This window comes from Paenibacillus xerothermodurans, from assembly GCF_002220865.2.
GTDB lineage: Bacteria > Bacillota > Bacilli > Paenibacillales > NBRC-103111 > Paenibacillus_S > Paenibacillus_S xerothermodurans.
Genome location: NZ_NHRJ02000001.1, coordinates 115,343 through 173,013 on the forward strand (window position 1 = coordinate 115,343; position 57,671 = coordinate 173,013).

A 57,671-nucleotide genomic window follows, 5' to 3' on the forward strand; every position below is an offset into this window, starting at 1 on the left:
AGCCGCAATCGCCCTCCGAGCCGCGTCTTGGAATTTCTTGACCATGTCCTTCACCTCGGAGGTGCTCAGTGGACGAGGTGTCTTGAATCGCACACCTGCGGGAATATCGGAAGGACCGACTGGCGGGTCTGCATCCTCCGCCTTGCGGCCGGCGTGGGCGATCTGAATCCCGATCTTGGCACCATGTTTATGTACTTCCGAAATAATTCTGCGGAAGGCCGGAACCTGATCATCCGACCACAGGCCGAGGTCAAAATCGGTAATACGGCCGTCCGGTTCCACGTCCGTCATTTCTATAATGATAAGGCCGCTTCCACCTATTGCTCTCGACACATAGTGAACATAATGCCATTCATTAGGCGTACCATCTCTGGCTTCGACCGAATATTGGCACATAGGAGGCATAACAATCCGGTTTTTCAATTCCATTCCTTTAATCTTAAAAGGGGCGGATAAATGGCTCATAATTGATCTCTCCTTTTCCATGTACGTATTTTTTTCTAGATACTATTGTTTGCACAATAGCTTTTAATTATATACCGAACGTGAACCCTAACTCAAATGCCGTGGTAGTAATGAATACCAGCCCCGCCGGGCGAGGGCAAACTGCTATCGCCGCTGATAGCAGTTCGCGTGGCGCTGCGGTCCCACTGCAGCCATGGCGGACCCACGTGTAGCACTTGCGTATTGTGCTTTATTCAATTCGGAGCAGTCGGTAGTCATTTGGCTGTGCAGTGAATGTGCGAAGCGGCTGTGGAGGAACGTCGGCGGGCGATGGACCGGGCGGCTCTACAGGCGAGTCAGACGGGAGGTGGCCGAGCGGCCGCCAACAACGAAAAAGACTATGTCCGCTCATCAAGCGGCATAGTCTTCCTTATCATTCCAGCATCTTACCACTCGGCGACAGAACCATCGCGGTGTCTCCACGTCGGATTCCGCCATTGATGGCCTTCAGCAGCTAACTTTTTCACGTGCTCTTCATTGATTTCGATACCCAGGCCCGGTGCTTTCGGAATGTCGACGAAACCGTCCTTGTAGGCGAACACGTTACCGTCAACTAAATAATCCAACAAGTCGCTGCCTTCGTTGTAATGGATGCCTAAGCTTTGCTCCTGAATAATGGCATTGTGAGCGGTTGCATCAACCTGCAGACAAGCAGCCAAAGCGATAGGTCCAAGCGGACAATGCGGGGCGAGCGCGACATCATACGCCTCCGCCATCGATGCGATTTTCTTACATTCCGTAATGCCGCCGGCATGAGATAGATCAGGCTGGATAATGTCAGCGTAGCCTTCGGCAAACAGCTGTTTAAAATCCCATCTTGAGAACATGCGCTCGCCAGTAGCGATAGGAATGGACGTATGATTGGCGATTTCGCGCAATGCTTCATTGTTTTCCGGCAGCACCGGTTCCTCGATGAACATGGGCCGATAGGGCTCGAGCTCTTTAGCCAACATTTTTGCCATAGGTTTATGTACCCGACCGTGAAAATCGATGCCGATCCCGATACTTCCGCCGACAGCCTCTCGCACCGCAGCGATACGGGCAACCGCCTGATCCACTTTCTCGTAGGAATCGATGTACTGCAATTCTTCGGTTGCGTTCATTTTCACTGCTGTGAAGCCCGCCGCTACCACGGCCTTGGCGGCCAAGCCCACTTCCGTCGGCCGGTCTCCGCCGATCCAGGAGTATACACGCATGCGGTCGCGGCACGCACCTCCTAACAGTTCGTGAATCGGAGCATTGTAATACTTCCCTTTAATGTCCCATAACGCCTGATCGATGCCGGCAATGGCGCTCATAATGATCGGCCCGCCCCGGTAAAAGCCGCCCCGATACATCGTATTCCAATGGTCTTCGATGCGCAGCGGGTTTTTGCCGATAAGCGCTTCCATTAACTCGTTTACGCAAGTCTGCACAGTGTCGGCCTTGCCCTCTATCACCGGCTCTCCCCAACCGCTGATGCCTTCATCCGTTTCAATTTTTAAAAATAACCATCTTGGCGCTACTTTGTAGCACGTGTAACCTGTGATCTTCACCGTGTACATCTCCCCACATTATGCAATCGTTTCCCACATTCGCTCGGTAACCTCGAAGCAGGTAGTTTCTTCCTCCAAACATCTTACCATATCGCGAACTACCTCTTCCATCAAAGATAAATGGCCCTCCACCGTAGCTCCGGCGACATGCGGGGTCAGAATGACATTGTTCAGCGCTAAAAAAGGGCTATCGCTGTGAACCGGCTCGCGTGAAAACACATCGAGAGCTGCGAAAAAGCGGCCTGATTGCAGCTGTTCCAGCAAGGCTTCCTCATCAAGCACATCCGTGCGCGAGGAGTTGATAAAAAGCGCCCCGTCGGGGATTCTCTCTATTAGTTCGCGTGTGATCATCCGGTAAGTGGCGGGCAGCTTTGGTGCGTGTATGGAAACAATGGGACAGCTCATCACTTCTTCAAGACTCGCCCGTGTCACCCCAAGTGTGGCAGCTGCCTCGTCAGATAAATGAGGATCGAATACCTTAATGGTGACGCGAAACGGCGCAAGCAGCTGAATGAACGCTCTGGCCGTGGAACTCGCTGACACAATGCCAATCGTTTGCCCCGCCAGCTCCCGGCCTTTCCGCCCGCTTGCGCGCCACTGTCCAGCCCGCATTTCGTCATGAAAAGCGGGAATATGCCGAAGCGAAGCCAGCAGCACGGACAAGCAGTATTCTCCTACACTATGGGCGATCCTTGGAGCGGCGGAAAAAACCTTGATCCTCTTGGCAAACACAGTGCTTGGTATTCTGCCTTTCACCGTGCCCGCTGCGTGGCCGATCATACGGAGCTTCGGCGACTTTTCCAACATTTGCTCTGTGATTTTTGGCGAGCCCCAGCTGGTGAGCACCACTTCGACGGAACCGATCATCCCCGCCAGTTCCTCCTCGGTGAAATCCCGTCCCGTCTGATTCCAAACAGGCTCGAAATGCTTATTTAACAGGCGAACGCATTCTGATGAGCACACTTCATCCAGCCGCGATTGAGGCGGCAGTACAAGTGCTGTTGGTTTCCCCATATTTACTCTCCTTCGTCTAGCGCAACTGTTCTGCGCCACGGTTTGCGATCAGATTGAGCCAAATGGCTCACGTCATGATCGCCAGCTGTTCTTCCTTGACCTCGAAACGCAGCGGCGCACCTTGCAAAGCCCGCTCCAGCTCTTCCACCATTAGGGTGCCGATGCGGAGCCTTGAATCCGGATTTACACCGGCTAAGTGCGGACGCACAATAACATTGTCCATGCGGCGAAGTTCACTGTCAGTAGCCAGCGGCTCCAGCGCAAACACATCCAGCGCTGCGTTGAACCTGCCGAGCCGCAGCTCCTCGATCAGCGCGCTTTCATCGATCAAATCCCCGCGAGCCGTATTAATGAGCAGAGCGCCATCCCGGATGAACGACAACTCGTGCCGTCCAATCATTTGATACGTCTCCGGCACTTTTGGCGCGTGCAAAGAAATGACGTCCGATTCGGCCAGCAGTTCATGCAATTGTCGCAGTTCAACACCTAGCTCCTCGGCTTTCGCTTTCGAAATGAACGGATCATAGCCCAAAATGCGCACTTGAAACGGCTGGAGCAGCCGGATCACCTCACGCGCCACCATGCCCAAGCCGACCAAGCCAACCGTCCTGCCGCGGAGCTCGCAGGTTTCATAGGTCGAGCTCTTGGCGTTGCCGCCCGCGCGCATAACCTTATCCACCGGCACGATCTTGTGTCCCAGTGCCAAAATCAACGCCAATACCGATTCGCTCACGGACACCGCGATGGCATAGTTGCTGTTCAACACCCGAATGCCCCGCTGGTATACCTCCGTGGTCGGCAGAATCGGTTTTACTGATCCTGCCATATGGGCGATCCACTGCAGCCGGTCCGCATGGTGCAGCACAGCATCTGTGAATGGCGCGCTCTTCCACGACGTAATCACCGTATCCACGCCGCGAATCCGCTCTGCCAGCTCCTGTTCGGTGAACGGGCGGTCGTATGGATTCCAGACGACCTCTCCGAGTCTATTCAACTTATCCAAGCTCCCAGGCGTAAAGAACAAATGAACCAAATTTCGCGGAATCTGTACCAAAAATTTATGCATTGCCGTTAAGCTCCTTCCTGCAGCAGACGTAGGTCTTCCTACTTCTTGGCATCCACGGCTTTTTGATAGATTTCGATGTATTTTTTCAGATTCATTTTGTCCAGCGTTTGAACGTAATTGTCCCATTCCTTGTCGATGTCCAAATCACCGGTAACAAAACGGGCAATGCTCGTTTTTACATAGTCGTTGATTGTTTTATCCAAATCGGCGAGCTGCTGGGCATCGACAGGCGGGAAGAACAGCGGAGGCACGATCTCGTCAATGCTCGGCTTATAAGGCTCGTAGTTTTTCTTGGTGACGTCATAATACATTTTTTCTTTGTCCGGTTGTTTCAGAACCGCCTGGCCGGCATAATACTCTTTATCGGTCCGGTAGTTGACGCCATACTGAGCCCAGTTTTCGTTTTGAACGCGTCCATATGGCACCAGCAATCTGTACGTGGCGGGATTGCCGTCACGACCCAAATCGCCCGGCTTCGCCTTTTCCCAAGAGGAGCCTTCCACGCCGAAGTTGGAATACAGCTGAGCCTCAAAATCGTACATCGCATCCGCCCATCTCATGGTCGCCTCAGGATATTTGTTGGCGCTCGTCATGATAAATTCGCCCTGTCTGATTTTGTCATAAGCGAGCCAGGTCGTCTTTTGCACGCCGTTCGGCCCTTTCACCGGAGCGATTGGCTGATATTCGAGCCACCTTCCGCTTTCCCCCTCGACAATCGTAATATCTGACGGGGAGTGGGCTGGAATCGCACCCGCGATGACTGTGTTCGGGTTCTCCGCGATTTTTTTCAGGCCCGCTTTATCTAACGTAAACGTCTGCCGGTCCAGCAGCCCCTCTTTATACAGCCTGTTCAGGTACTTAAGTCCCTCTTTCCATTCCGGCTTATTGTAAGCTGCATCGATTTTTCCGTCCTTCAAAAGCATCCGCTTGTACCCGTCGTCATAAATAAATGAATTCATCAAAAAGACGTCAATTTCGGACTTGGACGGTCTGGAACCTGTCGCAACACCGCCGACCAGCGGGATTTCGTCTTGTTTTCCGTTGCCGTTCGGGTCTTTTTCTTTGAATGCCTTAAGCATTTGATAAAATTCTTCCGTTGTGGTCGGCTCTTTCAAACCGAGCTTATCCAACCACGGCTTGTAAACGTACATTTTGTAGTCCAGCGAACAGTGATAGCAGTCGTTGACGTAGGGTAAGCTGTAAATTTTGCCGCCTGGTGCGGAGATCGCGCTTTTTACTTCAGGCATTTCCTTGAATATTTTTTTCGTGTTTTCCCCATACTTCTCGATTAAATCGGTGAATGACACAAATATGCCTTGTTCGCCGTAAATCATTTGCTGCTCCGGTGACACGTCGAGGTTCATGATCACATCGGGCAAATCGCCGCCGGCCAGCAGCAGATTCAGCTGCTCTTGGAAGTTCTTCTCATCGAGCACCGTCCAGTCCACATGGATGTTCGTTTTGTTTTCCAGCCATTTGGTATATCCGTTCGTGTTCAAATCTTCGACCAGGCTGCTGCCCTTCACGGCCACCTTCAAAGTGATCTTTTCATTCACAATCGGAAATTGACCGGGCGGATTGACATTTGCCGCGGTGGCGCTTGCCTCCGTTCCCTGCGTTTCCTCCATGCTTGTGCCGGCTTGCTCCTTCGAGCACGCGGACATCACAGCTGACAGTGCAAAAACCGTAGATAGCAGGAGTGCAGCCGATTTTTTCAAAGCTTTCAACCTCCCTTTCTTTTTCAACGGTGCAGAGCTGACTCACTGTATTGCCTGACTAAGCCTGAAGACTCACTAACCTTTGATCGAACCGATCATCACCCCTTTGACAAAATGTCTTTGCACAAACGGGTAAATGAGCAGCATTGGCGTGGTCGCCACGACGATCAGGGAGTATTTCAGCAGATCCGCGAGCCCCTGGCGGGCAATGAGATCTTCTTCGCTTGTCACCATGCTGGGATCGATCTGGTTCTGGATCAAAATCGTTCGGAGCACCAGCTGCAGCGGATACAGCTCGCGGTCTTTCAGATACATGAGAGCATTGAAATAAGAGTTCCAATGACCCACGGCGTAAAACAAAGCCAGCACGGCAATAATCGGACCGGACAGCGGGATGACCATTTTGAGCAGAAACTTCCAGTCCGTACAGCCGTCCACTTGAGCCGCTTCGAGCATCTCGTGCGGAATCGTGGTTTGAAAATACGTCCTTGCCACGATCACGTTGAATACACTGATGGCGGAGGGCAGCAGCATCGCCCAAGCGGTGTCGAGCAAGCCCAAATCTTTTACCAGCAAATAGTTGGGGATGATACCGCCTGAAAACATGATGGTGAACACGAAAATGAACATAATCGCATTGCGCCCGATAAAATCTTTTCGCGACAGCGGATACGCGGCGATCACAGTCAAAATGACATTGATGGCCGTGCCTGCCACAGTGTAGAACAATGAATTGGCAAAACCCGTCCAGATCGCCTTGTATTCAAACACCGCATTATAGCCTTTAAGCCCCGGCTCCACCGGCCACAGCCAGACCCTGCCGGACGTAACCGCCTCCGTGGAGCTAAAAGAAGCGCTTACAATGTAAACCAGCGGATATAGCACAGCGAGAAAAAACAACGATAGCACCGTGTAGTTTACGATGTTAAACACTCTGTCCACCGTGACCTCTTTGACTGAGGAATTCACCTGTCACCCTCCTGTCTACCACAAACTGCTTTGTCCCAATCTTTTGGCAAGACGGTTCACGGCAAGAAGTAAAATGAGATTGATCACGTTTTTGAAAAGACCGATAGCGGAAGAGTAGGAAAAGTTGACGACGGTTGATGCCAGCCCCACTTTGTATACGTAGGTGTCGACGATCTCGGAGGTTTGAAGATTGAGCGGATTTTGCATGAGAAATGTTTTTTCAAAGCCGATTTCGAGCATGCGGCCCACTTCCATAATAAGGAGGATGACCGCAATAGGCATGATGCCCGGCAGGTCGATGTGCCACATTCTGCGCAGTTTGGTTGCACCGTCAACGACAGCGGCTTCGTGTAGCGCAGGGTCGATGCTCGATAACGCAGCCAGGTAGATAATGCAGCTAAAACCAACATTTTGCCATACCCCCGACCATACGTAGATACTCTTGAAGTATTCCGGAACTCCGAGCAAATTCACCGACTCGAAGCCAAAGGCACGGGCGATTGTACTCACAATTCCGATGCGCGGATCCAGTACTTGCATGATAATGCCGACCATAACGACCACTGAAATAAAATGCGGTGCGTAGGTGACCATTTGAACCAGCTTTTTGAACTTCTCATGCATGACATAATTCAGACTGAGAGCCAGCAGGATCGGAAAAGGAAACCCTGCCGCCAGCTGATACAAGCTAAGGCCGATCGTGTTGCCCATAATGTTCCAAAATTCATACGACTCGAAAAACCTAACGAAATGATCAAACCCCACCCAAGGACTGTCCCAAATGCCCTTCGTGGCGATGAAGTTTTTAAAGGCGATTTGGGCGCCGTACATGGGAACGTATTTGAAGATAATAATGTAAGCGAAAGGCAGAGCCATGAGCAGATACAGCTGCCAAACCTTGGCCATGTCTTTTAACAGCTTGACGCCTTTATGAGTCCGCGTGATCCCGGCCGCCCGTTCCACTGTTGCCGATTCCACACCGACACCTCCTTTCAAATTGGTACTGGCCGCGCCACCGTCGTTATATCCAAGTTCCGTGGACACTGCACCGCAGAGCGGACGCCGCGTTACAGTTACGATAGCCAGCTTGGATGCGGAGCGTACTGCGGGCGCTTGACCTTACAGCCGCAGGCACGTGGAATCCGTGGATTGAGCCCGCCAGCAATTCCGTGCAACGATCGCGGCAGCTGCGGCTCGGCGGACCGTGCACAGCGCTTAAGTGCATTGAGCGCGCCGATCAATTCCGTGCAACAATCGCACACCTGTGAGCTCAGCGGCCGTCCAGCAGCGCTTGCGCCAGAATCACTTCAGCGATTTCCATTGTTTTTACCGCATCTCCAAAATGGGACGACGGCAGCTTTCCCGCCTTCAGGCAGTTGATAAATTCCCTGTGCTTGGCTTGAAATCCGCCGAATTGGAACAACTCGCCGCCCCCGGCCATTTCGCGGGCATCATACTCGACCCCCGCAGTGTCGCCATCCGCGTACAAGTAACCTTTTGTTTCATGCTCGGCCTCCACGCAGATGTTGGGGGCATGCATTTCCACCGCAAAAATTCTTCTGCCGCTGGACCAACTGTTGATCAAGTAACCAGTGGACCCGTTATCAAAGTGAATCGTTGCGGAGATGAAATTGATATCCGGCACTTGAACCCGTTTCGTGGTGCTCTCAATCTTTGCGGCCTCTCCCCCGCACATCCACCGCAGCGTATCAATGGAGTGGACCGTGTCATCCATCATTCTGTCTCGCGCGCCCAGAAACGGCTGTATTTCAGACTTGTAAAACCTGCACACGGCATGCGTGATCGGGCCCCGTTTCAAGCATTCCTCCCGCAGCCGGGTTACCATTGGAGATGAACGCCGCTGGAAGCTCACTTGTGTGATGCATCCGTTTTTCTCCGCCGCGTGTGCGAGTGATCTGGCTTGGTGTACGGTGATGCCCAGGGGTTTCTCGATGTATAAATGAATACCGCGGGTCAGACACCACATCCATACATCGTACATAATATGGGGTTGGCCAATGGCATACACTGCGTCCGGCTGTACTTCCTCTATCATCATCTTGTAGTCCGTGTACCGCTTGGCAATACCGTATTCGTCGGCGGTGGTATGAAGAGATGCCGGATATACATCGCAGACCGCTGCGATCTCTACATCGTGAAACGAGGCGAGCGAAGGGAAATGGACCAAATTGGCCATTCTTCCCGTGCCGATCATGGCTACTTTTACTTTATCTCCCATATTGCGCTCCTTAAGCGAACAAAGATTTGGCATACGCTATGTCCTGCTGAATTAACCGGGCGACATCCTCTTCATTGGTGTATTCGGCGGTCAGGCATATGACACCGTCATAATTCCGCTTTTGCAAATACGCCGCGGCCCGCGGCCAGGATGCCAGACCCTGCCGGCCTGAAGTGAAGTAGCGTTTCCATTCGGCATGCTCCGCTTCGGGTCCGTTGGTGCGTTTGTAATATGCATTTTTGAAATTAACCATGCCCAAGTGGGACCATACGATATCGAGCCCGAACTCAGGCTGTTGACCTGCGAGCGCATCGTGCGCTGCATCCCAAACCGCCCCTAAATAGTCCGGATTCAATCCGTCTAGCAAATGCTTCAAGCCCGTTGCATCGGTCACGTTATTGCCATAATGCTGCTGACAGCCGATCTTGACCCCATACTTTTCACATAGCGGCGCAAGAGCCTCCAGCTGCTCGCGTGCTTTTTGCACGGAAGCCAGGTAACCGTCTTCAGGCCGTATCACCGGCATAACACGGATCATCGGAACTCCCGCCTCAGCGCAAGCAGCGAAGATATGTTCGTCCGTGCCGCTCGCGACGCTGAAAATTTTCAAGCCGTGATCGGCAAATTGAGCGACTAGTTGCGGCAGCTTTTCTGCTTGTGCCGGCTCCAGCTGGTAACCCTCGCGCAATGGAAATTCTATACCGTCAAATCCCATGCCCTTCACAAATTGAGCAAGCTGCCATACCGATTTTGTTTTCCACGGCTTCGTAAACACAGAAAACGAGATTGTACTGCTGGACATATCGGCACCCCTCTATCGATTAACTTTGTCAAAACTCAGGATCGGCGTGGCACACAGCTGCGGCATGAAACACAGGTGCGGACTTGCGAAATGAAACTTTATCAGTAAAACGCTTACACGAAAACAATTACATATTACTCCAACTGACAAACTAACGTCAATATTTAAATTATCTTTTTGTGTTGGTATGTAAAATCAGGTTCATAATACGCAAATTTGAACAAAAAATATGATCTGGACATGTCAAATCTGCCGTCTAGCGAAAATATATGTCGTTTTTTGAATTAACTAAACTACTCGGCTCCCGTTTCGGTTTTCATAGTAATCAGGATTGTTGCCCAGCTTAGCGAGCACGGGGGCGGTTAAACGGTTCAGATGGCTCACTGCGTCGGCGCTGAGCTCGTAGGCTGCACCTCCTGCATTCATTTCGAGCTGCTCAAGGTTGCGCGATCCGACAATCGTCGAGCAAATATGTTCATTTGCGATCGCCCATGCCAAGCTTAGCGTGCCCATGCTCACGCCCAGTTCCTTGGCGACAGCCGCGAGCTCCAGCAGCGCTGCGTTCATTTCCGCCTCGGCTCCCTCTTCCCCGTGCCGGGTGCCATGCCCTCTCGAATGGTGAAAATGACGTGATCTCGCCTGCATCGGTCTCACTTCATCCAAGCTCGCGAATTTACCGGTCAGAAGACCTTGCTGCAAAGGCATGTATCCGATGACGCCAATTTGATGCTGCGCGCAATACGGAATCACCTCCGCCTCAATTGCCCTGGAGAACAAGCTGTACGCGAGTTCGTTGGCTGCGACCGAAACCCCGGTGGCCAGCACTTCATCCATCTGCTTCAGGCCGTGATTGCTTATGCCGATATGGCGGATCTTACCCTCCTGCTTCAGCATGTTCAGCCCATCGAATACCTCACTCACTGACGGCAGATTAGCAATCAACGCCTCATCGTCGCTGAAGTGTTTCACAGAGACGGCCGTCAAAGGCCAGTGCAGCATATACATATCGATGTAATCGGTTTGCATGCGGGTCAGGCTTGCCTCGCAGTGCCTTTTTATCTCCTCGGGCCGGGCGTGGGCAGTGCTTATTTTACTGCCGATGATGGCCTGCTCGCGGCGTCCTTTCAGCGCGATGCCCAACGATATCTCGCTTTTTCCCTCGTTGTATACCTCTGCGGTATCAAAATAGTTAATCCCCATGTCCAACGCGCGGTGGACCACCAGGTCAACGTCCTTCTGGCTTTGCTCACCCCAATAGGATCCACCGCCATACTGCCAACAGCCCATGCCGAGCACGCTAAGCTGCAGACCGGATGCGCCTAATGCTCTTGTTTTCATCTCCCTTACCTCCCGCCTATTCGTCGCGAATGACGCCTTTTTTCAAGATTAAGTTGCCTTTGAACGCTTGATCCCCTGTAGCGACAACTGCGTAAGCGAGCCGTGCTCTGTCGTAAAAACGAAACCGTTCCACATACTCAAAATCGGAGAATGCGCTTTCAAACTTTCGGATTGTGCTGCTGTATTGAGTCCATACAACAGGCGTCGGATCACCGGATTGCAGCGACATCACAACCACCGGGCGCTGTACGGATTTATCCAACGGGAACAGCGGCATAACCGCATCCAACATGGTGGTGAGCAGATGTCCGTCGGCCCGAATCAACCGTTTGGCAATTGCTGCCGCGGGAAAGTTGCCGTCAGCCAAAACAATCTCATCTCCATGCCCCATCTCCATCAACACCTTCATAAGTTCCGGGGATATGACGCTGGCTATCCCTTTTAGCAAGGTTCAACCCTCCTCTGCTCCATAATTTAACAGTACTTCGAGGTCATTCTAACACCGGCTTCAACTTTTGTAAAGATATAAACTATTTGGTTTACTTTTATTGTATTATGTCCGGGGTATGCTATAATGTTTTTTATTCAAATATTTTCCAAACTGAAAGTTAGGGTGCTGTAAATGAACCAGATGGATATCAAAGACCAAAAAGGCAGTAAGCTCTCCATACTTCAAACATTGCGAGTACATGGCAGCATGTCCCGCATCGAACTGACTCGCCTGACCGGTTTGAGCCGGGCTACGATTTCTATTTCCATCGCGGAACTTATCGACCTCAATCTGGTTCATGAAACGGATACACGTCAATCGACCAAGGGCCGGCCAGCAACCACATTGGAGCTAGTGCCCCGATCCCGCGCCATCATTGGAGCCGATCTCGATAATAAAACATGGACTCTAGGCGCTTTCGACCTGCTTGGCAATGTCATCGACAGCATGAAGATCAACGTGAACTCATTTGACCCCGAAGCCGCGTTCAGTACATTGGCTGATGCGGTGACCAAGTTTAGAAAAGGTGTGGAGGTACCCACTGTGCCGCTGCTCGGGCTTGGCGTGCCGGGACTGGTCGATGCAGACCACAGTGTCATACGGAGCGCGGCGGAGCTGGAATGGAATAATGTCGAAGTGGCGTCTTTCATGAAAAAGGAGATCGGCTGGCCGACAGTTGTCGTCAACCGGCATAGGGCGAGAGGCCTTACTGAATGCCGATACGGAGCAGGTCGGCAATTTGATCATATGATTTATATTGGTGTGGGCACAGGCATAGCGGCAGGGCTGTACATAAACCGGCAGCTGTTATCCGGTTCGCTCGGCGGAGCCGGTGAGATCGGCCATACCACCATAGAGCCCGATGGCCCTCTCTGCCCGTGCGGCAATCACGGCTGCTTGCATATGCTCGCCGCCGGTCCCGCGATGGAGCAGGAATTTCGCAGGCTTCTAAGAACGACGGAGCGATCGGAACTGTATTCCGGCATGAGCGTTGATTTGCACACCATCAAAGCGCAAGACGTGTGTACTGCCGCAGCCAAAGGCGATGAGCTGGCCCAACAGGTGGTAAAGCAGGCGGCATCCTATTTGGGTATCTCGATGGCAAATCTGTTGAATACTTTTAATCCCGAGGCGATTATTCTGGGAGGTACGATACCAAATGGTAGTCAGCTCTTTGTGGATACTGCGACCAAGGTTATGCGTCAGAGAGCGATGAGTGCGCTTTTGTCCGGCACGGAGGTTAAATCCGCTGTGTACAAAGAAATAGGGGGAGCACTCGGGGCGGCAAATTTCGCGTTTGATAAACATATTTCGATTTCTTTTTTCAGCTGAGCCACGAGAGTTAAACAGGACCGGAAATTCGGTTAACCTACAAACCAATTGATCTCTCACACGCAAAAATAAAGGTGGGCTGCCGATAATCGGCTTCCCGCCTTTATTTTCCTCACGTTTTAGTTACTTTCTGCCCCTATCTTCCTTGTCCTCGCGACGATCATGCTTCTACGGCTTTTTCTTATCCTTCAGCACACTGTCGCTCGCAGCGCTCCTTACTGCTTCTCCCCGAGGCGGCTGACCGTCCGCTCCGGGCCTGACTTCAAATTTCAAGTAATCGCCTTTATCGCGTTCCGTCGGCGTATACGTTCTGGCGGCGGCCCCTTTGATCGGCTCATAGCTGCCATCCTTGGTTTTGGCGCGCAACCAGCGATAAGTGGTTCCCGCTTCCGAGTAGCCCTTGGCGTTGAAATATTCATAGTCGCCGTAAACCGCAGTGCCGATGAGCGGTGATCCCTCTGTAGTCAAATCCGTCTGAACGATACGGTTTACGCGCAAATTGTCCAAATAAAAGGTTCCCGAAACATGGACAGCCCCCGGTTCCACCAAGAACACGATTCGCTTCACGTCGTTCAGCTCATGTTTCAATGCGGAAATGTCCCAGCTGAGCGTCTGCCAGGTGCCCTGAGTATCGCCTTTGAAGGCCTTCTCGTGCTGTCCGCTCACCTCTTCCAGCTTGAAAATAAAATCATACTTGCCGTAAACCTGCATCGTCACGGAGTCCCCGACGAACACCGGCTGAGTAGGGTCTGCCACACCTTCCACAAAAGGCCATGTCTTGTCGCCCTTGTTGTAATCGATGCGCATTGCGTTTCCGCCATCCGGTGTGATTTTGTTATCTAGGCTAAGCGTAAACACGTTATCTCCGGCGTCGGACCAATTCGGCTCAATCGACTGACCGTCGAAGTCATCGATACTGGTGAATACTTCTTTCGGCATCGTCGTAATGGTGACGCTGCGGGCTTCCGGCTCCGCCACCTCAATACGACCGGAAGGACTGCTTTGCTTTGGATTCCCCTGCAGCGCAGCATTCGTAAGCGGATCGACTGCGGTAACAGGCGTAACCTCAAACTTTATGCAGCTGCCCGCGTCTTGTTTCTGTACGGTATACGTACGCTGTGTAGCACCCGGTATCGGTGTAAAACTGCCGTTTGCATCGGCCGCTTTCAGCCAGCGGATTTGCGATGCTCCTTCCGCCGCACCGCTCGGACTGAAGTAACTGTAATTCGCCGTCAGCGTTTCCCCGACGATCGGTTTCCCGTGAATCCACAGATTCGAGGCGGATGGAGCTTTCCCTTTGACCGCCAGATCGTCCAAATAAAATGTACCCTCACCGCTCGACTTGCCCGGAGCGGCAGTAATCATCAGCCGGTTTACCGAACCGAGTTTTGCCTTCTCTTCAGCGGTAAACGTCCAGTCCAGCAAACTCCAGCCGCCCGGCTGCACGCTCACCTGCTTCTCGATTGTACCTGATTCGCCATCCAGTTTAACCAGCAGGGTAGTTGCAGACAATGCATAGATGTGAGCGTGCAGAGCATCGGTGGAGGAGAGATTTTGCACGTCCGAAAATTTCAACTCGAGAAACGCCGACTCCTTGCCCGGCTGCTTCGTATACTCGACTTTTAAGGCGCCCGTGCCCGTATGGGTCTGTTCACGGGTCAAGCTTGCCCGATAAACCTCATCGCCGCCGTCCGTCCAGCCGGAGCCGATCGTGTTGCCGTCGAAATCGTCGATCACGGTAGATCCGATCTCCGTCAGCCCGACCTTTTTCATTCCCGACTGCACATACTTGTTCTGATTCATCAAATTCCAGACGAGTCCGCTGCGGTAATTCTCCAGCATGAGCAGCGTGATGCCCTTGTCGATGCCGATCACGTCGGGACCGTACCACTCCGGACTGACATCCAGATTGTAGGCGTCTTTCAACCCGTAATCTCCGATCAGATTAGGGTATGTATAGTAATGACGAAGTGTGGACAGCACCTCTTCCGGCGTGAATACGATCGACCCAAGCGAGCCGGCCGGCGTCACGGTTCCATCGATGATGTGCTGTTCGTTCGAGAAGCCTGACGGAGCCGATCCATAGCGTCCCTCGTAGCCTTTAGGACCGTCGGATGCCGTGAATCCCCATGCGTCGGGGCCGTAGGTTTTATACTTCGCCGCGTTATCAATGCTGTACTGACGGCTCGACTTCGTGGCGATGACTGAATTGTTCCACCAATCCACGCCTTCCCGGTCCATTTTGTTTCTCAAATCGAACCAGGCGAATGAGAACTGGTGAGTGAATAACGAACCGAACCAGGAATGGATAAACGTCGGATAATTCCCATACGAAGCGGTTTTTCTAATAAAGTCGTAAAACATCTCGGGATCGATCGGATGGGTCGGCGACGCGGCGCCCAGGAAATAAAGCATGAACTGCTCCGCGTAAAAGTCCCAATGGCCGCTAAAGCCCTTTTCCGGCGAATAGCCCATATAGAACTGGTTGTAGTTGCTGCCCGGGTTTTTATCCGTGTACCAGCTCCAGTCCACATTGCGGTAGAGCCGATCCGCGAGCGCTTTCACTTCTCCGCCGAAATATTCCCCAGCCGCAAGCGCGCCGCTGATGGCAATGCCCGTATCAATGATGGAAAGCTCCGATGTGCCGTAACGCTTTGCCGTACTCATATCGAGAAAGTGATAAAAGAAACCGTTCAGCTGTTCCGCGTGATTTAGCAGCGTGTTCAGCGTTCCCAGCACCCGCTGCTCAGCCTGCGTTTTATCGACCCAGCCCCTCTCGGCCCCGATGACAAGCGCCGTCAAACCGAAGCCTACCGACGCCACGCTGCTCATCTGCGGATCGCCCGGCGCCCGGTCGCGGATCAAGCCGTAAGCCGGACTCTGGGGATCGGTGTTTGCTTCGTTCCAAAAGAATAAAAACGAATGGCGGCTCTCATACTCAAGCAGCTCCTCATCCGACATGGACGTGAAATCGCTGGAGGCCGCGAACGAAGATTGAAAAGGGAATAGCAAAGAAACGAGGAGGGTGAAACTGAGAACAACCGAAAGCCCCCTCAAAGATGTTGTTTTCAACACATTCATTTGTGTTTCTCCTTTCAAGTTGGGATCGGTTCCTTCGAAACGTTTCGATTTTACCGAAAAAGGATCACCGTCTAAAGTTACGTTACACACTCCCTGCCGGTCATCACCTCCTTAAAGCCAGCATCTTACTACAATTACACTGTAAACGCTATCAAATTAACCATGGGATATCCGTTTTAGTTCACAGTAAAATAAATACCACGTTATCGAAACGTTTCGACAGTTCAGTAAAATTATATTCCACAATTTTCTGCCGGTCAATATCGATAATGGTGCAGCGATCCGTTCTCTGTCCACTTACTACTTAAAGGATCGTCCACTGAAACGCCGATACATCTTTCTAAACAAGAAAAGGAAACCCTGCTGAACTGAAGCAAGGGTGTCCTTTTGCACAAACTACTACAGTGCTGCGCGCTAAACCGGCTGCACGGACTCGCCTTTCATCAACGTGACATAGATTCGTTCATTCTCGATGGCTTCGCCTTCAATCAATTTAAGCAGCTGCTCGGAAGCGAGCGCCCCCCATTTTAACTTGGAATAATCGATGGTCGCAAGCCGCGGCTGCGTATACTTCGTAAGCTCAATGTTATCGAATCCGATAATATGAAAATGCTCCCCGACTCGATACTCCGTGTCAGCCAGCGCATTGTAGATGCCGATGGCCATCTCGTCGTTGAAACAAAAGACGGCAGCCGGCCCCGTGTATTCCCGAATCATTTGGGCGGCGGCTCGTACTCCCGATTCCTTATCGAAATTCCCCTGAATCCCGGTGCAGCGGATCGGCTGATGACGCTCGACGGTCTGTTTTACCGCTTGAAGGCGCTGCTTCGAATCGTACGACCCTTCCGGACCGGTGACGATATATAAGTTCCGATGTCCGTTTTCAAGCAAATATTCAACCGCCAAGGCCGCCCCCGCTTTATTGTCCAGAAGCACCTGATTTACATTCGGGTGGCTGAGCTCCCGGTCCAAAACAACGATCTTATGTCCCAGATCCGCGTAACGGAGCAGCTCTTCGCTGGCAAACGACTGATCCAAAATAATGGCGCCGTCCACCATGCGTTCGGGCAGCAGACGGTGGGATTGTGCGCCGCTGCACACGATCAAATCGTAGCCCTTTTTATTCAGCACTTCCTTCATGCCCTGCAGCAATTCGCCATAAAACGCACCGCCAAAATCCGTCAAATAAGCGCCGATGATGTTGGTGACCCGTTTCTTGAGCGTTCTTGCGGCGGCATTGGGAACATAATTCAGTTCTTTGGCTATGGCCAGAATCTTGGCGCACGTTTCTTCCGTTACTTTGGGACTTCCGTTCAGCGCATACGATACCGTTGAAATCGAAACTCCCGCTTTTTTCGCGATATCCTTAATACTAACCACAGCAGTCCCCTCCGAACAATTTCCTGCTCTTATCTTTTACTATACATTAAAAGAATACAAGGAAGAAAAACCAAAAAGGCGACCGCGCGAGATTCGCCTATGTTGGCTTACAAATAAATGTCGATTTCGTTGCAGCCATCGGTGAGTATACCGTTCAGCTCCTGCGCGTGGATGCGCATCCCTCCTGGACGGTAACGGTTTGCCGTCTTCTGTCCCGCCCGCTCCTGGCCGTTGATGACAACCCGCTGAACAGAGCCGCCGTCAATATGGTAAGTAAAGCTCACACTACGTCCAAGGATACGATACCCGAATTGCAGCCCGTTCAAGTGTTGCGGCAGCACCGGGTCGATCACCAAATCGCCGCCGGCCATCCGAATGCCGAGCACATTAGAAATCAGTTGGTTCATGTAAATTCCCGGGCCGCTGGAATAAATTCGCCAGCCGCCCTTAACCGGTACCGTCCCCGACCGCAGCTCGTCAAAACGTTGCTGTGCCTCATAGCGGGTAGGAAACTTCCCGTCCGAGCTGCTGAAGTAAGTGTTGCTTTGCCGCAGCTCCGCGTTCGGCACGACGCCGCGGATGCCGACGGGGTTGATCATCTCCAGCCCCTTCCAGGCTTCGTCGGCTTTCCCCAGCTTGGCCATCGCTTCGACGAAACGGATGTGGGCGTGAACGTACTGCAGCCCGATTTCCCGGCCGAAATTCGCCGCCTGCTCCGCTCGTTTGAAGTGCGTGCTGACGCCGCCGGCGTAGCTCGCCGGCCGGTTCATAAGGCGCACGCCGTCCGGACAGTACAATTCGTCCTTGATCAATTGATAATGCACAGCCGCCTGCTCTTCAGTGAGCAGCTCGCCGATCATGCTGCGCGTCATCGGAAGCAGGCGATATTGAATGCCCATTTTCGTATCGGTCGGATGCAGCATCAGCTCCGGTTTTCCCGGTTCCTGCATAAAGACGAAGCCGGGAATGACATCCGTCGCCAGTATGTAGCGGTTAAAGTCGGCCTTGATCCCCGCCGCCAGTTGGTTCAGCTCGGCTGCCAAGGCTTTGTCGGCCCCCGCAAGCACAGCGGACAGCTGGCTGAACACCTGGTACGTCAGTGCCACCGTCCAGCTGCTGATCATGTACCGTTTCAGCTGCGCATTGGCCGGCTGAAGCGTGTCATCCCAGTCTCCGTCTCCGTATGAGGACAGGTGCGTATCGTGGAGGAAATGCCGCTTGATATAATCAATTTCTTTTTTGATATGCTCCGATAAAGGCGCTGTAGCTTCCGTGAATTCGAAGCTGCCGCGTACTGTGTACGGGAGTTTCTCCTGCAGGATGCCAAAATCCCCGGTTGCGGCAAGATAATCGCTGACCACTTTGAGCGGCCAAACGATGATATCTCCGTGGCTCTCCCCCTGCTGGATTTTGGCGTAGCGGTCGAACATGAACCACTGCGGCCAGTTGCCGTCGTCTTCATACTGATGGCTGTACACGATGCTCAGGATATCGCGCACTTCGCCGTACTTCTGCGTCGCCAGGAAATATTCCGCCGGTCCTTGGCAGACGTCACGCGTTCCCCAAGCCGCCCCGCCGTACTGCTCCAGACCGTGAGGCACCGAGTAATGCACGAGCATGTTGTGGGTATACCACCAGGCGAGCGTATTCACTTTGTCGATCTCTTCCAAGGCACCGTCGTTTCGGGACAGGCAGAATCCGTTCATGACGTCCGCATAAAACGCCCGGTAACGCGCGATTTCATCCGCAGCGGCCACCTGCGTAAAAGGCAGGTCCTCGTCCTGCAGCAGTCCTTGTATGGTCACGCTCCATTCCGCGGCAGGCTCCAGTTCCAATACCACGAGGGAAGCGGAGCCCGGCTCGGCGTTTGCTGCCATTCTTGTTTCATTTCCCACCTGGAAGCCCGCACCGTTCACCCGCATGCGGTAGCACAGCTTGGGCCAAACGGAGGCGCTCTCCGCATTGCTGCCGGCGTAGAACGTAAGAATCTCGCCCTCTTGTCGAACCTGAAACGGAGCATCGTATTCATTCATGTTCATGCTCACCTGGTTCGTAATCAGGAAACGGTGTGCTTTTCCGCTTTGCGAGCGGACATGGAGATGGACTTCAGGTGTATCTACCGTAGTGTAATTCGTGATCACCAGCACATCGTCTGCCGTTTTGTAAGTCCAGCGGGTGTAGTTGAACCCGATTTCGAACATCGACGGCATGGTCAACAGCCGGTAGCCGCCGTCCATCTCCACGTAGATGCGCTGACCCGAAGTCTTCATGATATTCAACGCATTACGCGCATTCGTCAGCATTTTGTTGATATTCGTGTTGCCCACGACTACCTGCGAATTAAATATCCCGTACATATAAGAAGTAGTCGTCATCACATTTTCGCGTAAACGCGCATTGTCGCCGCTCATAAGAATATGGCCGTGCGGGCGCTCTACAAGAAGCTCCTTTTGCTTCAATACAACATGCTCACGGGTATCGGTAAAAAAGGAAAGAAGCATACCGCCTTCCCACTCTTCATGACGGCGGTTCGGGAACAAACGCTCAATCTCTTCCGGCGTCATCGGTCCCCCCGCCAAAGGCGCGGCGATATCGGAGGCGAGACGAACAGGCTCCAGCGAACGGCCGGGTTCCGCAGCTTGGGTTCCCATGGTTTTCCATGCTTGCAGGATCTCGGTTTCGAACTCCAGAGAATCGACGGCAGACGGATGATCGGGCATGAAGAGGCCGTAAAACACAAATCGCGCCGAACCGTTTAACTTGACGCGCTCCGACTGAAGCGCCGTGTATGCGAACTCGTACTGGTACACCTCACCGGCCAGAGCTTCCCGGCTGAGCGCCTCCGGTTCGTTCGTCTCCTTATAGGACAAGCCGAAAAATTGGAACCCGTCCGTCGAATAACTGGACATCGGCGTTAAACCGCCCTGCTGCAGGTAAGGGAAGCCCCCTTGCTGGGGCATATTTTGCCGGGAGCAGACCACGCAGCCATGCTCGTTCCGGAACACGGCATGGTCAATATATTGGGATACATACGCTTCGTTGGTGCGTACGGCGCCTTTGTCGGCGAGGCCGAGATCCTGCCCGTACACAAGATCGACTTCCGCATCGTTGCCGTCGACCCGCACATCCCAAAACCAGATGTCGTGACGGGTGACGCGCAGCGTCACTTCATAGCGCAGCTGCTCGACGGCTCCTTCCCATGTCACCTGCGAGTCGGTATAGCGTACACGGCTGCGCGAGCGCACACCGAGCAGCGGCACGGCTTTAATACCGGACGGCTCGTGCAGGCGCAGGTACAGGTTGTTTAACGAGCCATCCAGCGGGTTAGCCACCCACTGGTTGATCATTGTTTTGTTGTAAGTTATTTCGCGGATATCTCCGCTGTTGACAAAGGAAAACCGGAGATTCCCCGCTTTGATTTGAAACTCGGTTTCTGCTCGTACCACCCTATGTCCCTCGCTTTCTTCGTTGTGATCGATCACTTCTCCAGCCTGAAACGGAGTTCCGTTACATCTCTGCTATTTGGGCCGATGAACACTGCGAACTCTCCGGCATCGCTCGCAAACTGCAGGTCCGAGTGGTGGTAGCGCAGCTGGCTCTCTTCCAACGTGAACGTTACTTCCCTGCTTTCGCCGGGTTTCAGCGCGATCTTCCGGAAGTCCTTCAGCTCTTTCAGCGGCCGAACGACCTCACCCGCCAGATCACGGACGTACAGCTGAACGACTTCTTCGCCGGCGGCGCTGCCGGTATTGCTCACGTTTACCGTCACCGTCAGCTTTTCGTCAGGCGGCATGACCGGCGCAGAAATTTTGGCACCGCTGTAGCGGAAGGCCGTGTAGCTTAACCCGTAGCCGAACGGATACAGCGGCTCGTTCGGGATGTCCAAATACTGCGACACGTAGCGGATTTGGGCGTCAGGCGCACCTTGCGGACGGCCTGTGTTGAAATTGTTGTAATAAACCGGCACCTGGCCGACGGAATAAGGAAACGACATCGTGAGCCGGCCCGACGGAGTCTCCGCACCGTACAGCAGATCGGCTACGGCGGCACCGCCTTCTGATCCTGGATACCAGGCTTCCAAAATCGCATCAGCTGATTCCACGACGCTGCGCAGATCCAGCGGCCGGCCGTTGAATAGAACGACAACGATCGGCTTGCCCATCTTTTTCAGCTCGGCGAGCAGCTTCAGCTGGATTTCCGGCAGACGGATGTCCGCACGGCTTCCGGCTTCCCCGCTCATTTCGGAATGCTCGCCAAGCGCCAGCACAATTACGTCAGCCTGGCGTGCGGTATTCAGCGCTTCCTGCCAGTGCTCCTCCGCAGCGGTTTCGATATCGCATCCCTGCGCGACAACAATATTGGAAGCTGCCGTGTGCGCCAGCATGCCGTCGTACAGCTGCACGGCATCCTCTGTCGAGCCGGTCCACGACCAGGGGCCAAGGATGTCGCCGTTCTGCGCGAACGGTCCGATCAGCGCGATATTTTGTTCCGGGCGCAGCGGCAAGACCGAGTCATTTTTCAAGAGCACACAGGACTTCACCGCCAGCTGGCGCGCCGCCTTGCGGTGTTCTTCACTGAATACGACCTGTTTCTCGCGTTCTACATCGGCGCCGCGGTAAGGGTTCTCGAACAGCCCCAGTTTCCGCTTGAGCTGCAGGATGCGCATGACAGCTTCATCGATTAAGCCTTCATCGACGGAACCGGATTCCACCAGCTTGCGCAAATGATCCGGGTAGCAAGCCGTCATCATTTCGATGTCGACTCCGGCTTCGATCGCCTTCAGAGCGGCTTCCGCCTCGTCGGCAGCCACGCCGTGCGGTATCATTTCTTTGACTGCGCCCCAGTCCGAGATAACGACACCGTCAAAGTTCCATTCGCCTCGGAGCAGATCACGCAGCAGACGCTTGTTGCCCGCGGCAGGAATGCCGTCGACCGTGTTGAATGCGGTCATCACCATTTCGCAGCCTGCATCAAGCGCCGCTTTATAGGCAGGCAGATAATACTCGCGCAGCTGCCTTTCCGACATATCCACGGTATTGTAGTCGCGTCCGCCTTCCGCAGCGCCGTATGCCGCAAAATGCTTCACACACGCGGCGAGCCGCCCGGTGTCGCCTGTCAGATCCGTCCCCTGGAATCCGCGAACGAAAGCTCGTGCAAATTCACTATTGAGATAAGGATCCTCGCCGGTGGTCTCCATGACGCGTCCCCATCTCGGATCCCTCACCAAATCGACCATCGGCGCAAACGTCACGTGAACACCCGCAGCGGAAGCTTCTCTTGCCGCGATTTCCGCGCTTTGCTCGGCCAGTTCCAGATCCCAGGAACAGCCGATTGCGAGCGGAACGGGAAATATGGTTTTATAGCCATGAACGATATCCGCCATAACGAGCAGCGGGATACTCAATCGATTCTTGCTTAAATGAGCCTTTTGCACGGCCATGGCTTCCTTGGCGCCTGCCAATCCGAGCACGGAGCCCGTATTTTTCACCGTCTCTTCCGTGATGCCCATGGCCGCCATCGGACCGGTAATTTGACCCTCGTTCTCCGTTCCTTCAAAAAAAGGCACGGCGAGCTGCAGGAGTTGGCCGATTTTTTCATCCAGCGTTAATTGTTCGAGCAGCGCTTGCAGTTGCTGATCTGTCATTTGAATGCCCTCCAGCTTCTGTCGCAAGTTTCGAAACGTTTCGAAACAAATTATAAATGGATTAAAATGCGACGTCAATGTAAGGATTTTACCAATAGTTGTATTTTAAAACGTTCCCATCATCCTTATTTATCCAGTTGAACACGATTTCATAATGTTTTATAATGGCATCGAAACGTTTTTATTCCAGACATATCATCTTAATATGAGAATCGAAACGTTTCTAAGAATTCTTATTTTGATTGTATACTTTTAACTGTTAACGGGGGAACGTCGCTTCCCGGGAGGTGCAGCGGGAAAACATTACATGCACTGTTTTATATCCGATTTAGTGAAACTGAAGTAACTGCAAGCATCGAAGTAGAACTCATTTGAGCCGGGAGGAAATGACTTATGCGTAAAATGGTTACGGCAGTATTGGCCAGCTCGGTGCTGGCAACGGGTGTTCTGGCAGGATGTTCATCGAGAACCGACAGCTCCGAGGGCGCAGCGGGCGGTACCGTCACGCTGAACGTCTGGGCGATGGGGGAAGAGGCAAAATCGCTTCCACAGCTCGCGGACAAATTCACACAGGAAAATCCCAACATTAAAATCAATGTGCAGGCGCTGCCGTGGGACACCGCTCATGATAAGCTGATCACCGCAGTCGCCTCCAAAAAAGGACCTGACGTGCTTCAACTGGGCACGACTTGGATTCCGGAATTCGCATCCGCCAATGCGCTGATGGACTTGAAAGCGGAGCTTGGCAGCTACCCTGAGTTTGCCGAGTCCAACTTCTACCCGGGCGCCGTAGCGACGACGAGGCAGGGCGATGCGGTCGTCGGTGTGCCGTGGTACATCGATACCCGCGTCCTCTACTACCGGAAGGATCTGCTGCAATCGGTCGGCTATAACGAAGCGCCAAAAACGTGGGAAGAGCTGTCCGATGCGGCGAAAAAGCTCGCCGCCCGCGGAAACGGCAGCTATGGCTTGAGCATCGATACGAAAGAGCAGTCCCTGGCCTTTATGTTCGCCCGGCAAAACGGCTCAAAGCTGATCGACAACAACAAGCCGCTGTTTAACCAGCCGGAATTCGTGCAGGCCGTCGAATACCTGAACAGCTTCTTCCAGGACGGTTCCGCACCGAAAGACCTCGGCATGGATATCGTACCCGCGTTCCAAAAAGGAATCGCACCGATGTTCATCAGCGGTCCTTGGATGATTAAGTTGATCAACGACCAGGCACCGGACATCAAAGATAAATGGGCGACCGCCGTACTGCCCAAAAAAGAAAACAACACTTCTTCCCTGGGCGGCTCCAATCTCTCGGTCTTCCAGCATACCGAACATAAAGAAGAGGCTCTGAAATTCATCGCCTATATGAGCAAACCGGCAACCCAGCTGGAGTGGCTAAAGCTGAGCAATACGCTGCCGTCGACCAAGAAAGCATGGGAAGATCCGTCGCTCACGAACGATCCGAACTACAAGGTCATCGGCGAGCAGCTGAACGCTTCGGAACCGATGCCGCTGATCAAACCGTTTGAAGAAATCGCGCAAAGCTACTTGAAGAGCTTCGAAAACATCTACCGCGCCAACGCAAACGTGCAGACGGAAATGGACGCTTTCAACAAAAAGGCCGAACAAATCCTGAGTAAGTAACATAGCTGCCATCCCACAGCTAACCGGCGTAAGCTGGGTAGCTGTTCATCTACTTAACGCGTTTGACCCTCGTAAAGGAGAGGACTTGTCATGAAGGGATTCACGGCGAAAAAAGCGCCTTACCTGTTTATCGCTCCGGCCTTAATCCTGTTAACGTTATTTTCTATCCTGCCGATCCTGATCGCGCTGGTCATTAGTTTTACCGATATGGACCTTGCCGGGCTGGCCGATTATGCCAACATTAAATTCATCGGAGTGCAAAATTATCAGGATGTGCTGTCCGATCCGATTTTCCGCAAGTCCATCTTCAACACACTGTTTTACGTTGTGATCGGGGTGCCTTTGGTCATCTTGTGCTCGCTCAGTGTCGCGCTCTTGATCAATTTCGGTACTTCAAAGATCTTTAAAGTCTTTCGTGTCGTCTATTACCTGCCATCGGTCACCAACGTCGTCGCCGTTGCCGTCGTTTGGTTTTACCTCTACAATCCGGCTTTCGGCTTATTAAACTACTTGTTGAACTTGATTCATCTGGGGCCGGTGCCTTGGTTGACCGATCCGATCGTTGCGAAAATATCGCTGATTTTTCTGGCGTTATGGCGAGCCATCGGGCTCAATATGATTATTTTTATCGCGGCTCTGCAGAGCATTCCGAAATCTTATTATGAGGCTGCACAGCTGGACGGCGCCAGCCGGCTGCAGCAAATGTGGAACATCACGATTCCGATGCTCCGTTTTGCGATCTTCTTCGTATCCATCACCACCATGATCGGTTGGCTGCAGTTTTTCGAGGAGCCGTTTATTATGACAAGCGGCGGCCCGCTGGACAGTACAACATCCGTCGCCTTGTTCATCTACCGCAACGGCTTCCAGCTAAGCCATTTCGGTTACGCGGCGGCAGGATCGTTCATCCTGTTTTTTGCCATTATCCTCGTGACCTTGATCCAGTTCAGGTTCCAATCGAAAGATACCGATCTTTAATATGGGAAAGGAAGCCAAACGATGAGCGCCACAACCACTAACCTGAAATCTGCCGATGCGAGCGCCAGCTATAGGCTTCTGCAATGGCTGGCCGCAATCGCATTAACCCTTTTCGGCATTTTGATGCTTCTTCCGTTTATCTGGATGATTCTATCCACCTTTAAGCCCGAAAACGAAGTGCTGAGCATCCCGCCCACGCTGTGGCCGGAAACGTTCACGCTGGGCAATCTGGAAAAGCTGTTCGTTACCCTCAACTTCGGCGTTTATTTGCGGAATACACTCATTATTGTCCTCTTCTCTTTCGTCGGCCTATTTTTTAATGCCATGGCCGGATTCGGCTTTGCCAAATACAAGTTTAAGGGCCGGGAGCCTTTGTTTTATATGGTGCTCGCCACGATGATGATTCCCGCGCAGGTGACGATGATCCCGGTCTACCTCATCCTGAACAGTATGCAGATGACCAATACGATGATCGGCATCATTCTGCCGGCTCTCGTCGGCGCATTCGGTATTTTCCTGTTCCGGCAGTTCATGGCCACCATCCCGGACGAACTGCTGGAAGCAACCCGCCTCGATGGAGCGAGCGAATTCCGCACCTTCCTGCAGATCGCGCTGCCGATCTCGAAGCCGATTCTCTCCGTGCAGGCGATCCTGACGTTCATCGCGGGCTGGAACAGCTTTCTCTGGCCGCTGATTATCGCAAATGACGAAAATCTCTACACGCTATCCGTCGGACTGGCACTGATGAAAAGCCAGACGAATCAAAATTTCGCCCTGCAGATGGCCGGCGCAACGCTTATGGTCCTGCCGATTATCATTATCTTTATCATCTTCCAACGGCACATTATCGAGAACTACACCATTTCAGGGATGAAGTAAAAAATGCGCCGAACGTCACCGGGTTAAGCTCCCAGCGAAAAAGTGTTGCCTCTTCTCAAACTTTCTACAAAGCGCCGGCAGGCGCTTTTTCTCATGTATAGAACAAAGAGCCCCGCAAGTGCGGAACTCTTTGTTCCATGCTACCGTTATTCCCGCCTTGGGGAAAGCGTGAAGGTCGTTTTCCACGGTTGGACTTGAACTCGATACGGCCTGCGTTTGTCTAATCTGCTTGTTCACCGCTGGGGACGTTAAGCAGACTTACACAGGAATCAGATTCACCGAGATGAGCTTCAGACCCAGTTCCATCTCACTGTTCAGTTTCACCGTCTGGAGCTGCAGGCTGTAGTCGCCCGGCTGGTCTATGCTGATTTCGCCGCACTTGGAGCGGATCCGGTTAAAATAAAGTGATCGGGAATTGACGATCCTCTCGTGCTCTTCCATAACGCAGTTCAGCTGTTGTCCAGCTGCCTCGAGCATAAGTTCATGTCCTCCTTCCCAGCGGCCGATGTGCTCGCCCAGCGCATCCCTAGCCTTCTCCGCCATACTTATCACTTCTACTTGAAAGCGTCCCGGCTGGATGACTTTGAACTCCCAGCTTAACCAGTCGCTCGCATCCGTCCAATTCGTAATCACGCCGGCGCGCGATAGACCGATTTGCGACCCGCTCTGCTGATGGATCTCGGCGTGATGGCCGTGGAGAACGATCTTTCGGTCTGCCAGCTGCATCAGAGTGTTATCCACCTCAGCCGTGCCGTCGATATCCAATGCCAAAACGGCGGTATATTGTCCCGGTGCATCTGCGGGCAGCGTAACGGACAGCGTATTAGTGCCGGTGGCGTCGTCATACGATTGCTCAAACGCAAGATCCTGCTGCGGCGCGGCTAACAGGTAAGCCCTGTTGACACGATTCTTCAACCCGTGCAGCGCAAATTCACCCTTAGGCCATTCAAATAAGTGGAGATACACTTTTCCCGGCTTAAAGGTAATGGTGCCCCATTCAAATTCCGTCTCGAACAGGTTCGCTGTTGTTCCCCTGATGGCCTCCTCATTTACGGCCAACCAACGGCCCACTTCATTCAGCACATTCACGCTCGGCTCAGGGATCACGCCTTCGGCCGTCGGTCCTACATTCAACAGATAGGTGCCGCCCTTGCCGATAATATCCGATAATAACCGAATAATGGTGTCAGGGGATTTCCAATGGTGGTCATTCTTCTTGAACGCCCACGTATGATTTAGCGTTGCACACGTTTCCCAGTCTGCATGCAGCGCTGTCGCAGGCGTCTCGTTATCTCCCAAGCAGACGTAATCGCCGTGTCCGTTGCCGACTCTTCCGTTGACAATGCAATCCGGCTGAAGGCTGGTCACGTACTCCGCCAAATCCTGACTTTGCGATTCCGTCATCGTCATCGGCGTATCGAACCAGATCAAACCGACCGGACCATACTGCGTGAGCAGCTCTTTTAGCTGCGGTTTCACCTTCTCCTGCAGGTATCTGTCGAAATCTTTTTCTGCGTCATCCGGGTAATCCCAGTTGTTGCCCACGGCATCTTTCTCGTACCAGTCCTGTGTTTGAGAATAGTAGAAGCATAGCTTCAGCCCCGCCTTGGCACATTCCTCAGCCAGCTCCTTCATCGGATCACGGCCAAACGGTGTGGCATCCACGATATTGTATTTGGATACCTTGGAATGGTACATGCAAAAACCGTCATGGTGTTTGGCGGTGATGACGATGTATTTCATGCCCGCATTTTTCGCTACCTCCGCCCATTCACGAGCGTTGAATTTCACCGGATTGAACTGCGCGGCCAGCTGCTCATACTCAGCGATCGGAATTTGCGCCCGCTTCATGATCCATTCCCCAATGCCCGGTATCTCTTTCCCTTTCCATTGGCCGGCTGGAATCGAATACAATCCCCAGTGGATAAACATACCGAACTTGGCCTCTCTCCACCAAGCCATCTTGTTTGCGTGTACAGCAGTTTGAGAAGTTGACATATCGAATACCCCTTTCAAAATTGGGAGAAGCCCCTTATTTTTTTTGATCTTTGGCATCGTAAGCAGCTTGATTAATCTCGATGTACCGCTGTAGATTCATATTTTCCAGGCTTTGCAAATAGGCATCCCAGTCTTTGTCCAGATTTGCATCACCAGTGACAAAGCGGGCGATCATTTCCTTCACATAATCCGTGATCACCTTTTCCAAATCCGCGAGCTCTGTGGCCTGCTCGTTGGTGAAGTACGGCGGCGGGAAGAAGCTTTCCGTCTTCTGCTTGTAGGGCTCATAATTGTTTTTCGTTTCATTGTACAAAATGATCTCCTGCGGCTTCTTCGGATCGGCCACCTCGCCCAATCTGAAATCACTGGTTCTGAGCGATGGTCCGGTCTGCGACCACATCACGTTTTGCACGGTCGGCAGGGTCGCTATCCTTTTCCAAATGGCCGGCTTGCCGTTGATTCCGATTTCCGACTTATCCGCCCACACCCATTCCTTATCGGGACGGCCAATATCCGTTCTGAGCGCCATTTCTTCCGTGTACATGAAATCAGCCAAGCGGAAAGCGGCTTCCGGGTGTTTGCTCGTTGTCGTAATCAAAAATTGCCCTCCGCCCACACTGGTCCGGTACGGTGTCACCTGCACTCCTTTGGGTCCTTTCAAAGGCGGAACGGTGACATATTCAAGCCATCTGCCGCTTTTTCCGTAGAAATCAGTGAAAATTCCATTGTGCTGCGCTGCGGCAACTCCCAGTATCACCGCATCCGGATTTTCGCCCATTTGCTTGAACTGAGTGCGGTCCTGTGTGAATGATTGAGCATCGATCAGCCCTTCGGAATACAGCTTGTGCAGATATTGCAATCCTTCTTTCCATTCCGGCTTATCGAACGGCACCGTCACTTTACCATCCACCAGGTACAGTCTTTTTTCGCCCTCCACAGGATTTAAAATGAAAGAATTCATCAAAAATTGATCGATGCCTACAGCAGATCCCAACGCCGCCCCCGCCATCGGAATTTCATCGGCTTTTCCATTGCCATTCGGGTCCTGTGTTTTAAACGCTTTCAACACCTCGTAGAATTCATCTGTGGTGGTCGGTACTTTCAGTCCGAGTTTATCCAGCCAAGGCTTGTAAATCCACGCTTTTTGGGACATGGAACAGTGGAAGCATTCGTTCACCTGTGGCAGCGCATAAATATTGCCGTCCGGCGCCGTGATCATATCCTTCACATACGGTGCCTTTTTAAACATTTTTTTGGTTTCGATGCCATACTCCTCGATCAGCTTATTCAGCGGCAAAAATACTCCTTGACTGCCGTAAATCAGCTGCTGCGTATTCGACACGCCAAAGCCCAGTATCACATCGGGATAGTCACCGCTGCCCAACATGATGTTTAACTTTTCCGGGGCCGATTTTTCCGTCGCCACATCCCATTCGATATGCACATTCGTTTTTTCTTCCAAATACTTGGTCATTTCATTCGTCGCGAAGTCCTCGACATATGCCGGCGACTTCACCATCACTTTGAGAGTTACCTTTTCTTTGGAAATGGGAAACTCCCCTGCCTTACTCACTTTCGACGTATCTATGTTCTCGCCTTGGCTGTCACCGGCCTTAAGGTCGGAACAGCCGCCGAGAACCATACTCACACCAAGCACAACACTGCTGCAGGATAGAAACCATCGGCGCAATGAAATCTCCTCCTAGTGATGAATCGTCATTTTCCAAACCATTCAATCAAGTCAGTAAGCACAGGTGTCCGAGCATGTGCAGCTGGTCAAACGGATAGCAAGCAGAGGTGTCCCATTCATGTGCCGCTAATCAACGGTCAGGAGCGAGTTCAATCGTGTGTAGTTAGTCAAAACAGAGCCGTGTGCGGAGTCGGCCTCCATCTGGAATGATGCTACTAACAGCTGTCACGTATACGCAATCCCCCCTATGTCATAAGTCCTCTGCTGATGCACTGACACGGACATCAATATTGGATAGAGATCATTTGATGTCCATTGAGCTTAGGCAGCTCGAATTCAACATGCCCATCGGCGTAAGTAAACGGCAAAGGCTGCTGCTCAGGCACACAGCTCACGCTAACTACTTCGTTATCTGTCCGCACCCTGACTTTGATGCCGTGCACAGGAATCACATCCTCAATGATGTCAATGTCTGCGCTCCGGCGCTCGGGAATGTAATGCAGCAGATGCACGACCCAACGCTGATACGCGGATTGTTCATTCACCGTCGCCAACATGGTGCTCGGTCCGCTATGTGTCAGCACTTGCTCTGGCAGCACCATACGCAGCGCATTGAGGAACAGCTGCTTGCACCAGCGCGGCGCGTTTTGATGATACTGTGAAAAAATCGGGTGGGCGAAATAAATCACATTACCATTTTTCACAATGCCCGCATAGTCCGGCTTCCCGGAAGAAGGCGACTGCCGGTGAGAACAGAAATGCCGGTAAGAGCGGTCAAAGTGCGATCGCACGGTCATGGCCAGAACCTCAGTTCCGGAACGCGCCTGCACTTCCACGCCTTTCATGTGCATAGCGTGCTCCGTGTCGGGCAATCCCTCCCCAATCGTACCTTGGGGCAGAATGTAGTCCGTGTAGTCATTTCTGAAATAACGCACGCCCCGCACCAGATTGCCGTCCTCATCTCGAGTGGGATCAGGCTTCAAATCAATGCCAAGCTGACTCCAGCCCAACTCGTTTGTATCCGCGTTCAAACCGGACTCGAATGAAGCGATCACCGCGCCGCCGGCAGCTGCAAATTCATCCAGCTTTTGTGCGAAGCCGGCGGACACCGGTATATTGTCGGGCAGTATCAATACTTTATAGCGGGAGAAATCAGTTTTACTGTCAATGATGTCAAATTGATGGGCGCTCTCCTGCAGCATTCGCGCGGCGCCGACTGCAGCGGGCGGCATTCTCAGCTCTTTTTCACTGAATTCCTCCGGAGTGAACAGCCCGATATCTGTGACAGCTCGGGCACCTGCACACCAAGGTTCCTTTTGCTCCACTTGGCTGTACACCGCACCGATCAAGTCATACACAGGAGCCGAGATTTTGCCGCTTGGATCAAGCTGGTCGCCAATGCTGCATTTGGCATTCAGCGACAGCATGTTGAAGCATTCAAACTCCAGCGCGACCTGGTTTTTGAAGGAGTGGAAATCCCCCCAGGACGTGTGGAATTTTCCGGTCATGCCGAGGCAATCGTGCCCCAAAGTACGCGCGTACCTCATTGCCAGCGGGAAATGCATATACCCCCAACCGCCGCTTGGCAGCGATTCCAGCTCAAAATGGGTGAAAGCGCCGGCGGCAGGCTTGTCGGCCACACCGATATGCCCTTTGTTGTAAAAGATGGTGCACTCCGTATTGTATTGTCGGATAAATGCAGACATATCTCTTTTGAAATCGTCCATCATCTCTGTTGCAAAACGCAGGCGGTCAGCAGATCTGCTGGGGTCCAATCCCTGCGCCAGCATATCCGCCCGGCATTGCTTGCATGAGCATTCCACCATTTTTACGATGTCGTAGAAAATGCCATCAACCTCGAACATATCGAGCAGTTCCTTCGTGTGCTGTTTTAGGAAATCCCGATACGCGGTGTTGACGCAAAGGTGACGGTAAAAACCCGGCTCGTATACCGGCGTGCCGATCGCATTGCCGTGCTCATCCAAGGCAATCCACTCCGGATGCTGTTCGGCTGTGAAGTGATCCCACTGCACCGTGATATAGATTGGGGCGCGGATACCGCGGCTATGGCAGGCGTCGATTTGTTCTTTCAACAGATTTTTGTTCTTGAGGTTCGGATGAACCCGCTCCGGGTTCAACTGGGAATCGTAATAAAGCATCCCGTGATGGCAGCGCGCAAAGCACGCAATCGAATTCACTCTGGCTTTCTCCAAAGTCGCCGCGAACTGCTCTGCGTCGAACTCTTCCCCGATTCCGGCGATTTCCGGACTCGTGTGAAAATCCAAATGCACTTGTCTAAAACGTAATTCGGTTGACATGGCTAAATCGAAGCCTCCTTTTGTTCAAAGCGTGTGTATGGAAAACAGCAGGCGCTTACTTCCTGTGTAGGTTGAATTGTGCATCGCATGCGCCGATTACCTAGGTTTGACCAAATAACTGCTTCCCTTTTCCGCAGCAAAAATGGTCAGGCTCCCATCCTGTTCTGCAGGCACATCTATTCCACGTACGTCTGTGACCGCCACGGGGACCGCAGCTCGCAACCGGCAAATGCCATCCTGTTTCGCTTGCAGCCGGCATTCCGTGAGCGCGCCGCTGCTCCAAGAGAGATCGACCTCGAACCCTCCCCGCGCCCGCAAGCCGCTGAAGCTGCCCGACCGCCACGCACGTGGGAGCGCCGGCAGTAGATTGATTTCACCGGAATGCGACTGCAGCAGCATCTCTGCGATCCCCGCCGCGCCGCCGAAGTTGCCGTCGATTTGAAACGGCGGATGCTCATCGAATAAATTAGGATCGGTTGATTTGCGAAGCAGCGCCAATATATTCTCATGCGCTTCCTCGCCGTCGCCCAGCCGTGCCCAGAAGTTGATGATCCAGCATCGGCTCCAGCCCGTATGCCCTCCGCCATTGGCCAGCCTGCGCGTTAAGGTGGTTCTGGCGGCTTTGGCAAGCTCAGGCGTTTTCGCCACACTGATCGACTCACCGGGATGCAGCCCGAATAAATGTGATATATGCCGGTGGCCTTTGTCTTCCTCCTCATAATCCTCAAGCCACTCCAGCAGCTGCCCCTCGTCTCCGAGCTGCGGCTCAGGCAGCTGGCTGCGCACTTCCCGCAACCGCTCCATAAATTCCCCGCTCTCACCGAGCAGGGTGCCCGCCTCAATGCAGCTGTCGAACAAGAAACTGAGAATTTGGCTGTCCATCGTTGGTCCGGCCGTCAAATAGCCCATACCTCCGTTCGGCAGTATGTACCTGTTTTCCGGTGATGCCGACGGACATGTGACATATCTGCCTCGATCGTCTTGTACCATATAATCTAAGTAAAATTCAGCGGCCTCCTTCATGACAGGATAAGCTCTGTGTGCCAAAAACGCTAAGTCCCCGCCGTAACGGTAATGCTCCCATAGATGTGTCGCCAGCCACGCTCCCGCCGTAGGCCAGGTTGCCGCCCGGACGTTTAACCCATTCAGCACCGTGTCAGCCCATATGTTTGTGTTGTGATGCAGTACGAAGCCCCGGCAGTTGTACATTTTACGGGCCGTTTCACGGCCGTTGACGCGCAGCCTGTCAATAAAATCAAACAGCGCCTCGTGGCACTCCGCCAAATTGCCTACTTCAGCCGGCCAGTAATTCATCTGCAGATTGATGTTCGTCGTATAATTGCTTTCCCAAGATGGCTTGTAATTATCATTCCATATGCCCTGCAGGTTCGCGGGCAAAGTGCCGGGCCGTGAACTTCCCAGAAGCAAATAACGGCCGTATTGAAAGAACAGTGCCGCAAGGCCCGCATCCTCGCCTCCCGCCTTCACCTGCTCCAGTCTCTCATCGGTGGACAGCCCCGACCGCGACCTTTGTCCGTCGGTCAGCTCTAGTGACACACGATTCATAGCACCGCTGTGATCCGTAATATGCTCTTGTTTCACACGCTCATAGCCTTTAGCCAGCGCGTTGTTCACCTGCCGGATACACTGGCCCAGAGGATCCGAGCTGCGGAAAGTGGTTCCGGCAGCAAGCCAAAGTGTCACTGCGTCTGCATTTTCAATCGAAATAAAGTCTCCAATAGTCTGCGCCGTCCCTCCTTCGTACTGCGCGTGAAGATATGCCACGTACTTGATTCCGTCCGGCCCGCACTGCCCGTGCATAGCGATGGAGCTGTCGCCCAGAACGTGGATGTCTCCGTCAAAAGGTCTGCGTGTTAAATTCGCACAAAACCGTAGTCCGCCGGGGGTACCGCATGTGATCCTGACCGCTAGCACCTGGTCGACGGCACTGCTGAATACCTCGCGCTTGTAGCTGACACCTCCTGCAGTGTACTCAACACGAACAATGCCTGTTTCCACATCCAGCTCACGGTAATAGTCCTCCGTCGTCCGGCCGTGCCGGCCAAACCAGAGGTTCAAATCCCCCAGCGGTTGATACGGGCCGAAAAACTTGCTGCTCGGCGTGAAAGCCAGCCTCGTCAGGTACTGGGCTTCCTCCACTTCGCCGTCCATGATCAACTGCCTGATTTTCGGAAAATAAGCGGCAGCATCGGGATTGTGCCTATCTTTTGGTCCACCGTACCATACGGAGTCCTCGTTGAGCTGAATGAGCTCCTCCTCCGCCTTGCCGTATATCATAGCGCCTAACCGCCCATTGCCGACAGGCAGAGCTTCGACCCATCTTGTCGCAGGTTTTCGGTACCAGAGCTTCATTTCTTTGCTGCTGCTCGTCATACGCAATATCATCCTCCTCAACTGTTAATCAAAGAACGGGATATCATACTGCCGCCACGGCTTGTAGCCGCAGCTGCCGCATTAACAACCAAGCCCAGCGAACTCGGTGTGCTGGACCTGGTGTATTGTCACTGCTTTTTATACTTGGCGTCATATGCTAATTGATATATCTCCAAATAACGCTGTAGATTCATGTCTTCCAAATTTTTCAGATACGTTTCCCAATCGCTGTCAATGTTGACGTCTCCGGTTACGAAGCGGGCGATCATTTCCTTCACGTAATCATTGATCGTCTTCTCCAGGTCCGCAGCTTCTGTTGCCTGCTCATTTGTAAAGAACAGCGGAGGGAGCACGGTTTTTTCATCCTGCCGGTATGGCTCATATTTTTCCTTGGTTTCTTTGTACAGAATCAACTCGGCCGGATTGTTAGGATCAGCCACCTGCCCGAACCTAAATTTGTTTGTACGCATGGATGGCCCGGTCTGCGACCAATGTATGTTTTGCGGACCTGGCGGAAGAACTTTGAGCTGCTTCCAGATAGCCGGCTGGCCGTCGATGCCTGCCTCGCCTTTTTCCGCCCAAGCCCACTCGACATCTGGACGGCCGATGGTCGTTCTGAGAGCCATCTCATTCGAGTACAACGCATCTGCCAGACGGAAAGCGGCTTCGGGATGTTTACTTGCACTGGTTATGAGATACATCCCCCAGTTCTGCTGTCCTTGCAAACCGTACGGACGGGAGGCTGCAATCTGGATTCCGTTCGGACCTTTCAGTGCCGGTGCTGTCACAAATTCAAGCCATCTGCCGCTCTTGCCGTTAAAGTCCGTGAATGTGCCGTTATGCTGTGCCAACGCGGCGCCCAATATCGGAACGTCCGGATTTTCGCCCATTTGCTTCGCCTGGTTTCTGTCCTGCGTGAACGATTGTGGAGCAATCAGGCCTTCCGCATACAACTTGTGCAGATACTTAAGCCCTTCCTTCCACTCCGGCTTGTTAAACGGAACGTCCACTTTGCCGTTGCTGACAAAGAAGCGTTTCTCCGGATTCGGCGGTGAACCGTCTACATTATTAGTGATGAAAGCATTCATAATGTACTGATCGATACCTACCGCCGGACCGATGGATGCGCCTGCCAGAGGAATTTCATCCGCCTTGCCATTACCGTTAGGGTCTCTGGTTTTAAAAGCCTTCAGCACCTCGTACAGCTCATCGGTCGTAGTCGGCATCTGGAGTCCAAGCTTGTCGAGCCATGGCTTATAAATCCACATTTTCTGAGACAGCGAGCAGTGGTAGCATTCGTTGATTTGAGGCAGAGCATAAATATTGCCGTCCGGAGCGGTAATCAAATCTTTCGCGTACGGCACCTCTGCGAACATCTTTTTTGTCTCAATGCCGGACTTCTCGATCATTTCGTTCAGCGGCAGGAAAACTCCTTGGCTTCCGTAAATCAACTGCTGCGTACTGGACACTCCAAAGCCCATGATGACGTCAGGGTAGTCGCCGCTGCCCAGTACAATGTTCAACCGCTCCGCTGCAGATTTCTCAGGTGCGACGTCCCACTCGATATGAATGTTCGTCTTTTCTTCCAGATACTTGGTGAACTCGTTCGTAGTAATATCCTCAATAAACGGACTTCCCTTCACCAGCACCTTAAGCGTTATTTTCTCTTTGGTGATCGGGAACTGTCCCGGTTCGCTTAAATCTTCCTGCACGGCGGGCGCTGCCGACTGCTGCTCCGCACAGCCGCTCAACACTGCCGTAAGCCCGATGAGCACGGTCAATCCCGCTTTCATTCCTGTATACATTGGTACTCCTCCTGGTTAGATGAATGTGTATGAAATGTGCCGATAGATGGATCAATAATCATGCGTTATCCTTTCAAAGAACCAACCATGACGCCTTTCACGAAATGCTTCTGGATAAACGGGTATATGATCAACAGCGGAGCAGAAGCCACGATGATAAGCGAATATTTCAGCAGCTCGCTGAGGCCTTCCCTCTTCACCGCGTCCTCCAAATCCGTCAGCATGTTCGCGTCCACCTGATTTTGCACGAGGATGTCGCGCAATACCAACTGCAGCGGGAACATCTGCGGGCTTTTCAAATACAGCATGGCATTGAAAAATTGATTCCAATGGCCGACCGCATAATAAAGTGTGATAACAGCGATGATCGGACCCGATAACGGGACTACAATTTTGGCGACAAATTTGAAGTCGTTGCATCCGTCCAGCTGAGCCGCCTCCAGGAGCTCTTCGGGAATCGTAGTCTGAAAATAGGTTCTGGTGATAATCATGTTATATACACCAAAAGCGGTAGGAATAATAAGCGACCACATCGTATTCAGCATACCGAGATCTTTGACAAGCAGATAAGATGGGATCAGACCGCCGGAGAACATGGTTGTGAACATGAACAGCATGATGATCGCGTTGCGCCCTACCAGATCTTTTCTGGCAAGCGGGTATGCCGCCAAAATGGTCATCACTACGTTGATCGCCGTGCCGACCGCCGTGTACACAATAGAGTTGCGGAATCCCGACCAGATCAGCTTATTTTTGAAGACGGCGGCATACCCTTCCAACGTCGGCTCGACGGGCCAGAGCCATACCCTGCCTGCGGTGACCGCCGCCGGCGTGCTGAAGGACGCACTGGTAATATACACGAGCGGGTACAACACGATTAACAGAAAAAAGGTGAGTATCGTGTAATTGATGATATTGAAGATTCGATCGCCCGCGGCTTCCTTGATCGTCGACGTGCCTGCAGCCAGAACTTGCCTGCTGCCCGTTTTGCCCGCTGTAGAAGTTGCCATATCGAATTACCTCCCTTCCTCGCCACTCACCATAAACTCTCCTGCTTGGCCTTCTTCGCCGCACTGTTAATAGCGATGAGAAGTATTAAGCCCACGACCGATTTGAATAAATTGATCGCTGTTGAATAGGAGTAGTTCATCGCTTGAGACGCCAATCCGATTTTATAGACGTAAGTGTCGATCACTTCCGATGTTCTCAAATTGAGCGAATTCTGCATAAGCAGCACCTTCTCGAATCCGAGATCAAGAATATGACCGGTGTTCAGTATCAACAAAATGACAGCGATCGGAATGATGCTCGGCAGGTCGATATGCCACATTCTTTGCAGCTTGCTCGCCCCGTCCACAACAGCGGCTTCATGCAGGGCAGGATCAACGCCGGCTAGCGCGGCCAGATAGATAATGCAGGAGAAACCGACATTTTGCCATACGCCTGAAAAGACATAAATCGTTTTAAAATACTCCGGCTTGCTCATGAAATTGATGGGCTCCATGCCGATGGCCTGCAGGATGTTGTTCACCAGCCCGTTGCGCGGATCCAGCAGCTCGAGCAGCATGCCGACAATAACGACGACTGAGATGAAGTGCGGCGCATAGGTGACCATTTGCACGGTCTTCTTGAAGTATTCTTGTCTCACATAGTTGAGGCTTAACGCCAAAATAATAGGAAACGGGATGCCGGCGATCAGGTTGTAGACGCTAAGTACAATCGTATTTTGCATCAATCTGCCAAACTCATATGAGTTGAAGAAGCGGATAAAATGCTTCAACCCGGCCCACTCGCTGCCTGCGATGCCTTTAGTCGGTATGAAATCTTTGAATGCGATGGTCGCACCATACATCGGATAATACTTAAAAATCAGAATGTAAACTATCGGCAGAAACAGCAGCACGTACAGCTGCCAACCTTTGCGCATCCTTTTTAGAGTTGGATTAAGCGTTTTCATAACATCACCTCCGTTTTCATCGCGAAATGCAATTGAGACTATACTCAACATACGGGCAAGACGAAAAACAGTAAACATGAAAGCGTTTACCAAGTATTCTTTTGTTAGGAATCGGTGATGTGCATTTATTTATCCGTTATGCAAAAGTTAAACGCTTGATCTGAGACGCTGCTCTGATTGCCGATAGCTGGTCGTACTCACCCCGTTCAATCGCTTGAATGCCCGACAAAACGTGTTAGATGAATTGTAGCCCACCCTGTTGGCTATTTCGTTCACGCTGAGATTCGTTTCCAGCAGCAGCCGCTTGGCTTGATTCATTCTCAGGTTTTCCAGATAGTCGAAGAAATTCACGCCCGTCTGCTCTTTAAAGAATTGCGAGACGTAGACCTTTGTCACCTCGAACCGGTCCGCCACATAATCCAGGCTGAGCTCAGACTGCATGTAGGAGCTGTTCAGCAGAGTAATCATATCTTCCATTAAACGCGAGTTTTTGCTTTTCTTATGTTCATTCACGTGATCACAAATACGCCGATACGTATTGATGATGGACGCATAACTGCTCTCGACCTCGCGGAACGCGCCTCTCGTGCTCACCACTGATTTGATGTTGAAAAAAATGCTCTCCTCATTCAAACCGATCTGAGGCAGCAGCTTGACCACGGTTCCCCATATCTCGCACAAAAACAGCTGCATCATCGTGCAGGAAAGCTGTCTCTCCTGCAAATTTTTGGCCCGAAGCTCCAGCAATAAGCTCTCGACGTCGTTCCATTCACCGGCTTTCGCCAAATTCATTAACCGTACTTCCATCTCACCCGGATAATAGTAATCGTTGTTATCCGTCGGCAGTTGATGGAACCACAGCACGGCGTCTTTTCGTTCCCAAGCCTGGTACTGAAGTGTGTGTCTTGCCTCCTCATACGATCTGGATACGTTGGTCAAGCCTGCATAGATACCTCCTATAGCAGCAGAGAGCTTCAGATTCATGGCGTCGGCAATTTGCCGTCCTGCACAGCCAAGAAGTGTTTCCAGCTGCTTGCAGCATTCTGCCGGCGGACGTGAGCCGCAGCTGTACAGCAGCACAATTTGGTCATCAGCCGCATCATGAATGTAACCGTGCTCACCGAACATTTGTCTTAAAAAATCCTTTACGACAACCCGCTGAACATCGGGTCCGTCGACTTCCGTGCCAGTCACCAGCAGCTCCCATCCACGCAGCTGAAGCAGTGTCACGACATAATATGGACCGCTGTTTGCCATACCCGTATGCTGCAGCAGCGCCGCTGTATCCTTGCGGGAAATAAACTCGCCTCTCAGCAGCCGTTCAAACAAAGCGGCCTGCAGCAGAGGCGCTTGCTGCTTGATCTCTTCCTGCAGCTGCGCATTATTATCCGCCAAGCCGGAAATAGCTTCTCTGATGAACGCGAACGCGTCGGTGGACTCACGGTGCTTGCCGCCCGCCTTCGCAAGAAGCGTATTGACGATCATTATCAACGGTCTGCTGCTTCGATATGCCAGTAAGTACGCAATCGCTGTGCCTAACAGTAAAAACACGAATGCGGAGATAAATGATATTTTTTGAATATACCTGACTTTGCCTAGCACTACGTCACTCGGCTGAACTACCAAATAGGTCCACCCGTTATTGGAGGATTTGGTGTAAGTAATCATCATTTCGCTGCCGCCGACCGTTTGTTCCAGGGAGCCGACGCTGCCTGCCAGCAGGCCGGTATCAATAGGCATGAGCTGTTGCTCCGATCCGGAGGAATAAGAGCTTATAATTGTACCCTTGTCATCGACGATGTACGCCCACCCGCCCTGGGAGAGATCAAGGCCGCTGAGCAGCTTCCGGATTTCTTTGTGATCTATCATTACAGCGACCACTCCTTGGACAAAGCCGGGATAGCCAATGGATTGAACGTAGGTCAGCATCGACTGCTTACTTCCTTTGAGTACGACGTCTTGCGCAGGCATGTATTTTTGGCTGTGAAAGCTTCCGAACAAAAACTGCCTCCACTGGCTGTAATCCATCTCGTCATAATGCATCATGTGGGTGTAAAAATCAGACAGCAAATACGTGGAGTTGGCGGTCAACGCCAGCTCGCTGTTCTTGAAAAACACATAATAATCGTATATAAAGTTATTGGTGAGCGTAAAATTGTACAGTCCTTTGCGCGCCTCCAAAATCCGGAACGTGTTCGCGCCCGCAAACGGATCGGAAATATGCTGAAATTGCATAATTCTGGGGTCATTCGCCACTTGCATCGTGATTGAAGTGATCTCAGCGAACCTCCGGTCCAATATGCTTTTGCTTTGCTCCAACAAATCCATGTTGTTAGCGGTTACTTCTTTCTCGACGACGATCAGTGTCTTTTGATAGATGACCCAGCCGATCGCCATGGCGAGCAGCAAAAAGACGATGTAAGGGGCCAAAAGGCGGATGAACACTCTGTTTTTGTCCACAGTTCGGTTCAGCATAGTAAGCAAAAAAGGGTCCCCCTTGGTATCCATTCATTTCAGTGAATTCCAACAATTGCAGCAGAGCAGCACCTAGACAGGCACAGTTGCACGGGCACAAAGTTTGGTATTGCCAATCGAACATTTGGAGGCAGGGCATGAACAACACCCACCGGGCTTTCTGGAAAAAGTACATCGCGAAAGCGAAGCTTGACTTATCTATAGCGGCCTACACGAAAGTGCCGACCACTTGGCAGGATTGCGATTACATCTCCGAGTTCAACAAGTTTTATTTCGTCACAGAGGGAGAAGGCTTCGTAAAAATACGAGACCGGGAATATTATCCTCAACCGGGAGAGCTATATCTGCTGCCAGCCGGAATCAAACAATCCTATGGCACGATTAGCCAGGATACATTCGGCAAGTATTGGTGCCACTTTACCGCTAAAATCGGTGAGCTGCATTTATTTAACGTCGTACAAACACCTGCGTGCATCAAGGTAAAAGACCCCGATGAGCTCCGCAAAAAATTTGAACAATTGATCTATTATTCACACAGCGATGAGTTGACGTCCGAATTTCGCGTGAACTCCATCCTGATTGATTTCATAGCCGGGTTTATCGAGCAATCCGGCTCCGTACGTTTGAATTTGGCGTCCGAGCCGGCCTTTGAAAAAATGAATAAGGTTCTCAAATATATCGAAGATAATTTAGCGCGCAACATATCGGTCGACGAGTTAGCGCGAATTGCTCACTTCCATCCCAATTATTTCATCAACATCTTCAAACATGTCACCGGCTATCCGCCGATTCAATATGTGAACCGCATGCGTTCGGAAAAAGCCAAAAATCTTTTAATTATGACTGAATTAAACGTGTCCCAGATTGCGGATTCCGTGGGGATGGAGCTCTCGTACTTCTCCCGGATGTTCAGGGAGCACACCGGCCTCTCACCTACCGCTTACCGGGAAATGATTCCCCGCACCACCGTTTAAAAAAGAGGGCGAACTTCGCCCTCCTGAGAGTATCGGGACATTTATGGATAAAAAGAGTTCGCCTTCGTGGTGGTCGGACACCAGCGGGAGCTGAGCAGGTACTTGATCAATACGTCCTTCGCCTCATCCGTGCCGATATAATGCAGCGCCTCCGCCGCATGGGCGCGCACATACCGGTTATCATCGTCCAATGCGGCCTCCAGCTGCGGCACGGCAGCATGAGCGACACCACCAAGTTTGGATAAAGAAAGTCCTGTCATGAATCGCACCTGTACGTCCGGGCTCTGCAGACAGCGAATCAACGCGGAGACAATCTCGCCTGTCGGCGTGCCGATCAAGCCGAGCGACTCCACTACCGCACACCGCAACCGTTCCGACGGATGGGCCAACAGCCCGATCAAATCAGACACCGCATCCGCGGCTACATCCCGCAATTCTCCGAGTGCAAACACTGCGTTGACAGCGGTTTCAACATTCGTCTGGTGTAACGCGGAGACCAGTCCTTCCACCGCATCTGACCCCGCCGCAGATAAACCGTAGGCGGATACTCTGGATACGTGCTGGTTTTCGTGCGCCAGCCCATGCAGCAGTGCTTCTACGCCCGGTTGACCAGCGCTGGCTAGCTCATACGCAGCATTGATCGCGTTAGGCTCGAAGCTGTCTTCCAGCGCTGCGGAAAGCTGCTGGATACGATCTTGGTCGAGCGAAGCCGTTCCTGCGAGGCTGCCGGTTTTACCGGTAAGCCAGTTCCACGTCTCCTCCCACATTGCCTCGTGCTCAGCAATAGGCAAATTCAGGTGCGCTGGTCGCTGCCAAGCCTGGTCCTGACAGTTCCAGCTCGGAGCTTCCGGCATGGTGGTGCGCATAAATTCGAATTTCAACATATAGCGCGGCTCGCCCAGCACATTGGGTGTGGAGCGATGCCAAATGTCATAGTGAATCAGGGCGAATGTGCCTGCTTTACCGCTCGCCAACACTTCTCCTGGCGCGTCATCAGATTCAAACGTGCGGGTTTGGTAATTTTGTGTGCCCGGCATAATTCCGGTAGGACCTAATTCCACCGGGGTATCCTGCGGGAAATACATGATCATCGCCCAATGGGGATGGTGGTTCCGCATCCTGCTGTACCCCCAATAGCTGTCTTTGTGCCAGCCGCCAGGCTTAGCGGAAGCATTGTAATGGCCATGACGGTGTGCATGCAGCATATAGTTCGGACCCAGCACGCTTGTCAATGCGCCGGATACAACCGGGTGATCAAACACCTTCTGCAGGTCCCGAATACGCGGCAGTAAATTGTTGCCGGGGTTTCCTTCCTCCGCGTACACCGTGTTCAGCTGATCCACCAGGCTGCGATGAAACTCCGGGGAAAAGTCTGTCTGCAGCAGCAGATAGCCGTCTGTCACAAATTTTCGCATTTGTTCGTCCGTCAATAATAAGGGAGCATTGTACCGCACGGATGATCCTACCTCCTCGATGATTCAAGATTGGGATATCGACAGCCCTATTATAAAAAAGAAGATGCAGAAGAAAAACAGACAATGTTAATCTCTGCTAGCACAAAACTAAGATTCGAATGTAGTGCCAATCCCATAAAATGCTGCTGCATTCGCTCCGAACACTTTCTCTTTTGCGCTGTCCGGCCAATGGTGGGGAAGCGTTTGCAAAAGCAGAGAAACTACCTGCTCGTAGCTCGCCGCAAGCAGACATACAGGCCAATCGCTGCCGAACATAACACGGTCAGGGCCGAACATCCGGCAAATCTCGCTCACGTACGGCTTTATATCCTCCTGTTTCCAATGCGTATGATTTGCCTCCGTCATCATCCCTGACAGCTTGCAGTGCACGTTCGGAAATGCCGAAGCCTCCTGCATCAATTCGCGCCAGGGTTCGAACGCCTGCTCGGCGATGTTCGGTTTGGCGATATGATCGATAACGGCTCTTAACTTCGGTATGCGGCCCAGCATCTCAATTGCAGATGGTAAATGCTGTGTTTTCACCAGTAAATCCAACGCTGCTCCCTTTTCGGCCAAAATGCTTAAGGAGCGGATAACAGCGTCCTTACAAATGTACGCGTCGTCGTCAAGATCCTGCAGCATCGGACGAATGCCTAGAAAATAAGGGGATCGCATCAGACGGTCCAGCTGCGCTTCAAAGTCTGGAGCCTCCAGGTCAAGCCACCCCACCACACCGGCCAGCGACGGCTCCTGCTCGCATAAAGCGAGCAGAAATTCAGTCTCCTCCACCGTTGGTGCGGCCTGCACGACAATCGTGGCCGTAACGTCCGCTTTCTGCAGCAGCGGCTTGAGATCGTCCGGTAAGTAATCCCGGTACAGCACGCCCATGTGGGGACTCAGCCAACCGTAGTCACCACGGTCCAATTTCCAGTAATGCTGGTGCGCGTCGATCCTCATAGACTACCCCCCTCCTTAACCACACCTTTGGTTAAAATGATATTCGCATACTGCGAGGTTTCGCCGGTCGCAACGATCGCATATGCTCGCTTTGCACGCTCGTAGAAAGCGAACCGCTCCACTTGTTCTATCTGAATGCCGGCTCCTGCGCGGTTTGCCAAAACTTGCTCGTACTGCTCCCAAACCGTTGGAACAGTCGGGTCTCCAGGTACAACCTGCATCAGTGCAACCGGCTCCTTCACATAAGTATCAAGCGGGAACAGCCTCAGCACCGCGTCCAACAATGGAACTATGCCGAGCCCGTCCGCTCGCACCAGGCGGCGCGCGCAGGCGGCCGCCGGAAAGTTGCCGTCCGCTAAAATCAGCTCGTCGCCATGTCCCATTTCCATCATGATTTTCAACAAGTCCGGCGAAATCACAGAAGGGATGCCTGTCAGCACTTCCACTCACCTCCCACAGCTATCTCCTCAAGATAGACTGGTCTATTTTCCTTCAATCTTCACAATCGCAACCTTATGCCTAAAAGGAACCGCGTCGAGCTGCAGCAGGCGCTGCACGACAAGCTTGTCAACGCTTTCATGATTGCGAGAACGTACTGTTTCGCCCGCCTCCACGTTACGCAATGCTGTTGCTACGTGATCCCGAGCATCCATAACCAATACATCGGCTTCCGCTTGGAACGAATGAGACATCTGCAGCCACCTCCATAATAATGTTACCGATAACCTGAATTTAACAACAGAGGTTCTTGCTGTCAACGCCTATCTTCTCTACAATGATGCTATAGTGGACAGATATGAAAGGTGAAGTTTACTTGGTCACAATCTACGATATTGCCGAAAGAGCCGAATGTCTCCGCCATGACGGTGTCCAGAGTTCAATGACAGGGGAGACATCAAGCGATGCCACCAGACAAAAAGTAAAGCAAGTGATGGAAACGCTGCATTACGTTCCCAACTGGATGGCTCGAAGCTTGGTGCTGCAGAGAACCAAAATGCTCTCGTTGTTAATCACGGATATTACAAATCCGTTCTACACCGCCTTGGCCAGAGCCGTGGAGGATGCAGCGAACCGCTGCGGGTATAAACTTCTGTTTGGGAACAGTGACGAGGATTGTGCCAAAGAAAAAGATTACTTTCAGATGATTTTGTCCACCAGGCACGCGATAAAGGCATTACGCTTTAGGCTTTACATATATAACCCTGAGGAGGAATACATATGGTATTGGATTCATTCAAGCTGGATGGCAAAGTGGCAGCGGTGACGGGGGCCTCTAGGGGAATCGGCCGGGCTATGGCTCTGGCGCTGGCTGAAGCGGGAGCGGACATCGCCCTGCTGCAGCGTGGAGCAGCGAGTTCCGACACAATGGAACAAATCAAAAGCTTAGGCCGAGAGTGCGTTATTGTTCCCTGCGATATGGGTAACACGGACGAGGTCAAAGCGGCTATTCCCGCCGTCCTGTCACACTATGGACAGCTCGACGTCCTGGTGAACAGCGCCGGTATTCAACGCCGCTCCCCTGCCGTGGATTTTCCCGAAGACGACTGGGATGAAGTGATCCAAGTAAATCTCAAAAGCGTATGGCTGCTTTGCCAGGAAGCCGGACGTTTCATGGTGCCTCGCAAGCAGGGCAAAATCATCAATATCGCGTCGCTGCTCTCTTACCAAGGAGGCATCACGGTGCCTGCCTACGCGGCTTCTAAAGGTGCTGTCGCACAGCTGACGAAAGCGCTTGCCAACGAGTGGGGGCAGCATAACGTGAACGTAAATGCCATAGCTCCGGGCTATATCTCTACGGATATGAATACGGCACTGATGGAGGACACGGTGCGCAGCTCGCAAATCTTGATCCGGATTCCCGCCGGCCGCTGGGGTACGCCGGATGATTTCAAGGGATGCGTCGTCTTTTTGGCTTCCGATGCGTCCAATTATGTTCATGGTTCTATGTTCAATATCGATGGCGGCTGGATGGGCAGATAGCAACGAGGGAGGCTCGTCCCCAATTCACTGAATAACCGGCGGCGCGCTGTGTGCCGTTCCCCATACTACAGCCGTGCAGCTATTGTTCAACGTGGCCGCATCACCCTGACACACAGAAAAAAGCACCCATCCGTGATCGGATGGGTGCTTCGAGTTTACTACACTTGTCGGCTGGCCGAGTTTAAGCAGATTTAAATCTCTACATCGACCACAATGCTGTCGACTCTGCCTACTTCTCTGATGAAGGCCGCTACCTCTTGATGGTGCGGGTTGGGGCCGTACGCAGCCAACGCCGTACGGTCCTCAAACCGAACGCACAGCACAACCTGGTATCCCTGATTTTTCTCGGAGAAGTTAATCCCTGCCTGCAGGTCCAGTACCCCAGAAAGATGACTGCGCAATGCTTTGAATCTGTCGACCACTTCTTCGAGTTGACTTGTAGTCGTGGTTTCACCGAATTTTACCAATACAATATGATCAATCATCCAATGGCCTCTTCTCTATTAGAATGCAGGAACAACCGCACCTTGATAAGTGTCGTTAATGTACTTCTTCACTTCTTCGGAATTCAAAGCTTTAACCAGCGTTTGCATCGCTTCGGAATCTTTGTTGTCCGGACGAGTGACAAGGATGTTCACGTATGGGGAGTCTTTCTCCTCGAGGAACAAAGCATCCTTGGTAGGGTTCAGCTTCGCAGCTAGCGCATAGTTCGTATTGATCAGAGCCAGGTCGACTTCGTCGATGACACGAGGCAGCGTTGCAGCTTCCAGTTCTTTTACAACGAGCTTTTTGTTGTTCTCGACGATATCTTTCACGGTACCGCTGATGCCCGCGCCGTCTTTCAACTTGATCAGACCGTTTTTCTCCAGCAACGCCAGAGCGCGGCCGCCATTAGTGGGATCGTTCGGAATGGCAACGGTCGCCCCCTCTTTCAGTTCCTCGAGCTTCGTGATTTTCTTGGAGTATGCACCGAAAGGCTCAATATGCACGCCCGCTGCTTTCACGAGATTCATATTATTCTTCTTGTTAAAATCATCGAGGTAAGGTGTGTGTTGGAAGAAGTTTGCGTCCAGCTGTTTCTCATACACTTGAACATTTGGCTGAACATAGTCGGTAAACTCTTTGATCTCGAGAATAACGCCCTGTTCTTTGAGCGTCGGTTGAACAGCTTTCAATATTTGGGCGTGCGGCTCCGCTGTCGCGCCGACTTTGAGCGTCACCTCTTGCTTTTCGGCCCCGGCTGCCGGTGTGTTGGACGGTGCTTCAGGAGTTGCTGCAGGTTTGCTTCCGCACCCCGCGAGCATCGAAATTAATGTGATGGCTAGTACTAACTTTTTCACAGGAATGGCCTCCTCTGTTTCACTATGATATTGGTATATATAAATTCATCTGCGGCTGAATCGTTGAACCAAGCGGTCCCCTATCATTTGCAGAATCTGAACTAGCACAACGAGCAGGATCACCGTGATGATCATCACTTCCGTCTCGAATCTCTGATACCCGTAACGGATCGCCAAATCACCCAAGCCGCCGCCGCCAACGAGACCCGACATTGCCGTGTAAGACACGAGCGTAACCGTAGTAATCGTGATCCCTGCAAGCAGGCCGGGCAGCGCCTCAGGCAGCAGCACTTTCCATACAATTTGCCGGTAGGACGCTCCCATAGATTGCGCAGCTTCGATCACGCCCCGATCCACCTCTCGAACGGCGGTTTCAACCAGTCTTGCAAAAAACGGTGCGGCCGCCACGACAAGCGGAGGAATTGCGCCCTCAACACCCAGCGAGGTCCCGACGATCGCCCGAGTCAAAGGAATCATCGCGATCATTAGTATGACGAATGGCACGGAGCGCAGTATGTTGATAATGGCCGATACGAGGGAATAAAACGCTCTGCTTTGCAGCATCCCTCCGGGCGAGGTTAAGTAAAGGATGATGCCAAGGGGAAGCCCGACGATGAAGGTAAATATAACGGACAGTCCGAGCATCTGTAAGGTATCCAGTGTGGCGTGTCCAATCTCCGGCCAATCGATTTCGGAAAAGTTCATGCTATATCACCTCCACGTGGAGCCCTTGGCTGCGCAGCTCATTCACTGTGTTTTGTTTGGCGGACTCGTCACCCTCGAGCTTCACCACCAGTTGGCCGTAAGGGGTGTCTTTCAATTTGGAAATGGTCCCTTGCAAAATCGAAAAGGTCACGCCGGTCGTCTGTACGGCCCTCGACAAGATCGGCTCGTAAGTCTGTCCGCCCAAAAAGTTCAATTTCACATACATCGCACGCTCCCCCGCTGAATGATCAATTTGTAATTGATCCGCCACCTGGTCGATAAACTGCATTGTAATCGCGTGCTGAGGCTTGAGGAATACTTCGGCGACAGTGCCGTGCTCGACAATCCGTCCTTGATGAATGACTGCCACCCGGTCACAGATGGACCTGATAACATGCATCTCATGCGTGATCAGCACGATCGTCAGGCCAAATCTTTTGTTAATGTCCAACAGCAGATTCAATATCGAATTCGTCGTCTGCGGGTCCAATGCCGAAGTGGCCTCGTCGCACAGCAGCACCTGCGGATCGTTAGCCAGCGCACGGGCGATGCCGACCCGCTGCTTCTGCCCTCCGGACAGCTGGGCAGGATATTTATGCCGATGCTCCTGGAGCCCGGTGAGCTCGAGCAGTTCGTCCACTTTTCGCTGTATATGGCTTCTTGTGGCGTTGACGAGTGTCAGCGGGAATGCAATATTGTCAGCCACCGGCGCGGAAGAGAGCAGGTTGAAGTGCTGGAATATCATACCAATACGCCTCCGGCTTTCCTGCAGCCGTTTAGTATTCAAGGCCATCAGATCAATACCGTCTACGACAACCTTGCCGCTCGACGGGCGTTCCAGCAGATTCATGCTGCGAAGCAGCGTGCTTTTGCCCGCTCCGGAATGCCCGATGATACCGAAAATTTCTCCCTTGCGCACATTCAAATCGATACCGGACAGAGCGCTTACCTGTTTGGCTCCGACTCCATATGTTTTTGTTACTTGTTCCAATTGGATCATGAAACACACACCTTCTCTCAATCAACCTCAAAATCAGGCTGGCATATAAAAAGACCCTTTTTGCACAATACAAAAAGGGTCAAATCGTTCGCGCATACATCACATAGATCAGATTCGCACCCTTCTCATCTGTCAGAACCGAAAGGTTCCGAAGGAATTGGCACCAAACCATTCACACACTGCTGCTTATATGAACTGGTTGCCGGGCTTCATCGGGCCTTGTCCCTCCGCCGCTCTGGATAAGAAGTGTCTTACCTCGTATTTAGTTATAAAACTTGTTTGAGTATACTCTATGGATTCTATGGCGTCAACGATTTGCGCGCAAGATTTTAATCCAATTTTTGCTTAGATCAGGGAATATATTGCTGGACCACTTTCGTGATTTTGCCGTCTGTCATCGTAATATGGTACGGATATTCAGACAGAAGCTCATCCTGCTCAAATATCTGGATAAACCTAGCGAGAGTTAACTCCTCATTCCACTGAATGTCGGCCTCTGCGATGTTACCTGTCCGATTATAAATTTGCATCAGTACTTGCGCGGTTTGATCGACTTCTGTAGTTCTTCGCTTTGGGTTGTCATTGACAATATAGTAACCGTTTGGCGAGCCCGGCAGCCCTGAATCCGGCTCTCTCTCCGCAAACACGCGGTCAGCTTCTTCACCCTCAAACCATTGAATATAGTCCGCTACAACGTATGTTTTTCCGTCCTGCGTAAAGATATCGTTTATATAGGCAGGATGTGTATCCGCAGTTTGGGGTACCGGCTGGTACTCCGCCATGGAGTTCGCGACCGCCAATCCCGAGATGCACAAGGTCAACACAGCTATCAGCAGTAGAGAAGTTGTTTTTTTCATTTGCAGCGCTCCTTCGGCTCTAGTTACTTTGTATTTAACGTATAAATCTGTTTGTTGAAACGCCAGAGGTGAGATAGCTGCGCGTTTGCACAAAATAAAGTTTGGGCCTTTCCCATATTATGCGGGTAAGCCTGCCAACATGCGAAATGAATTTTGCCTTTTCTCTGTTCAGGACCAGCTGTGGTTTTAAAATCTTCCCGATTTCAAAATGGAATAAAAGAGATATAACACCATCAGGCAAGCCACCACCGAGCCAATTTCGATGACGGGAAAATGCAGCAGAAATACAGTGTCTTTCCCAAAAGCCGCAGCAAGAATCAATCCTACCATAATAATACTGAATGACAACAGGACGATACTAAAAGAAATACGATTGCTCACCTGATCGAGCTTGCGCATCAATAAATCGAGATCGGACAGCCCGATGTCAACGCGCAGCTTGCCGGTCCGGATCATTCTCGCCAGTTGGTTCGCCTGCCGGGGCAGATCAATGAATGTGTCAGCCAGTTCGATTAGATTCCGAGCGAGTCTGCTGCCCATCGACTTTGGGGCCAATCTTTCCTTTATTAAACGGCGGCCGAACGGTTCAGCCATGTCAATTAGCCGGAGTTCGGGAGATAATCTCTCCGTTACACCTTCCATTGTAAGCAGCGTCTTGCCTAATAACGTTAAATCCGTAGGAATAAGAATATGATGCCGATTGGCCACAGTGAACAACTCGTTGATTGCCTTGCCTAAACTCACCTGCGAAAATGGCACGTTATAGTACTGATCGCGCAGTTGATCCAAATCCTTGCGCAGGGTTCTGATATCCACTTCCTCCGACACAAGACCTAAACGTAGCAGAGCACGGATGATGCCGTCGCTGTTTTTCCGCATCAATGCGATGAGCAGAGAAGACAGGTGGTATTTCATTTCCGGGTCCAGCCGGCCGGCCATGCCGAAATCCACGAACGCCAGTTGCCCCTGGTCCAACACGATCACGTTGCCCGGGTGAGGATCCGCGTGAAAAAAACCCTCTATTAAAATTTGGTGCAGCATGGCGTGGACAAATCGTTCGGATATACTGCCCAGCTCATGCCCCTTGGCACGCAGCTCAGCGGTTTGATTCAAGTTGATCCCTTCTACGTATTCCATAGTCAGCACCTTCGGCGTCGTGTACTCCCAATACACCTTGGGTATGTGGATGTCGGAGCGGCGCTTAAATTGGGCGGCGATATGGTCCGCATTTTTACCTTCCAACGTATAATCCAGTTCGTGCAGCAAGGACTCTGAAAATTCCGCAACCATCTCTCGCAGGCGGTACCGCGCCACCCACTCTACGCGGCGCTCCGCGAGTGCGGCCAAATCGGCTAAAATGTCGAGATCCAGCTTGACTATGTCCTCTACGAGGGGGACGCTGTATCTTAATGGCAACAGCTTCTCCTGTGCTTAGGCGTCCGAAATGCACCTGTCCTATGGACGCTGCGGCAAGCGGTTGATCGTTGAATTCAGTCAGTAGTTCGTTGACAGGTGTATGTAGTTCCTGCTCCAAGAGCGTGGAGCCTGCCAAAGCCGTGCCGGGCGAGAGCAGCGGCAATTTCCCGATAGCGGCTCGTATGCCGGATCTTAATCATCTGTCGAGGCATTCGGCGCGCTTAAAAAAGACTTCACGGTAGGGGTGCCCAATGATGCCGGGGGTGTAGACGTGTTCTGCTGACTATTAACGGAAGACGTGCCGCTCGACGTACTCTGCGGGTCGTGTGCAGAAGACGCTGCGGTGGGCGTGCCTACCGATACTGCTGCTGCTTTCCAGCTATCATCTGCGGCCGAGCCAGATGATGGCACCGGTTCATAAAGTGGCGTTGATGCTGCACCCGCGGCCATTGCTGCAGCTGCAGTCGCAGCAGTCGGCGCACCCGTCGACGCCTGAGGGTCGGTTGAGCCGCCAGGCACGCCGCGAGCCATGGATGCAGCCAGCCGATTCTCCAACAGCTGTAAATCCTGCTTGGTGGCGATATTCAACTCATTCAGAATTTTTGTCACCTGCTCCTGCACGAGCTGTTTAATCTGGGAACGCTGCTCCTCGCCCTTTGCCACCAGGCTCTCCACCAGAAGCTTCGATTCGCTCTGCCCCAATTCTCCGCGAACCACAAATTCGTCTACCATTTGTTGAATTTTTTCCTTGCTTGCGATGGTGGCTCCAACTCCCAAAAATACAGCCTTTTTCAATAGATCAGTCATTGTGTGTCCCTCCTCTTACAAATACCTGCTTCTAAAAAGTTATTACCCGCAGCACTCGCCGACGGAATCACACTGTTTTTTGGCAGTACAAAAAACCTCAGCCGCAGCTGAGGCCAGAGTTCGGAGAAGTACCGCAGGTATAGGGAAGCACATTCGCAGGTGGGGGTATCCTCTTCCAGCCGCTGTGGTCAAAAAAAGGTGCGGCGTCACATTTCGGCGACCAGCTGCTCATTTTCCATCTCTGCTCTCATACGCTGCAGTTCACGGTGAAATTTGTTCTCGATGGCAGATTTGCTCCCGTAAACGAGCAAAATATCTCCTTCCTGGATCTCCATGTCCTTGCACTGACGTCTGATTTTGTGGTTACCGCGCTCAATGAGCAACAGCTCAATATCTTGCTCCGGCGTCAGCATCTTATGTGCACTCAAGCCAAGTGCATCGGAATCCTCGAATATTTCCACTGCAGTGAAAAGGTCATCCTGACTCGTGTACAAAACCTCCGCTATCGGCAGTTCATGAGTCTCAAAATCCTGCTCCAGACGTCTGTGAAAACTCCGTGTGAGCGCCTCGTTCACCTTTTTTGTTCTTACCAGAAGCAAGAGAATCGCAAGCCCACTCGTGATGGTGACCAGTTGTGGAAGCTTAAAATTTTGCTGCATCATGCTGGTGATGGTAGAAATTAGAACGGCCAACGAGAACACGCCGAATAGTATGAGGAACATTGCGAGGCTGCGCCGAAGCGGGTGACGCAAAATCAGCTCGGATTCCTTGGTCGTAAAACCTGTGGCTGTCAGCATGGAGATCGCCTGAAATCGCGCGATTTCTTTTTTTAGCCCGGAGATGATCAGAAGCGACGCTGCAATCTCCAACACTAGGATAACAAGAAGCATGTATATCACAATAAACAGCATAGCCCCCCAGTCCCCTCTTCCACATGAGTTTTATCTTTTATTACCTTGTGTTGTGGTCAATGAACCTCTCGCCCCGTTGTGCAGCGGTCGGTAAACCTCATAACGCCACGCTGTGCAGCAGTCAGTAAACCTCATAACGCCCCGTTGTGCAGCAGTCAATGAACCTCATGCGTACGCTATGGCAAAACAGTGGTGCCGGTCAGGCGCGATGAAGAGAAGCAAGCATGCCAGCATGTGGATGTCAACGGCCCGTAGGCTGCACGCACAAAAAAGAGGCTTCCCACGTCAGCCAGCACACTGCTCTGCGGGAATCCCCTTTTACCGATGAACTATTCAGCGTAAAGAAAGCAACTGCCTCCCCTGTTCGGCCACATCTTGCGGCCTTGTTCAACCTGATGAGTTCTGTCACTTAGGGCGATTTCTGGCTGCTACACTGCAAATAAGTGACCGAGCTCCTCGAACCTATCGGGATAAGCTCATACAGATACTGGTCGACCAGTTCCTTTTCTATGTCTGTCACCGGCGAAGTTGAATGGACATCGAAGTGGACGGTAGCGGTATTAAAGTCATATTTATTAAATGTCAATCTGCTGCTCGGGAACATGCTTTGCATAACTTCCACTATACCCTGTTGATTCAAACTTCTGTTCATCGCCGCGTCCACTATTGGCTTTGGTGATTCTCGCACCGGCGGCACTTCGTCGGTCTGTACCATGTGATAAGGTTTCACTGCAAAACATACGTGCGGAAGCAAGTGATCTGCGGCGAACTGCTTTAATGTCGCCATTTGATGCTCGGGCAGCTGCAAATCATTATTCCAGGCATAAATTGCAGCTCGATGTCTGCCCAATGTGTGTACTCTTACATACCGCAAATAAGGATGACGCTGCTTAATCGAATACTCAGACAACAGGCGAGTCCCCATCGCTGCCACCTCGCTTTACCAAAGTATTTGGGGCTTGCGGGATCTTGCTAACGCTTACATAAATGAGTGCGTCCTGCCGGTGTAGGTGCTTGATCTCATCTCATACCCTCGCAACTGCCTACCCAGTCATTCGCCAACTTCGCCCAGCCAGTCAAGCTCTTGCCAGCCCAGCGCCGCTCATCCACTCAGACACTTGACTGCTCAGGCATCGGCCCAGCTGCTGGCGAGCATATGCCATCCATCCAGCGCCGTCCGCCTAACCACTTGCCGGCCTCATGCCCATCCTGCCAGCCCAGTTGCAGCTGCATGCCTCACCAGTTGCCGGCCTGCACGCCTATCCTGCCAGCCCAGCTGCGGCTGCATGCCCATCCTCCCAACCAGCTGCCACTGCCGCCGCACCCTTACCAGCGCGGCTGCCCTCGCTTGTGGAACAAGCAGATCGGAATGTTTGGTTACTACTATACTATGATTCACCGCTGCTAATAGTGCTGTAAACAATCATATTAGACGAGCACATTGTAGCGTATATCCTGGTGAATGAGCTGGGTGCGAGCCATACTACCCGGCGTATTATTGTTCAAGCGCAGGGTGTGTGGGATGTCCATCCATAATGTGTCAAATTGTGTTCTGTCTCAAATCAACGGCCGCTTACGAATAACGTGATGTAGGCAAAATACCGACGAATGAAAAAGAATGAGGGTATGACATGAGGCTTGTGACGAAAACGAGGTTGGACTATCTTGAAACCTTAATCAAATCGATTGAAGATAAAACTAAACAGAGTGAGGCCTTGCATATTTTGGAGTCTATTCGCAGAGACATCGAGGAGAATTATGCGGAAATACAGAAGCCGATTGGCCTGCCCCGGCGAGGCCGCTGAGCGCGGAATGCCGCGGCCGGTGTTTGCGCTTTTTACGCAGCCGGCAGACCCCGCGCTGCCAGAACCACAGATTATAACTGTGTGCACGGCGTCGGAGAAGTGCTCCTCCATGCGCTTTTCACGCAGCCAGACAACCCGCATGCCGGGGCACATCTGATCTGTGCGCATGGCGGCGAGAAGCAGTGCCAAACTGCCCCCAGCCAAACATCCTCCGGGGGCAGTTAAAAATTACACCTTCAACAATGCAGTTAATTCACTAATGTCCTTCGACTCGTCCAGCCGGAACACGGTGTCCCAAATGGCTTGTGCGCGCTCAGGAGACACTGCATCGGTGGCAAGGGAGAAAAACTTTTCCTTCAGCTCAGCATCTGTGGTCGGCTGCTCAGGCTCGCCCCTTGGGATGTCCCGCCGGGCCCGCAGAATCCGTCCATCCTTGGTGGTGACCTCTACGATGCTCGGCCATTTCTCATCGTACAATTTTTCCAACGCCATATCAGCCGTGACATCAACCTTTGCCGCCAGCTCCATGATCGTCTGATCTTGAATCAGTTCCATGGTGTACTGTTCCCGCCAAGCCCGGCCGAACGTTAGCGCCACCGCTATCGTGTATGGCGCGCTATACTTGGCGGCGGAAATCGACGCGGGCTTTTTAGAGGAACCGCGGCTGCCCACGACGAAGGTGCGATGGGAGATGTGCGCGACCTCCGCGGCAGCGAGACCGTACCGCTCTTTCAATTCCAATATGGCGTCAATCGCCGTATGATGCTGACGACAGCAGGCATAAGGCTTGATCCCTGTGCGCAGTATTTCGTATTGCTCCCCAAGCCCGGCATAAATACGGTTCACATCGCAGCGTTCCGCCACCGTGTTGTTATAACCGAACTCACCCTCGATCGACGTCGCCGGGCCGATGAAGCCCGCGGCCGCCAAACTAGCGGCATACAACCCGCAGAAGTTCACCCATCCCATGATGGTGTCTTTTGCCGCAGCCCCCAACCGGAACGACTCGAACGGAGCAATCGGTCCTAGATAAGATGCTGTGCCGATTGCACCCGCTGTGGTCCCCGCGTCCAGCCCAAGCAGTTTCGATGCGGCCGCAGCCGCGCCGAACACGCCCAGCGTGCCCGGAGCCAAATACGTGCGATCCACGTAAATCGAGGGGCTGACCGATAGCCCTATCCGTATTTCCACTTCGTATCCGAGCACGGTTGCGAGCAGAAGGTCCTTGCCGCTTAGTCCGCGTTCTTCGCACAACGCCATGGCCGCTGGGATCACCGAGACTCCGGGATGTGTGTGTGACGTGCGGTGGACATCGTCGAGTTCCATATGAAACGTCATAGTGCCGTTTGCTAACGCAGCAAACGCCGGTGACGTAGTTCTGTTGGAGCCCCAGATTACTGCCCGGCCGGCGCCGCCCTGCTCTGCCGCAAAAGCTTGGATCGGGCGGCCGGCGGGCCCTTTGGAGCCGGATAAGCCAATGCCGATGACGTCGGCAATCCGGCGCTTAGCCTCGTGGATCACGTCCTTCGGAAGGTCATGGTAGCCGATGCCGGCCACTTGTTCCGCTAGAGCGTAAGCTGCGGTTTTCACACGGACACCCCCTTGTTCACCTGCGCCCGCTGAAGTTCATTGTACTTGTGTGTTTTGCGCGCTTCCGCCACCGTTGCACCATTTTTCAAATCTGCGAGAATTCGCTGCTCCGCCTCTTCGATCTGCAGCGCCACAGCCAGCACCTCTTCCGCCCGGTTATGCGGGATGACAAGCACACCGGAGTCGTCGGCCATGATAAGGTCGCCTTGCCGCACCTGGACATTGGCAATCGACACCGTCTGATTCACCGACTGGACCATCACCCTGTCCTTGCCGGTCACCATATATTGGCCTCGGCTGAACATCGGGTAATCCATACCGCGGATGCCGTCGACATCCCTGCACACGCCGTCGATGATGGTGCCGGCAATTCCTTTGGATGCAGCTACGTAGGTCAAAATGTCGCCCCAGACCGTGCAGTCCGTACGCCCGCCATTATCAAGCACGATTACCTCACCCAGCCCGACGTCATCAATATAATCCCCTACCGTCCCTTTCTCTTCGCCGATCGGCACGTACTTCACAGTGAACGCGGGGCCGACAATCTTTTTGCCCTGCACAATCGGCGCCAATCCATGGCAGCCGCCGCGAATTTGCAGCCTGTCAAGCGCATCCGATACAGTCGGAGTTG

The 57,671-nt window shown here is 52.4% G+C and carries 45 protein-coding genes, 2 pseudogenes and 1 riboswitch (2 of these 48 running past the window's edge); of the genes and pseudogenes, 8 read left to right on the forward strand and 39 right to left on the reverse strand.

The features are described from left to right. The 11 genes from CBW46_RS00510 to CBW46_RS00560 all read right to left on the reverse strand — a co-directional run. A protein-coding gene (locus CBW46_RS00510; RefSeq protein WP_089198084.1) for an NADH:flavin oxidoreductase/NADH oxidase crosses the window boundary here: on the reverse strand, positions 1-465 show its 5' end (the start). The gene continues 558 nt to the left of window position 1, outside the view; 465 of the gene's 1,023 nt are visible here — the first part of the coding sequence; the start codon lies at positions 463-465; its stop codon lies off the left edge, out of view. 425 nt (positions 466-890) lie between these two features. Next, positions 891-2,039: a galactonate dehydratase gene (gene dgoD / locus CBW46_RS00515; RefSeq protein ID WP_089198085.1), complete on the reverse strand. Its 1,149-nt coding sequence runs from the start codon at positions 2,037-2,039 to the stop codon at positions 891-893. 18 nt (positions 2,040-2,057) lie between these two features. Then, positions 2,058-3,053 carry a hydroxyacid dehydrogenase gene (locus CBW46_RS00520; protein ID WP_089198086.1) on the reverse strand — a complete coding sequence of 332 codons (996 nt, stop codon included), beginning with the start codon at positions 3,051-3,053 and terminating at the stop codon, positions 2,058-2,060. Positions 3,054-3,120: 67 nt separating this feature from the next. Then, a complete protein-coding gene (locus tag CBW46_RS00525; protein ID WP_165842159.1) occupies positions 3,121-4,119 on the reverse strand; it encodes a hydroxyacid dehydrogenase in 999 nt (332 codons plus the stop codon). Between the two features lie 38 nt (positions 4,120-4,157). Then, positions 4,158-5,837 carry an ABC transporter substrate-binding protein gene (locus CBW46_RS00530; RefSeq protein ID WP_089198088.1) on the reverse strand — a complete coding sequence of 560 codons (1,680 nt, stop codon included), beginning with the start codon at positions 5,835-5,837 and terminating at the stop codon, positions 4,158-4,160. A gap of 75 nt (positions 5,838-5,912) precedes the next feature. Further along, positions 5,913-6,806, reverse strand: coding sequence for a carbohydrate ABC transporter permease (locus tag CBW46_RS00535; RefSeq protein WP_089198089.1), 894 nt, complete (start codon positions 6,804-6,806; stop codon positions 5,913-5,915). A gap of 15 nt (positions 6,807-6,821) precedes the next feature. Beyond that, on the reverse strand, positions 6,822-7,784 hold the full coding sequence (locus CBW46_RS00540) for an ABC transporter permease (RefSeq protein ID WP_243633116.1): 963 nt from the start codon (positions 7,782-7,784) through the stop codon (positions 6,822-6,824). Positions 7,785-8,076: 292 nt separating this feature from the next. Next, the gene (locus tag CBW46_RS00545; protein WP_089198090.1) at positions 8,077-9,045 is read right to left on the reverse strand and encodes a Gfo/Idh/MocA family protein; all 969 of its coding nucleotides are present in this window, start codon (positions 9,043-9,045) and stop codon (positions 8,077-8,079) included. Positions 9,046-9,055: 10 nt separating this feature from the next. Next, a complete protein-coding gene (locus CBW46_RS00550; protein WP_089198091.1) occupies positions 9,056-9,847 on the reverse strand; it encodes a sugar phosphate isomerase/epimerase family protein in 792 nt (263 codons plus the stop codon). Between the two features lie 288 nt (positions 9,848-10,135). After that, on the reverse strand, positions 10,136-11,185 hold the full coding sequence (locus CBW46_RS00555) for an aldo/keto reductase (RefSeq protein ID WP_089198092.1): 1,050 nt from the start codon (positions 11,183-11,185) through the stop codon (positions 10,136-10,138). Between the two features lie 16 nt (positions 11,186-11,201). Then, a complete protein-coding gene (locus tag CBW46_RS00560; RefSeq protein WP_089198093.1) occupies positions 11,202-11,633 on the reverse strand; it encodes an RbsD/FucU family protein in 432 nt (143 codons plus the stop codon). A 174-nt stretch (positions 11,634-11,807) separates the two neighbouring features. Between CBW46_RS00560 and CBW46_RS00565 the strand changes: the two genes are divergently transcribed. Next, entirely contained in the window at positions 11,808-13,007 is a 1,200-nt protein-coding gene (locus tag CBW46_RS00565; protein WP_089198094.1) for an ROK family transcriptional regulator, read from the forward strand. A gap of 168 nt (positions 13,008-13,175) precedes the next feature. On the opposite strand, the gene CBW46_RS21470 is transcribed toward CBW46_RS00565, so the two are convergent. The 4 genes from CBW46_RS21470 to bglX form a co-directional block, all read right to left on the reverse strand. Beyond that, on the reverse strand, positions 13,176-16,088 hold the full coding sequence (locus tag CBW46_RS21470; RefSeq protein WP_207802212.1) for a glucoamylase family protein: 2,913 nt from the start codon (positions 16,086-16,088) through the stop codon (positions 13,176-13,178). Positions 16,089-16,502: 414 nt separating this feature from the next. Continuing rightward, positions 16,503-17,468: a LacI family DNA-binding transcriptional regulator gene (locus CBW46_RS00575; RefSeq protein ID WP_089198095.1), complete on the reverse strand. Its 966-nt coding sequence runs from the start codon at positions 17,466-17,468 to the stop codon at positions 16,503-16,505. Between the two features lie 107 nt (positions 17,469-17,575). Beyond that, positions 17,576-20,914, reverse strand: coding sequence for a GH36-type glycosyl hydrolase domain-containing protein (locus CBW46_RS00580; RefSeq protein WP_243633117.1), 3,339 nt, complete (start codon positions 20,912-20,914; stop codon positions 17,576-17,578). 32 nt (positions 20,915-20,946) lie between these two features. Continuing rightward, a complete protein-coding gene (gene bglX, locus CBW46_RS00585) occupies positions 20,947-23,112 on the reverse strand; it encodes a beta-glucosidase BglX (RefSeq protein WP_089198096.1) in 2,166 nt (721 codons plus the stop codon). A gap of 393 nt (positions 23,113-23,505) precedes the next feature. On the opposite strand from bglX, the gene CBW46_RS00590 reads away from it, so the two are divergent. The 3 genes from CBW46_RS00590 (at position 23,506) to CBW46_RS00600 (ending at position 26,607) form a co-directional block, all read left to right on the forward strand. After that, the gene (locus CBW46_RS00590; protein ID WP_089198097.1) at positions 23,506-24,750 is read left to right on the forward strand and encodes a sugar ABC transporter substrate-binding protein; all 1,245 of its coding nucleotides are present in this window, start codon (positions 23,506-23,508) and stop codon (positions 24,748-24,750) included. Positions 24,751-24,840: 90 nt separating this feature from the next. Further along, complete coding sequence (locus tag CBW46_RS00595; protein ID WP_089198098.1) at positions 24,841-25,728, forward strand: carbohydrate ABC transporter permease; 888 nt, start codon at positions 24,841-24,843, stop codon at positions 25,726-25,728. Positions 25,729-25,749: 21 nt separating this feature from the next. Beyond that, entirely contained in the window at positions 25,750-26,607 is an 858-nt protein-coding gene (locus tag CBW46_RS00600; protein ID WP_089198099.1) for a carbohydrate ABC transporter permease, read from the forward strand. A 258-nt stretch (positions 26,608-26,865) separates the two neighbouring features. Here CBW46_RS00600 and CBW46_RS00605 read toward each other — a convergent pair whose 3' ends face one another. From CBW46_RS00605 to CBW46_RS00640, 8 genes are all read right to left on the reverse strand, one after another. Beyond that, positions 26,866-28,605, reverse strand: coding sequence for an alpha-L-fucosidase (locus CBW46_RS00605; protein ID WP_165842160.1), 1,740 nt, complete (start codon positions 28,603-28,605; stop codon positions 26,866-26,868). A gap of 34 nt (positions 28,606-28,639) precedes the next feature. Then, the gene (locus tag CBW46_RS00610; protein WP_243633118.1) at positions 28,640-30,295 is read right to left on the reverse strand and encodes an ABC transporter substrate-binding protein; all 1,656 of its coding nucleotides are present in this window, start codon (positions 30,293-30,295) and stop codon (positions 28,640-28,642) included. A 284-nt stretch (positions 30,296-30,579) separates the two neighbouring features. Then, positions 30,580-32,613: an alpha-amylase family protein gene (locus tag CBW46_RS00615; RefSeq protein ID WP_089198101.1), complete on the reverse strand. Its 2,034-nt coding sequence runs from the start codon at positions 32,611-32,613 to the stop codon at positions 30,580-30,582. 96 nt (positions 32,614-32,709) lie between these two features. After that, positions 32,710-35,007, reverse strand: coding sequence for a glycoside hydrolase family 95 protein (locus CBW46_RS00620; RefSeq protein WP_089198102.1), 2,298 nt, complete (start codon positions 35,005-35,007; stop codon positions 32,710-32,712). A 128-nt stretch (positions 35,008-35,135) separates the two neighbouring features. Beyond that, positions 35,136-36,812 carry an ABC transporter substrate-binding protein gene (locus CBW46_RS00625; protein ID WP_243633119.1) on the reverse strand — a complete coding sequence of 559 codons (1,677 nt, stop codon included), beginning with the start codon at positions 36,810-36,812 and terminating at the stop codon, positions 35,136-35,138. Positions 36,813-36,877: 65 nt separating this feature from the next. Continuing rightward, the gene (locus CBW46_RS00630; RefSeq protein WP_089198103.1) at positions 36,878-37,822 is read right to left on the reverse strand and encodes a carbohydrate ABC transporter permease; all 945 of its coding nucleotides are present in this window, start codon (positions 37,820-37,822) and stop codon (positions 36,878-36,880) included. A 26-nt stretch (positions 37,823-37,848) separates the two neighbouring features. Then, positions 37,849-38,769: an ABC transporter permease gene (locus CBW46_RS00635; protein WP_089198104.1), complete on the reverse strand. Its 921-nt coding sequence runs from the start codon at positions 38,767-38,769 to the stop codon at positions 37,849-37,851. Between the two features lie 147 nt (positions 38,770-38,916). Continuing rightward, a complete protein-coding gene (locus CBW46_RS00640) occupies positions 38,917-41,244 on the reverse strand; it encodes a helix-turn-helix domain-containing protein (RefSeq protein ID WP_243633146.1) in 2,328 nt (775 codons plus the stop codon). Positions 41,245-41,381: 137 nt separating this feature from the next. On the opposite strand from CBW46_RS00640, the gene CBW46_RS00645 reads away from it, so the two are divergent. Further along, positions 41,382-42,218 (forward strand): AraC family transcriptional regulator, encoded by an 837-nt coding sequence (locus CBW46_RS00645; protein ID WP_089198106.1) that lies wholly within the window; start codon positions 41,382-41,384, stop codon positions 42,216-42,218. Positions 42,219-42,259: 41 nt separating this feature from the next. Here CBW46_RS00645 and CBW46_RS00650 read toward each other — a convergent pair whose 3' ends face one another. The 4 genes from CBW46_RS00650 to CBW46_RS00665 all read right to left on the reverse strand — a co-directional run bounded on the left by CBW46_RS00650 (position 42,260) and on the right by CBW46_RS00665 (position 45,321). Continuing rightward, positions 42,260-43,672 (reverse strand): HEAT repeat domain-containing protein, encoded by a 1,413-nt coding sequence (locus CBW46_RS00650; protein ID WP_243633120.1) that lies wholly within the window; start codon positions 43,670-43,672, stop codon positions 42,260-42,262. Positions 43,673-43,780: 108 nt separating this feature from the next. Further along, a complete protein-coding gene (locus CBW46_RS00655) occupies positions 43,781-44,629 on the reverse strand; it encodes an amidohydrolase family protein (RefSeq protein WP_089198107.1) in 849 nt (282 codons plus the stop codon). Further along, positions 44,626-45,069 carry an L-fucose mutarotase gene (fucU, locus tag CBW46_RS00660; protein ID WP_089198108.1) on the reverse strand — a complete coding sequence of 148 codons (444 nt, stop codon included), beginning with the start codon at positions 45,067-45,069 and terminating at the stop codon, positions 44,626-44,628. The genes CBW46_RS00655 and fucU overlap by 4 nt, the downstream gene beginning before the upstream one ends. Positions 45,070-45,111: 42 nt before the next feature. Continuing rightward, the gene (locus CBW46_RS00665) at positions 45,112-45,321 is read right to left on the reverse strand and encodes a hypothetical protein (protein WP_089198109.1); all 210 of its coding nucleotides are present in this window, start codon (positions 45,319-45,321) and stop codon (positions 45,112-45,114) included. A 122-nt stretch (positions 45,322-45,443) separates the two neighbouring features. On the opposite strand from CBW46_RS00665, the pseudogene CBW46_RS00670 reads away from it, so the two are divergent. Then, positions 45,444-45,788 (forward strand): annotated as a pseudogene (locus CBW46_RS00670) (LacI family DNA-binding transcriptional regulator); the annotation flags it as partial. Between the two features lie 59 nt (positions 45,789-45,847). Then, positions 45,848-46,609: a glucose 1-dehydrogenase gene (locus tag CBW46_RS00675; RefSeq protein ID WP_089198110.1), complete on the forward strand. Its 762-nt coding sequence runs from the start codon at positions 45,848-45,850 to the stop codon at positions 46,607-46,609. 191 nt (positions 46,610-46,800) lie between these two features. Here the strand turns inward: CBW46_RS00675 and CBW46_RS00680 are convergent, their stop codons facing one another. The 10 genes and pseudogenes from CBW46_RS00680 to CBW46_RS00725 form a co-directional block, all read right to left on the reverse strand. Further along, a complete protein-coding gene (locus tag CBW46_RS00680) occupies positions 46,801-47,094 on the reverse strand; it encodes a Dabb family protein (protein ID WP_089198111.1) in 294 nt (97 codons plus the stop codon). Between the two features lie 18 nt (positions 47,095-47,112). Next, positions 47,113-47,949 (reverse strand): MetQ/NlpA family ABC transporter substrate-binding protein, encoded by an 837-nt coding sequence (locus tag CBW46_RS00685; RefSeq protein ID WP_207802214.1) that lies wholly within the window; start codon positions 47,947-47,949, stop codon positions 47,113-47,115. A 45-nt stretch (positions 47,950-47,994) separates the two neighbouring features. Continuing rightward, on the reverse strand, positions 47,995-48,654 hold the full coding sequence (locus CBW46_RS00690) for a methionine ABC transporter permease (protein WP_089198112.1): 660 nt from the start codon (positions 48,652-48,654) through the stop codon (positions 47,995-47,997). Between the two features lies 1 nt (position 48,655). Further along, a complete protein-coding gene (locus tag CBW46_RS00695; RefSeq protein ID WP_089198113.1) occupies positions 48,656-49,654 on the reverse strand; it encodes a methionine ABC transporter ATP-binding protein in 999 nt (332 codons plus the stop codon). Positions 49,655-49,776: 122 nt separating this feature from the next. Then, a riboswitch (SAM riboswitch) is annotated at positions 49,777-49,900 on the reverse strand. Positions 49,901-50,004: 104 nt separating this feature from the next. Next, complete coding sequence (locus CBW46_RS00700; protein ID WP_089198114.1) at positions 50,005-50,511, reverse strand: hypothetical protein; 507 nt, start codon at positions 50,509-50,511, stop codon at positions 50,005-50,007. A 186-nt stretch (positions 50,512-50,697) separates the two neighbouring features. Further along, a complete protein-coding gene (locus CBW46_RS00705) occupies positions 50,698-51,927 on the reverse strand; it encodes an ABC1 kinase family protein (RefSeq protein ID WP_111361052.1) in 1,230 nt (409 codons plus the stop codon). Between the two features lie 34 nt (positions 51,928-51,961). After that, a pseudogene (locus tag CBW46_RS22220) lies at positions 51,962-52,090 on the reverse strand (AarF/UbiB family protein); the annotation flags it as partial. A 29-nt stretch (positions 52,091-52,119) separates the two neighbouring features. Then, a complete protein-coding gene (locus tag CBW46_RS21475; protein WP_207802215.1) occupies positions 52,120-52,734 on the reverse strand; it encodes a phasin family protein in 615 nt (204 codons plus the stop codon). A 206-nt stretch (positions 52,735-52,940) separates the two neighbouring features. Further along, positions 52,941-53,645: a hypothetical protein gene (locus CBW46_RS00720; protein WP_089198117.1), complete on the reverse strand. Its 705-nt coding sequence runs from the start codon at positions 53,643-53,645 to the stop codon at positions 52,941-52,943. A gap of 409 nt (positions 53,646-54,054) precedes the next feature. Next, complete coding sequence (locus CBW46_RS00725) at positions 54,055-54,570, reverse strand: hypothetical protein (RefSeq protein WP_089198118.1); 516 nt, start codon at positions 54,568-54,570, stop codon at positions 54,055-54,057. Between the two features lie 706 nt (positions 54,571-55,276). Here CBW46_RS00725 and CBW46_RS21125 point away from each other — a divergent pair. After that, the gene (locus CBW46_RS21125) at positions 55,277-55,450 is read left to right on the forward strand and encodes a hypothetical protein (protein WP_165842162.1); all 174 of its coding nucleotides are present in this window, start codon (positions 55,277-55,279) and stop codon (positions 55,448-55,450) included. A 228-nt stretch (positions 55,451-55,678) separates the two neighbouring features. Here CBW46_RS21125 and CBW46_RS00730 read toward each other — a convergent pair whose 3' ends face one another. Both CBW46_RS00730 and CBW46_RS00735 read right to left on the reverse strand, forming a co-directional pair. Further along, on the reverse strand, positions 55,679-57,040 hold the full coding sequence (locus tag CBW46_RS00730; RefSeq protein ID WP_089198119.1) for an MmgE/PrpD family protein: 1,362 nt from the start codon (positions 57,038-57,040) through the stop codon (positions 55,679-55,681). Then, positions 57,037-57,671, reverse strand: the 3' portion of a protein-coding gene (locus CBW46_RS00735; RefSeq protein ID WP_089198120.1) for an RraA family protein. The gene runs 46 nt beyond the window's last position; the window shows 635 of its 681 coding nt (coding positions 47-681); the start codon falls outside the window, past its right edge — the gene reads right to left on this strand; it ends in the stop codon at positions 57,037-57,039. Before CBW46_RS00735 ends, CBW46_RS00730 begins: the two co-directional genes overlap by 4 nt.

Coding starts and splice junctions, on each gene's coding strand:
- CBW46_RS00520 (WP_089198086.1), bottom strand. CDS start 3,053: ATGGGGAAACCAACAGCACTTGTACTGCCGCCTCAATCGCGGCTGGAT.
- CBW46_RS00525 (WP_165842159.1), bottom strand. CDS start 4,119: ATGCATAAATTTTTGGTACAGATTCCGCGAAATTTGGTTCATTTGTTC.
- CBW46_RS00545 (WP_089198090.1), bottom strand. CDS start 9,045: ATGGGAGATAAAGTAAAAGTAGCCATGATCGGCACGGGAAGAATGGCC.
- CBW46_RS00550 (WP_089198091.1), bottom strand. CDS start 9,847: ATGTCCAGCAGTACAATCTCGTTTTCTGTGTTTACGAAGCCGTGGAAA.
- CBW46_RS00555 (WP_089198092.1), bottom strand. CDS start 11,185: ATGAAAACAAGAGCATTAGGCGCATCCGGTCTGCAGCTTAGCGTGCTC.
- CBW46_RS00565 (WP_089198094.1), top strand. CDS start 11,808: ATGAACCAGATGGATATCAAAGACCAAAAAGGCAGTAAGCTCTCCATA.
- CBW46_RS21470 (WP_207802212.1), bottom strand. CDS start 16,088: ATGAATGTGTTGAAAACAACATCTTTGAGGGGGCTTTCGGTTGTTCTC.
- bglX (WP_089198096.1), bottom strand. CDS start 23,112: ATGACAGATCAGCAACTGCAAGCGCTGCTCGAACAATTAACGCTGGAT.
- CBW46_RS00590 (WP_089198097.1), top strand. CDS start 23,506: ATGCGTAAAATGGTTACGGCAGTATTGGCCAGCTCGGTGCTGGCAACG.
- CBW46_RS00595 (WP_089198098.1), top strand. CDS start 24,841: ATGAAGGGATTCACGGCGAAAAAAGCGCCTTACCTGTTTATCGCTCCG.
- CBW46_RS00600 (WP_089198099.1), top strand. CDS start 25,750: ATGAGCGCCACAACCACTAACCTGAAATCTGCCGATGCGAGCGCCAGC.
- CBW46_RS00605 (WP_165842160.1), bottom strand. CDS start 28,605: ATGTCAACTTCTCAAACTGCTGTACACGCAAACAAGATGGCTTGGTGG.
- CBW46_RS00615 (WP_089198101.1), bottom strand. CDS start 32,613: ATGTCAACCGAATTACGTTTTAGACAAGTGCATTTGGATTTTCACACG.
- CBW46_RS00620 (WP_089198102.1), bottom strand. CDS start 35,007: ATGACGAGCAGCAGCAAAGAAATGAAGCTCTGGTACCGAAAACCTGCG.
- CBW46_RS00625 (WP_243633119.1), bottom strand. CDS start 36,812: ATGTATACAGGAATGAAAGCGGGATTGACCGTGCTCATCGGGCTTACG.
- CBW46_RS00630 (WP_089198103.1), bottom strand. CDS start 37,822: ATGGCAACTTCTACAGCGGGCAAAACGGGCAGCAGGCAAGTTCTGGCT.
- CBW46_RS00635 (WP_089198104.1), bottom strand. CDS start 38,769: ATGAAAACGCTTAATCCAACTCTAAAAAGGATGCGCAAAGGTTGGCAG.
- CBW46_RS00640 (WP_243633146.1), bottom strand. CDS start 41,244: ATGCTGAACCGAACTGTGGACAAAAACAGAGTGTTCATCCGCCTTTTG.
- CBW46_RS00645 (WP_089198106.1), top strand. CDS start 41,382: ATGAACAACACCCACCGGGCTTTCTGGAAAAAGTACATCGCGAAAGCG.
- CBW46_RS00655 (WP_089198107.1), bottom strand. CDS start 44,629: ATGAGGATCGACGCGCACCAGCATTACTGGAAATTGGACCGTGGTGAC.
- CBW46_RS00665 (WP_089198109.1), bottom strand. CDS start 45,321: ATGTCTCATTCGTTCCAAGCGGAAGCCGATGTATTGGTTATGGATGCT.
- CBW46_RS00675 (WP_089198110.1), top strand. CDS start 45,848: ATGGTATTGGATTCATTCAAGCTGGATGGCAAAGTGGCAGCGGTGACG.
- CBW46_RS00680 (WP_089198111.1), bottom strand. CDS start 47,094: ATGATTGATCATATTGTATTGGTAAAATTCGGTGAAACCACGACTACA.
- CBW46_RS00690 (WP_089198112.1), bottom strand. CDS start 48,654: ATGAACTTTTCCGAAATCGATTGGCCGGAGATTGGACACGCCACACTG.
- CBW46_RS00695 (WP_089198113.1), bottom strand. CDS start 49,654: ATGATCCAATTGGAACAAGTAACAAAAACATATGGAGTCGGAGCCAAA.
- CBW46_RS00700 (WP_089198114.1), bottom strand. CDS start 50,511: ATGAAAAAAACAACTTCTCTACTGCTGATAGCTGTGTTGACCTTGTGC.
- CBW46_RS21475 (WP_207802215.1), bottom strand. CDS start 52,734: ATGACTGATCTATTGAAAAAGGCTGTATTTTTGGGAGTTGGAGCCACC.
- CBW46_RS00720 (WP_089198117.1), bottom strand. CDS start 53,645: ATGCTGTTTATTGTGATATACATGCTTCTTGTTATCCTAGTGTTGGAG.
- CBW46_RS00725 (WP_089198118.1), bottom strand. CDS start 54,570: ATGGGGACTCGCCTGTTGTCTGAGTATTCGATTAAGCAGCGTCATCCT.
- CBW46_RS21125 (WP_165842162.1), top strand. CDS start 55,277: ATGAGGCTTGTGACGAAAACGAGGTTGGACTATCTTGAAACCTTAATC.